This is a genomic window from Streptomyces sp. NPDC104367 (assembly GCF_055583825.1).
Window position 1 is genome coordinate 19,598 of the sequence record NZ_JBVJND010000040.1, and the last position, 57,671, is coordinate 77,268.

Consider the following 57,671-nt stretch of genomic DNA (forward strand, 5'->3'; position numbering starts at 1 on the left):
CGTGTGGGCCTTGTGGGCGTGGTGGGCCTTGTGGGCGTGGTGGGCCTTGTGGGCGTGGTGGGCCTTGTGGGCGTGGTGGGCCTTGTGGGCGTGGTGGGCCTTGTGGGCGTGGTGGGTCGTCGGCCGACGACCCGGTCGGCGAGCAGGCGCAGCACCCCCGTGTACGGGGTGGCGTCGGGCAGCCGCAGCAGGGTCCGGGCGAGCAGCCGCGCGGCCCACCAGGAGCCGGGGTCGCGGTCGAGGGCGTGCGCCAGATCCTGGAGCCGGGGCGCGAGCCGGGCGGGGCCGTGGTGGCGGTCCAGGAGCAGCAGTGCCTCGACGACCGGGCCGGCCCGGTGGTGCGGGACGGACCGCTGTGGGTGTGGGGTGCGGGGGCGGTGGACGAGGGCGCGCAGGGCCTCGTCCAGGTCGAGGTGCGTGCCCTGGAGCCAGTCGGCGAGTTCCTCGTGGGCGAAGCGGTAGCCGTCGCCGGCGGGCACCAGGAGGCCCTCGGTGAGTACGGCGTCGGCCCAGCCGGAGGGGCCGTCGCGGTGGGCCGGGAGGGGGCCAGGGGGGAACACCGCCTCGAACGACTCCCGGTCCAGCCGGCCCTGTCCGGGCCCGAGGCTGCGCCGGGCGGCCTCGTGCACCTGTCCGGAGACCCTGGCCGCGAGACGCCGTACGGCGGTGCCGCGCAGTCCGTTCCCGGCGGCGAGCCGGACCGCGACACGCAGGCACGTCAGGTCGAGATGGGCGGCGAGGACGTCGTGCCGGTCGAGCGGGGCGGCGGCCGTGGTGGCCGGGGCGTCCAGGGCGGCCGGGGGCTCGGGGAGGGTGGCTCGGATGTCGGAGAGCAGGCTGAGGGTGAGTGGGTGGTGGGCGTCGCGGTCGGTGAGGGTGCCGTCGGGGATGCCGTAGCGGGCGCGGGCCCGGTGGGCTTCGTCCGGGGTGAGGTCGGTGAGCCGGACGTACGGCGGCTCGGGGCCGGACGCGGGGCCGTGCAGCAGGCCGGGCGGGAACGCGGCGCCGGCCTGCTCCCAGTACTCCTCGCGGCAGGCCACCAGGAGGCGGGCGCCGGTGTCTCGGAGCCAGTCCGCGGTGCCGGTGGTCCAGGCGCCGAGCCGGTGTGCGAGGGCCCGGGGCATCTCCTCGGGGCCGTCCAGCAGGAGGAGCAGCGGTCGGCCGGCCCTCGCGGCGAGCCGGGCCAGCCGCTCCACGGTGACTTCGCCCAGGTCGCCCGGGAGCTGGTTGCGGGAGGCGGCGACGGCGCGGACCGCGTGCTCCAGGGAGCGGCGGGCGGCGTCGGCGACGGAGCCGTCGGCGTCCTTGAGGTCGGCGCCGCGGAGCATGAGGGTGGGGGCGGGGGCCGCGGCGCGGTCGCGCCGTGCCGCGAGGGCGGTGAGTTCGGTGGTGCGGCCGGTGCCGGGGGCGCCGACGAGGGCGAGGACCGAGCGGGTGCCGGTGGCTTCGGCAAACGCCGTGAGCTCTTCGGAGAGGGCGACTCGTTCGACGGGGAACAGGGGATCGGCTCCGCCGAAAGGGACCGCGAGCGCGGGTGGCATCGAGGCTGCGGGTCCGTCGGGGCTTGGCGCGCCGTTCCCCGCGCCCCTTCGGTACGCCGTGGCCACGGCAGCTTGCTCGGCAAGGTCCGTGGAGCAGCCAGCCGCGGGTGGCACCGAGACTGCGGGAGCGTCGGGGCTTGGCGCGCCGTTCCCCGCGCCCCTTCGGTACGCCGTGGCCACGGCGGGCTGTCCGGCGAGGTCCGTGGAGTATGTGGCTGTGGGGCCGTCGGGGCTTGGGGTGCTGTTCCTTGCGGCCCTTTGGTCTGCCGGGCCCGGGGTGGTCTGTTCGGTGGGGGCTTGGTGGGCACGGGATGCGGTGGTCAGTTGGAGGATGGCTGCGGGGTTGAGGTCGGGGCCGTAGGCCGGGACCGTGGCGGCGTTGCGGGTGAGGAGGTCGGCGAGGGGGCCGGGGCCGGGGTGGTGGAGGGGGACGGCGAAGCCGACGTCCCGTCGGTCGGAGCGCAGGGCGGTGCCGAGGACGGCCAGGACGGCGCCGGTCCCGGCGTCGAGGACGGGCCCTCCCGCCGCCCCGCCGCCCAGGCGCAGCGCGTCCTGCCCTGCCGTGCCGATCGCCAGTTCCAGGGCGTCCTCGATGAGGTGGAAGCCGTCGGTGGCGGTGTACGTCACCTGTGTCGCGGCCAGTACCCGGGCCTCGCGCCAACGGTCGGCGGCGAGGCGTACGTAGGTGCCGGCCGGGACGTGCTCCCGTACGGTGACCGGCAGCGGCTCCACGCCCAGGCCCTCGGTGCGGACCAGCGCCAGGTCGAGGGCGGGCAGCGGGACGACGGCGTCGGAGCCGACCACGCAGACGCGGTCACCGGCCGCCTGGAGCACGATCCGGGCGAGGCCGTCGACGGCCTCGTGGCTGGTGACGAGCGTTCCCTGGTGGTCGGCGAGGAAGCCGGTGCCGCGCGGGCGCCCGGCGAGGTCCCGGACCCGGACCAGCCGCGCGTCGGGCCCTGCCGCCGTGTCCCGTCGCGCCTCCCCCGTACCGCCCGCCGCCCGGCGACCGCTCCCGGACCACGGGCCCCGTCCCACCATGATCGAACCTCCCCGCGCCGTCGCCCGCCCGCGGCCGAGCCGCCGGGCAGGCCCTCGTCACCGACCGTAGGGGCGAAATGATCAGCGGGACAGGGCCGGTGTCGAACGCGCCCCCCTCCGCTCCCCCGGTTCACTCCGAGCGCCTGCTCGGTCGGGTGAATAGGCCGGGGCGGGTGGATACACCCTAGGGGTGGGGGAACCGAGGGGGGACCGTGGAGCGGCGACGGCGCAAGACCCCGTGGTCGCCGCTCCACGGGCAGGTCTCAGGAGAACACGGCGAGGCTCTTGGCCTTGCCCTTCTCCTCCTCGACGAGCGCGAGGAAGCGCCCCTCGGGATCGAACACGGCGACGGGACCGGCGGCGGCGTACGTGTCGGGCATCTCCAGCCGCACGCCGTTGGTGAGCAGCCGGGCCCGCTTGGCGTCGACGTTCCAGCGCCGGAAGGCGGCGTTCGCCGCGTCCGCGATCGGCATGACGGTCAGCTCCTGCTGGAGCTGGTCGAGGGTGCGTGCCGACTCCAGCTTGTACGGCCCCACGCGCGTCCTGCGCAGCGCGGTGAGGTGACCGCCGACGCCCAGGTCGGCGCCCAGGTCGCGGGCGAGGGCGCGGATGTAGGTGCCGGAGGAGCAGACGACGGAGACGACCAGGTCGAGGACGGGGGTGCCGTCCTCGGCGACGGCGTCCCGGACGTCGTACACGGCGAAGGACGAGACGGTGACCGGGCGGGCCGGGATCTCGAACTCCTCGCCCTCGCGCGCACGCTTGTACGACCGCACGCCGTCGATCTTGATGGCGCTGACCTTGGACGGCACCTGCATGATGGCGCCGGTCAGCTTGGCGATGCCGGCGTCGACGCCCTCACGGGTGACCCCGGAGGCGTCGGCGGACGAGGTGATCTCGCCCTCGGCATCGTCGGTGAGCGTGTTCTGCCCGAGGCGGATCGTCCCCAGGTACTCCTTCTCCGTGAGGGCGAGGTGCCCGAGGAGCTTGGTCGCCCTCTCGATGCCGAGGACGAGGACGCCGGTGGCCATCGGGTCGAGGGTGCCGGCGTGCCCGACGCGCCGGGTGCGGGCGATGCCCCGCATCTTGGCGACGACGTCGTGCGAAGTGAAGCCCGACGGCTTGTCGACGATGACAAGGCCGTCGGGCGGGGTGGGCTTGCTGGTCATTCGGCGGCGTCGTCCGTCTCGTCGGCGGCGTCCTCGCCCGGCTTGCGGTACGGGTCGGCCTCTCCGGCGTAGTCGGCGCCCGCGGAGGCCTCACGGACCTTCGCGTCGGACTGGCGCGCCCGGTCGAGGAGGTCCTCGATGTTGCGGGCGGTGTCCGGGAGGGCGTCCGCCACGAAGGCGAGGGTCGGCGTGAACTTCACACCGGCGGCACGGCCGACCTCGGACCGGAGGATGCCCTTGGCGCTCTCCAGACCGGCGGCGGCGGCCTTCCGCTCCTCCTCGTCGCCGTACACCGTGTAGAAGACGGTCGCCTCCCTGAGGTCACCCGTGACCCGGGTGTCCGTGATGGTGACGTGGGTGCCGAGCCGCGGGTCCTTGATCCCGCGCTGCAGCTTCTGGGCCACCACCTCTCGGATGAGGTCCGCCAGCCTTTTCGCCCGCGCGTTGTCGGCCACTGGTCCGTCTCCCGTTCTTTCTTCTTGTCGTTCTCAAGTCTCAGGTCTAGTCGTCGTCGCCGTGGAAACGCCGTCGCACGGACAGCAGTTCCACCTCGGGGCGGCCGGCGACCAGCCGTTCGCACCGGTCGAGTACGTCGGTCAGGTGCGCGGCGTCGCCGGAGACCACGGCGAGGCCGATACCGGCCCTGCGGTGAAGGTCCAGATGGTCCACCTCGGCGGCGCTCACGGCGTACTTCCGCTGGAGTTCGGCGACGATCGGGCGGACGACGGAGCGCTTCTCCTTGAGCGAGTGGATGTCGCCGAGGAGGAGGTCGAAGGACAGGGTCCCCACGTACATGTATGCAACCGGTTAACCCGCCGGCTCGGGATCGATGGCCCTGTCAGGAACGGTACCCCGTCCCTGCCGGGGGCTCGACCGACTTTCCGCCGCCGTGACCGGGGGCTCCGCCCCGGACCACGGGCCGAGCCCTCAGCGGGAAAAGTGCCGGCCGACGGAAGCGGACTCCCGTCGGCCGGCACCAACCGTGGGTGTTACGCCCGCGGCTTCTCGCGCATCTCGTACGTCGCGATGACGTCGTCGATCTTGATGTCGTTGAAGTTTCCGAGGTTGATACCGCCCTCGTAGCCTTCGCGGATCTCGGTGACGTCGTCCTTGAAGCGGCGCAGGCCCTCGATGTTGAGGTTCTCCGCGATGACCTTGCCGTCGCGGACGAGGCGGGCCTTCGTGTTGCGCTTGACCTCGCCCGAGCGGATGAGGACACCGGCGATGTTGCCCAGCTTGGACGACTTGAAGACCTCGCGGATCTCCGCCGTACCGAGCTCGACCTCTTCGTACTCCGGCTTGAGCATGCCCTTGAGGGCCGCCTCGATCTCCTCGATCGCCTGGTAGATGACCGAGTAGTACCGGACGTCCACGCCCTCGCGCTCGGCCATCTGCGCCGCGCGGCCGGCCGCGCGGACGTTGAAGCCGATGACGATGGCGTCGGAGCCCATCGCCAGGTCGATGTCGGACTCCGTGACCGCACCGACGCCGCGGTGCAGGACGCGGATGTCGACCTCTTCGCCGACGTCCAGCTGGAGCAGGGAGGACTCGAGAGCCTCGACGGAACCGGAAGCGTCACCCTTGATGATGAGGTTGAGCTGCTGGATCTCGCCGGCCTTGAGCACCTTGTCCAGGTCCTCGAGGGACACACGGCGCGTGCGCTTCGCGAAGGCCGCGTTGCGCTCGCGCGCCGCACGCTTCTCCGCGATCTGGCGGGCCGTACGGTCCTCCTCGACCACGAGGAAGTTGTCGCCGGCGCCCGGGACGTTGGTCAGACCCAGGACCTGGACCGGCGTGGAGGGGCCGGCCTCGGCGACGTTGTTGCCGTTGTCGTCGAGCATGGCGCGGACGCGACCGTAGGCGTCGCCCACGACCATCGTGTCGCCGACCCGCAGGGTGCCTCGCTGGACGAGGACCGTCGCCACGGCACCGCGGCCGCGGTCGAGACGGGACTCGATGGAGATGCCCTGCGCGTCCTGGTTCGGGTTGGCCCGCAGGTCGAGCGAGGCGTCCGCGGTGAGGACCACGGCCTCCAGCAGCGAGTCGATGTGCAGACCCTGCTTGGCGGAGATGTCGACGAACATGGTGTCGCCGCCGTACTCCTCGGCCACCAGGCCGTACTCGGTCAGCTGACCGCGCACCTTGGTCGGGTCGGCACCCTCGACGTCGATCTTGTTGACCGCGACGACGATCGGGACGTCGGCCGCCTTGGCGTGGTTGAGCGCCTCGACCGTCTGCGGCATGACGCCGTCGTTGGCCGCGACGACCAGGATCGCGATGTCGGTCGACTTCGCACCACGGGCACGCATGGCGGTGAACGCCTCGTGACCCGGGGTGTCGATGAAGGTGATCTTGCGCTCTTCGTCGTTGACCTCGGTGGAGACCTGGTAGGCACCGATGTGCTGGGTGATGCCGCCGGCCTCGCCCGCGATGACGTTCGTCTTGCGGATGGCGTCGAGCAGTCGGGTCTTACCGTGGTCGACGTGACCCATGACGGTGACGACCGGGGGACGGACCACCAGGTCGTCCTCGTCGCCCTCGTCCTCGCCGAACTCGATGTCGAAGGACTCGAGCAGCTCGCGGTCCTCCTCCTCCGGGCTGACGATCTGAACCGTGTAGTTCATCTCGCCCGCGAGGAGCTGGAGCGTCTCGTCGGAGACGGACTGCGTGGCCGTGACCATCTCGCCGAGGTTCATCATGACCGCGACGAGCGACGCCGGGTTGGCGTTGATCTTCTCCGCGAAGTCGGTGAGCGACGCGCCGCGGGAGAGACGGATGCTCTCGCCGTTGCCGCGCGGCAGCATCACGCCGCCGACGCTCGGGGCCTGCATGGCCTCGTACTCCTGGCGACGCTGCCGCTTCGACTTGCGACCGCGACGCGCCGGACCGCCGGGACGGCCGAAGGCGCCCTGCGTGCCACCACGGCCGCCGGGACCGCCCGGACGTCCGCCGAAGCCGGGACGACCGCCGCCGCCACCGCCGGGACCGCCGCCGAAGCCGCCGCCGCCACCGGGGCCACCGCCACCGGGACGGCCGGCGAAGCCGCCGCCGCCACCGGGACGGGCACCGCCGGCACCGCCGCCGGGACGGCCGGCGAAGCCGCCGCCACCGGGACGACCGGCACCGCCGCCGGGACGACCCGCACCGCCGGGACCGCGACCGCCGCCACCGGGGCCGGGACGCGGGCCGGCAGCGGGACGCTGCGGCATCATGCCGGGGTTGGGACGCGGACCCGCGGCACCGCCGCCGGGACGCGGACCGCCCTGCGGACGGGGCATGCCGGACGGGCTCGGACGAGCGCCGCCGGGAGCCTGGGGACGCGGACCGCCGCCCTGGGCGCCGGGCGCCTGCGGACGGGGAGCACCGCCGGGGCCGCCGGGGCCGGGACGCGGACCGCCCTGCGGGCGCGGGGCCTGCGGACGGGCCATGCCGGTGGAGCCACCGGAGGTGAAGGGGTTGTTGCCCGGACGCGGACCGGCCGGACGGGCACCGCCCGGACGCTGGCCCTGGCCGCCGGGGCGCGGGGCGCCCTGGCCGGGACGGGCCTGGCCCTGACCGGGGGCCGGACGGCCACCGGGACGCGGGGCACCCTGACCCTGACCCTGACCCTGGCCCTGACGCGGGCCGTTGCCGGGACGCGGACCCTGCGCGGCGGCCGGGCTCGGCGCCGCGGCGGCCGGAGGCGCCGGCGGGGCCGTGAACTCGGGCGCGGCCGGGGCCGGACGCGGGGCGGGCTTGGGGCCCGGGACGGGACGCGGGCCGGACGCGGCCGGCGCGGGGGTGACCGGGGCCGGAGCCGCGGGCGCCGCCGGAGCCGCGGGCGCGGCCGGGGGCTGCGGGGCCGCCGGACGCGGGGCGCCCGGCTTCGGGGCACCCGGACGGGCCGACTGCGCCGGAGAGGGCGCGCCGGGCTTGGGGGCCGCCTTGCGCGGGGCGGACTTGCCGCTGCCGCCGCCCTGGAGGGCGTCGGTCAGCTTGCGTACAACAGGCGCCTCGATCGTCGAGGACGCCGAACGGACGAATTCACCGAGTTCCTGGAGCTTGGCCATGACGACCTTGCTCTCAACCCCGAACTCCTTGGCGAGTTCGTATACCCGGACCTTAGCCACTTCGCTCCTTTTAGGTCCGGGTGTGTCCGGACCGTCGCTACTTCATGGGCGTACTCATCGCGTGCTCATCGAGTGCTCATCGCAATCTCGACCTACTTCCAACTCGCGGGGTACCAGAGCCGCACGGACGTTCCGAACGACGCTTCTTACGGTGTTACTGCTCGACGTACCGGCGCAACGCCTTTACGTCGAGCGGACCCGGGGCGCGCAGCGCCCGCGGGAGTGCCCGGCGGCGCACCGCCTGGTCCAGACAGACCTGGGCGGGGTGTACATATGCACCCCGGCCGGGCAGCGTACCGCGAGGATCGGGAACGCAATCCTCCCCGACCGCCACGATCCGCAGCAGTTCGGTCTTGGCCGCTCGCTGCCTGCACCCCACACAGGTGCGCTCAGGGCATGCGCGGGCACGCGTCCGGCCAGACACCGCTAAGTCTACCTCCCCGCACCGACCTCACCCCTTCGGGGCAAAGATCGAACGGCTGTTGTCGTAATCCAAGCGACCTGCGGCTTGGAACTATTCCCCCCGTCCGGGTGAATCCGGGCCGGGGGAACGGGTCGTCTACTCGGGCGCCAGCTCGGTGTCCGGGCGGATGTCGATCCGCCAGCCGGTGAGCCGGGCGGCGAGACGGGCGTTCTGTCCCTCTTTGCCGATCGCCAGCGAGAGCTGGTAGTCCGGCACGGTGACCCGGGCGGACCGGGACGCCAGGTCCACGACCTCGACCTTGGAGACACGGGCCGGGGACAGCGCGTTCGCCACCATCTCGGCCGGGTCGTCCGACCAGTCGACGATGTCGATCTTCTCGCCGTTCAGCTCGCCCATGACGTTGCGGACGCGGCCGCCCATGGGGCCGATGCAGGCGCCCTTGGCGTTCAGGCCCGAACGGGTGGAGCGGACCGCGATCTTCGTGCGGTGGCCGGCCTCGCGGGCGATGGCGGCGATCTCGACGGACCCGTCGGCGATCTCCGGCACCTCCAGCGCGAAGAGCTTCTTCACGAGGTTCGGGTGGGTGCGGGACAGGGTCACGGACGGACCGCGGACACCCTTGGCGACCCGGACGACGTACGACCGCAGCCGCATCCCGTGCGGGTAGGTCTCGCCGGGCACCTGCTCCTGCACCGGCAGGATGGCCTCCAGCTTGCCGATGTCGACGAGCACGTTCTTCGGGTCGCGGCCCTGCTGGACCACACCGGTGACGATGTCGCCCTCGCGGCCGGCGTACTCGCCGAGCGTGGCGTCGTCCTCGGCGTCGCGCAGCCGCTGCAGGATCACCTGCTTGGCGGTGGTGGCGGCGATCCGCCCGAAGTCGGTCGGGGTGTCGTCGAAGTCGCGCGCCTCCTGCCCCTCCTCCAGGTCCTCGGGGTCCTCCTTCGCCCACACGGTCACGTGCCCGGTGTTCCGGTCGAGCACCACGCGCGCGTGGCGGCGGCTTCCCTCGGTGCGGTGGTAGGCGATGAGGAGGGCCGACTCGATCGCCCCGACCAGCAGGTCGAAGGAGATCTCCTTCTCCCGGACCAAGCCCCGCAGGGCGCTCATGTCGATGTCCACGGCTACGCCTCCTCTTCCTTCTCGTTCTTGTCCTTGCGGTTGAACTCGACCTGCACGCGCGCCTTGTCGATGTCGGCGAAGGCGAGTCTGCGGGAGGTGGCCTTGCGGCCCTTGACGCCGGGCACCTCCAGGTCGAGGCCCTCGTCGTCGACCTCCAGGATCCTGGCGACCAGTTCCCCGCCGCCCTCGGTCAGCTGGAACCTCACCAGGCGGTCGAGCGCGCGCACGTAGTGCCGGTGTTCCTTGAGCGAGCGCTCGGCGCCCGGGGTGCCGACCTCAAGGGTGTACTCCGCCTCGCCCATCGCGTCGGTCTCGTCGAGCTTCGCCGAGAGCTCACGGCTCACATCGGCGATCTGGTCCAGGTCCGCCCCGGTGTCGGAGTCGACGACCACGCGCAGTACCCGCTTGCGGCCCACGGAGTCCACGGCGATCTCTTCGAGATCCAGGCCCTGGGAGGTGACGAGCGGTTCCAGGAGCTCTCGCAGCCTCTCGCTCTGGGTGGTGCTCATCCGGGTGACTCCTCGGCCGCGTGTGCTGTTGTGGGATGGGGCGCGTGTCTGGTCAAAGGGTATCCGGTCGCGGGGAGTGTTGCCGTCCACATCGGCCTGCGACGGCCGAGCCGGTGACGCCGGTCGAGCGGAAGCGCGGGTACCGTGATCGTTGCGGGCCGCCCTCCCGCGCGTGTGTTCGTACGAGCCCCCGAGGACGTCTGCCGTGCCGTTCCCCTCGCTCTCGCGCATCCCCTCGGGGGTACGCAGAAGGAGCCTGATCGTCTCCGCGGCCTCGGCCGTCGTGCTGACGGGCTGCTCCACCGGTTCCGACTCCGCCGGCGGCGCCGGCACCCCTTCGGCCGCCTCGCGGGCACGCGCGCGTGCGGCCCGGGACAGCGAGGGGCTGCTGCGGCAGTACGACGCCGTCCTCGCCGTCCATCCGGCGCTCACGGAGCGGCTGCGGCCGCTGCGGTCGGAGGTGGCGGCGCACGCGGCGGCGTTCCGGGAGGGCACGGCTTCCCCCACGGCCACCGGCTCGCCGTCGGCCACGGCATCGGCATCGGCATCGGCATCGGCATCGGCATCGGCCACAACATCAACATCGGCCACGGCGTCGGGCTCCGCCGCGGTCCCCACCGACGAGAAGTCCGCGCTGAGCGGACTGGCCGCGGCCGAGCGGAGCCTCGCCGACCGGCGGGCCAAGGCTCTGCTGGAGGCGCCGGGCGAGCTGGCCCGGCTGCTGGCGGCGGTGGCGGCGGCCGGCGCCGGGCACGCGTACCTGCTGACGAAGGGCGACCGGTGAGCGACGAGGCCAGGGCGGGCGTCCTGAAGGCGCTGCAGGCGGCGCTGGCCGCCGAGCACGCGGCGGTGTACGGGTACGGGGTCGTCGGCGGCCGGGTCGGCGAGCGGCGGCTGGCCGAGGCGCGCTCGGCGTACGCCGCGCACCGCGCGGGCCGGGACGCGCTGGCCCGCGAGGTACGTGACCTGGGCGGTGAGCCCGTCGCCGCGAGCGCGGCGTACGCGCTGCCGTTCTCGGTGGCGGACGCGGCGGCCGCCGTACGGCTCGCCGCCGATCTGGAGGAGCGGGTGGCCGACGTGTACTCCGACCTGGTCCGGGCGTCCTCCGGCCAGCGGCGCGGGACGGCGGCCGGGGCGCTGCGGGAGGCCGCGGTGCGGGCGGTGCGCTGGCGCGGGGGGAGCGTAGCCTTCCCTGGGCTCGCCGAGCGGGACGCGCCGCTGGGAGAAGCCGGCGGTTCGGCCTCCCCCTCGGCCTCGGGGACCCCCTAGAGCGGCGCCGGAACGGCACCGGAGCAGAACCGGAGCAGGAAGGGAACGACTCGCGTATGGCTTTCGAACCGCCGCGGCGCCTGGTGAGGGCGCTCGGTGAGACGGCGCCGGACGGTGACGAGTGGCTGGAGAAGCTGCCCAGTGCGGTGGAACGGGCCGTCGCGCTACGCGAGTTGACCGTGGAGCGGGTGCAGGTGCCGGGCGGCCGCGGCAGCGTCGTACTGCTGGTGCGGCGGGCGGACGGCACCCCGGCGGTGCTGAAGCTGGCGCCCCCGCGGGCCCGGCCGGAGAGCGAGGCGGCGGCGCTGGCGCACTGGGCCGGACTGGGCGCGGTGCAGCTGCTGGAGGCCGACGCGGCGGAAGGGGCGCTGCTGCTGGAGCGGCTGCACCCGGAGGTCTCGGTGCGGTCGCTGCCCGAGGCGAAGGCGCTGCTGGAGGCGGCGGGGACGCTGCGGCGGCTGTGGGTGGAGCCGCCGGACGGCCATCGGTTCGAGACCGTGGCCGAGCGGACCGGGCGGCAGGCGGCGGCGATGGCCTCGGCGGCCGGCGACGCCGACGTGGCGCCGCTGGTGCGGGCCGCGGTCGCGGCCCGGGAGGAGCTGCTGGCCGCGCCGCCGGAGCGACGGCTGCTGCACGGCACGTTCCGGCAGAGCAAGGTGCTGGCCGGGGAGCGGCTGCCGTGGCTGGCGGTGGGGCCGGATCCGGTGGTCGGGGAGTGCGCGTTCGATCTGGCGCGGCTGGTGCGGGACCGGGTGGAGGACCTGATCGCGTCCCCCTCGGGGGCGTCCATCACCCGGCGGCGGATCAAGCGGCTCGCGGAGTCGCTGGAGGTGGATCAGGAGCGGCTGCGGGGGTGGACGTTGTTCCGGGCGGTGGAGTCGGGCGTGCGGGCGCTGCGCGTGGGGCGGCCCAGGGACGCGGAGCTGCTGCTCGAATTCGCCGGGTGGGTCTGACGGGTTTGGGTGCGGGTGCGTGGGGCTGGTCGCGCGGTTCCCCGTTCCCCTAACGGGGCGCTCCGTCCTCCCTCGGTCTCAGGGCCAGGACCGGGCAGTCGGCCGCTGCTCTGCGGGCTCGTTTGCGGGTGCGGGGCGGTATGGGGCGGCCGTCGACCAGGGGGTAGCCCCATTCGTCCAGGGTGATGTGCTCCGGCAGGAGTTCCGCGCACAGGCCGTGGCCCTGGCAGGAGGTCCAGTCGATGTCTATGTGCTGGTCCATGTCAGATCTCCTCGGTGGGTACGGGGAGCAGCGGGGTGCGGTCGGTCGCGGTGCAGTGGCCCTGCGCGTGGGCGTCCAGTTCCGTGGTGAAGGTCGTGAGCGCGCTGCGGACCAGGCGGATCGTGCCGTCGGGGTGGTGGCAGGCGCCCCGGCCCGCCACCAGGCCGGCCCAGCGGGAGATGTCGGTGCGGGCGGTGCCCTGGGGGCCCGGCGTGGCCAGGGTCCGGAAGGCCGCGGCCATCCGCGGGAGGCCGTTGAGGCAGGGGCCGCACTGGCCCGCCGACTGGAGCGCCAGGTAGCGCAGGACGCGGGCGGTCTCGGTCAGGCCGCAGCGGTCGGCGGGCAGGGCGGCCAGGACGCCCGCGCCCAGGTACGCCGAGGACAGCGGGACCCGGGCGGCCTCCGCGGCCGGGATCCAGGTGCCGTGGTAGCCGCCGACCAGGGCCGCGGAGGCGCCCTCCAGGGGCAGGAGGCGGCCGACGGGCATGCCGAACGGGGCTTCCACGACCCGGACTTCGCGGCCGGGGACGTGCAGGGTGCAGAGCGTGCTGCCGGGGTCGGCGGGGGTGCCCGCGGCGCGGAACCACTGGGCGCCGTAGCGGGCCGTCAGGGCCAGGTGGGCGAGGGTCTCGACATTCTGGACCAGGGTCGGGGCGCGGCGCACCCCGCGTTCGCGGACCGGCGGGTCCGGGTGGACGGGGCGGGCGGGACCGCCGGAGAGGTACTGGACCAGGGCCGAGGCCTGGCCGGAGAGGAAGCGGCCGGGCAGGCGGACGACGCGGACCCGGACCGGGTCTCGGCGCTGGGCGAGGGCCGACTCCAGGGAGGAGGCGCCGTCCTCGACGGCGAGGTGGGCCTCCCCCGCGCCGATCGCCTCGGCCGCCAGCTGGAGCCCGTCCAGGACCAGATGGGGTGAGAGGCGGAGCAGGGTCTTGTCCTTGTGGCTGGCCGGCTCGCTCTCCGCGCCGTTCGCCACGACGACCGGGACGCGCCCGGTGCGGCGGGCCGCGTCGGCGACGGCGACGAACTTGCGGTACGCCGGGAAGCCCGCCCCGCCGCGTCCGGTGAGGCCGGATTCGGCGAGCGTGCGCAGCAGGGCGGCCGGATCGCCGTAGGAGAGCGGGCCGTAGCGTTGTTCGTGGGTGGTGAGGTCGGCCGGGGTGCCGCCGGGGGCCAGCAGGCGTGGGGGCATGTGGACATCCGTGGTGAGCGTGGTCATCAGTGGGCCCCTTCGGTGTGCAGGAGTGCGGCCGGGGTCCGGCGGGAGGTGCGGACGGCGTGTGCGGTGCGCAGGGCGAAGGCGGTGACCACGGTCGCCACACAGGTCACGGTGAGCCAGGTCATCCAGTCGGTGCCGGTGTCCGTGCCGATGCCGATGCCGTGCACCAGGGCGACGGGCCAGGAGGCGTACGCCAGCCGGTGCACGGCCCGCCAGGCGCGGTGGCCGAGCCGGTCGCGCAGGAGGCTGGTGACCAGGACCGCGAGCATCAGGTCGAGGGCGACCGTGCCGAGGCCGAGCCAGAGCGGCTGGTAGGCGGAGACGAAGGGGACGAAGGCGTCCAGGACCGTGATGTCGACGTAGCCGTCCACGACCGCCACCGCGATGTGCAGGGCCAGGAAGGCGGTCGCGGACAGGGAGAGGGTGCGGTGCAGGGTGACCGTGCCGAAGCGCGGCAGGCCCGGCAGGCGGGTGCGCAGGCGGACGGCGATGCCGAGCAGGACGACAACCGTGAAGAGGACCAGGCAGACGGCGCCGGTGGCCCGGTTCGCGTACCAGAGGGTCTCGGAGGTCATGCCGCCGCCTCCAGCGCGGGGGCGGCGGCGGGCCAGCCCGGGGTGGTGACGACCGTGCCGTCGTGGGTGACCAGCCGGGAGGGCAGGCCGAGGCGGGTCAGCCAGCGCTCCGCGCCGGCGCCCTTGACCAGGGCCGCCGTGGTCGCCGCGTTGGCGTCGGCGCAGGTGCCGGCGGCCACCGAGACGGTCCGCCACGGCGAGCGGACGGGCAGGCCGGTGCGCGGGTCGACGATGTGGTGCAGGTCGTGGCCGCCGCGCTGCCAGCGGCGGGCGGTGGTGCCGGAGGTGGCGAGGCCTCCGGAGCGCATGCCGACGGTGTCGTACGAGCCCCGCGCGGGCGTCTCGCCGACCGGGCCGGTGACGTCCTGGACGCGGATCTGCCAGCCGCCCGCCGGGGGCTCGCCGGCGACGGCCGTGTCGCCGCCGAGGCTCACCAGGACCCCGCAGCCGGCCGCGCCGGCCAGGGTCCGCGCGGCCCGGTCGGCGGCCCAGGCCTTGGCGGTGGCGCCCAGGTCGAGGCGGACGCCCTCGGGGACGGTGACCGTACCGGTGGCGGCGTCGAGGGTGACCCTGCGCCAGCCGGGGGCGCGGCGGACCCGGAGGGAGACCGGGCGGTCGTCCTCGCGGACGAGGGTGAAGTCGCGGTCGTAGCCGAGCGCGGACATCGCCGAGCCGACGGTGGGGTCCACCGCTCCGTCGGTCGCCTCGGCCGCGCGCAGGGCGACGGCGAGGGCCTCGGCGAGCAGCGGGCTGACCCGGACGGGGCGGCCGTGGGCGGTGTCGAGGGCGGCGAGTTCGGAGTCGGCGCGGAACCGGCTGCAGGCCGCGTCCACCTCGGCGAGGTGCCGGGCGAGGAGCAGGTTGCAGGAGTCCAGCAGGGCCGGGTCGGTGACGACCAGGCGGACGGTGGTGCCGAGGGCGCGCCAGTCGGCGGCGGCCGTGGTGCGCGGCGCGGTGGTGGTCACGACGCCCCCGAGGTGGAGTCGCCGGAGCCGCTGCCGGAGGTGAGCCCGTCGGAGGAGGACTGGAGGTCCGAGGACGAGGAGGAGGATGAGGATGAGGACGACGAACCCGACGAGCCGGAGGAGCCGGACGAGTCGGTCGACTCCGAGCTCGACGAACTTCCGCTGTCGGAGCCGGACTTGGAGCTGGAGCCGGAGCTGGAGCTCGATGTCGTGCCCGTGCTGCCGCTAGCCGTCGTGTCGGCGTCCGACTGCATCGTGCCGACCAGGGCGAACACCCCGGCCGCCGCCGCCAGCGTGATCGCCGCGCCGAGGGCCGCCGTACGGCGGGCGCCGCGGCGGACGGCCGCGGCCGCGCCCTTCTCCCCCGGCCGCTCGCCCTGCCGCTCGCCCGGCCGGCTGCGTTGCGCTCTCCCGGTCATGACCGATCCCCTCCCACGTGACTCTCTGTCACGTATTACGTTCGGGTATCGGCCTGAGAGAACTCTGTGAGCCGCCCATACGGAACGGAAGAACTCTCTGAGACGCGTCTGAGAATGCGGGACGGCCGCCGGTGGGTCACCGGCGGCCGTCCGAAGGGAAGTCGGGTCAGCTCGCGGACAGGCGGGCGATCGCCTCGTCCACCGTCAGCTCCTCGCGCTCGCCCGTCCTGCGGTCCTTGAGCTCCAGGACGCCCTCGCCGGAGCGGCGGCCGGCGACCAGGATCTGCGGTACGCCGATGAGTTCGGCGTCCGTGAACTTCACGCCCGGGGAGACCCCGGCCCGGTCGTCGACGAGGACGCGCAGCCCGGCCGCGCGCAGCTTCTCGGAGACGTCCAGGGCGAGTTCGGTCTGGAGCGCCTTGCCGGCGGCGACCACGTGCACGTCGGCCGGGGCGACCTCGCGGGACCAGACCAGGCCGTGCTCGTCGGCGGTCTGCTCGGCGAGGGCGGCTACGGCGCGGGAGACGCCGATGCCGTAGGAGCCCATGGTGACGCGGACCGGCTTGCCGTGCTGGCCGAGGACGTCGAGCTTGAGGGCGTCGGCGTACTTGCGGCCCAGCTGGAAGATGTGGCCGATCTCGATGGCGCGGTCCAGCTTGAGGCCGGTGCCGCAGTTCGGGCAGGGGTCGCCCTCCCGCACGACGACGACGTCGACGTAGGCGTCGACCGTGAAGTCGCGGTCGGCCACGACGTTCCTGGCGTGCGTGCCCTCCTTGTTGGCGCCGGTGATCCAGGAGGTGCCGGGGGCCACCCGCGGGTCGGCGATGTACTTCACCTTCTCGCCGAGACCCTGCGGGCCGACGTAGCCGCGGACCAGGTCGGGGCGGCCGGCGAAGTCCGACTCGGTGACCAGTTCGACGGTGGCCGGGGCGAAGTGCGCCTCGACCTTGTCCAGGTCGACCTCGCGGTCGCCCGGGACGCCGACGGCCACGATCTCGCCGTCGACCTTCACCAGGAGGTTCTTCAGGGTGTCGGAGGCCTGGACACCGAGGTGCGCGGCGAGGGTCTCGATGGTCGGGGTGTCCGGGGTGGGGATCTCCTCCAGCGCGGGCACGCCGGTGGCGTCGGCCGGCTTGAGCTGGTAGGCGATCGCCTCGGTGTTGGCCGCGAAGTCGCAGTTCGGGCAGTCGGCGAAGGTGTCCTCGCCGGCCTCGGCCGGGGCCAGGAACTCCTCCGACTTCGAGCCGCCCATGGCGCCGGCGGTGGCCGCGCAGATGCGGTAGTCGAGGCCGAGGCGCTCGAAGATCCGCTGGTAGGCCTGGCGGTGCAGGGCGTAGGAGTGGGCGAGGCCGTCGTCGTCCAGGTCGAAGGAGTAGGAGTCCTTCATCAGGAACTCGCGGCCGCGCAGGATGCCGGCCCGCGGACGGGCCTCGTCGCGGTACTTGTTCTGGATCTGGTAGAGGATGACCGGCAGGTCCTTGTAGGAGGACGCCTGGTCCTTCACCAGCAGGGTGAAGATCTCCTCGTGGGTGGGGCCGAGCAGGTAGTCGCCGCCCTTGCGGTCCTGGAGGCGGAAGAGCTCGGCGCCGTACTCGTCCCAGCGGCCGGTCGCCTCGTACGGCTCCCGGGGCAGGATGGCCGGGAGCAGCACCTCCTGGGCGCCGATCGCGTCCATCTCCTCGCGGACGATGCGCTCGATGTTGGACAGGACGCGCAGGCCGAGCGGCAGCCACGACCAGATGCCGGCCGCGGTGCGGCGGACGTAGCCGGCGCGGACGAGGAGCTTGTGGCTGAGGACCTCGGCGTCCGCCGGGTCGTCACGCAGCGTCTTCGCCATCAACTGGGACATGCGTTGGACCGGTGCGTTCGCCATGGTTCTCGTACTCCTGCCGGGAAAGGTTGATGGCTAGGAGGTTAGCCGGGGTTGCTGTGCCGGTGGAAATCCGTTAATGGCGGCCGGTTCATCCGCGGCGCAGCGGCAGCGGGGCGCCCATCACGGCGTACGGCTTCGGGGCGCTGGGGAAGTGGACCTGGCGGGCGAGGTCGGTGTAGCCGAGGGAGTGGTAGAGGCCGCGGGCCGGGCTGTCGGTGTCGATCGCGGAGAGGATCGAGCGGGGCTCGGCGGCGGCGTCGGTGATCAGGGTGATCAGACGGCGGCCGACGCCGCGGTTCTGGTGGCGCGGGTGGACGTGCAGCTCGGTGATGACGAAGGAGTCGTCGAGCCAGTCGGCGTTGCCCTGGGCGCGGAGGTAGGGCTCCACGACGGTGGACCACCAGTGGGTGCGGGAGTTGGGCATGCCGTAGACGAAGCCGACCAGCAGGCCGGCCGCGGTGGCGCCGAGGGCCCTGGCGCCGGGGTGCTGCATGTGGCGCAGGACGATCTGGCGGCGGACGGCCACCTCGTCGGGGCCGAGACCGAAGGCGACGGCCTGGACCGCTAGGGCCTCGTCTACGTGCGCGGAGAGGTCCAGGGGGCCGATCACGAGGTCCATGGAGGGAGGGTACAGGTGGGTTCCGCTTGCCGTCCGGCCGGTTGTCGTGCGACCGCGAGCGCGTCGTGGGCGCGTCGTGGGCGCGTCGTGGGCGGCTAGAACAGCACGCTCATGAACGCGCCGACCTCCTGGAAGCCGACCCTCTGGTACGTCCGTCTCGCGGCGGTGTTGAAGTCGTTGACGTAGAGGCTGACCGTCGGGGCCACGTCGGCCAGGGCGTAGCGCAGGACCGCCGCCATGCCGGGGGCCGCCAGGCCCCTGCCCCGGTACTCGGGGGCCACCCAGACGCCCTGGATCTGGCAGGCCTCGGCGGTCGCCGCGCCGATCTCGGCCTTGAAGACGACCTTGCCGTCGTCGTCGAGCCGGGCGAAGGAGCGGCCGGAGCCGACGAGTTCGGCGACCCGTGCCTGGTAGAGGAGGCCGCCGTCGCCGGCCATCGGGGAGACGCCCACCTCCTCGGTGAACATCGCCACGCAGGCCGGCATGATCGCCTCCATCTCGTCCTTGCGGATGCGGCGGACGTACGGATCCGGGGCGATGTCGGCGGGCATGCGGTCGGTGACCATCAGGGGCTGGTGGGCGCGGATCTCGCGGGCGGGGCCCCAGTGCGGTTCCAGGAGGCGCCACAGCTGGGCGGTGGCCTCGGAGGGGCCGACGATGGAGGAGCAGCGGCGGCCGGCCCTGCGGGCGCGGTCGGCGAAGGCCCGGATGGCGCGCGGGGTGGCGCAGATCGGGACGAGGTTGGCGCCGGCGTAGCAGAGGGACGTGAGCATGCCGTCCTCGTACCAGCCCCACATCTCGCCGCCGAGGCGCCAGGGGTCCAGGCCGGCGACCTGGACGCGTGAGGTCACGAAGGCGTTCGCGACCGGCTCGCGGTCGAGTACGGCGAGCGCGGCGTCCAGGTCACTCGGTTCGAGCACCCGTGAGGTGGTCTGCGTCAACACGTGCGGGGCCTCACGCTGAGGGGTTCTGCTTGATCTCCGCACTGTACCTGCGGAAGCTGAGCCGCGCCGCCCGGTGGGGGGTGCTGTGCGCTTCCGGGCGGGGGTGGCTGCCCTGCCGTACCCGGGGGCTGCGCCCCCGGACCCCCCACGACGACGGACCGGCCCGCTCCCGGGTGCGGGTGGTACGTGGTTGCCCGCGCAGTTCCCCGCGCCCCTGACGGGGCACCGACTCCACCCAGGTGCGAGTCGTACGTGGTTGCCCGCGCAGTTCCCCGCGCCCCTGACGGGGCACCGACTCCACCCAGGTGCGAGTCGTACGTGGTTGGCCTCGCGGTTCCCCACTCCCTGACGGGGCACCGACTCCACCCGGGTGCGGGTCGTGCGTGGTTGGCCGTGTGGTTCTCCGTGCCCCTGGTGGGGTGCTTGGTCAGCCTGCTACTGCCACCGAGGGTTCGCCGGAGGGGACGCCGGCGGCTTCCATCTGTTCGGCGAGCTTCATGGCCTCTTCGATGAGGGTCTCGACGATCTTGGATTCGGGGACGGTCTTGATGACCTCGCCCTTCACGAAGATCTGGCCCTTGCCGTTGCCGGAGGCGACGCCGAGGTCGGCCTCACGGGCCTCGCCGGGGCCGTTGACGACACAGCCCATGACGGCGACCCGGAGCGGGACCTCCATGCCGGTGAGGCCGGCGGTGACCTCTTCGGCGAGCTTGTAGACGTCGACCTGGGCGCGGCCGCAGGACGGGCAGGAGACGATCTCCAGGCCGCGCTGCTTGAGGTTCAGGGACTCCAGGATCTGGTTGCCGACCTTGACCTCCTCGACCGGCGGGGCCGAGAGGGAGACGCGGATGGTGTCGCCGATGCCCTGGGAGAGGAGGGCGCCGAAGGCGACGGCCGACTTGATCGTGCCCTGGAAGGCCGGGCCCGCCTCGGTGACGCCGAGGTGGAGCGGGTAGTCGCTCTGGGCGGCGAGCTGCCGGTACGCCTCGATCATCACGACCGGGTCGTTGTGCTTGACGGAGATCTTGATGTCCCGGAAGCCGTGCTCCTCGAAGAGGGACGCCTCCCACAGGGCCGACTCGACCAGGGCCTCGGGCGTCGCCTTGCCGTACTTCTGGAGCAGACGGCGGTCCAGGGAACCGGCGTTGACGCCGATGCGGATCGGGGTGCCGTGGTCCTTGGCGGCCGCGGCGATCTCCTTGACCTTGTCGTCGAACTGCTTGATGTTGCCCGGGTTGACCCGGACGGCGGCGCAGCCGGCCTCGATGGCCGCGAAGACGTACTTGGGCTGGAAGTGGATGTCCGCGATCACCGGGATCTGCGACTTGCGGGCGATCGTCGCGAGGGCGTCCGCGTCGTCCTGCGTGGGGCAGGCCACGCGGACGATCTGGCAGCCGGAGGCGGTGAGCTCGGCGATCTGCTGGAGGGTGGCGCCGATGTCGGACGTGCGGGTCGTGGTCATCGACTGGACCGAGACCGGAGCGTCCCCGCCGACCGCCACGGAGCCGACCTGGATCTGCCGGCTCTTCCGGCGCTCGGCGAGCTTGGTCGGAACGGACGGCATGCCGAGAGAAATCGCAGTCATCTGCTGTGCAACCCCAAGTCGTGGATCTAGGTCCAGGTCCCGTCAGAAGCGGGTTCCAGGCTTCGAGATTACGGCACCGGCACAGCGGTGGGCACATCCCCCATGGGTAAACCCACTCAATGGAAGCGGCCCGGAACAGAGTGTTCCGGGCCGCTTCGAACATCGTATGGCTAAGAGATTTTCACCGGGTTAACCACATCGGCGATCAGGACCAGGATCGTGAAGCAGATGAAGACCCCGGCCACCACGTAGGCCACCGGCATCAGCTTCGCCACGTCGAACGGACCGGGGTCCGGGCGGCGCAGCACCTTCGCCAGGTTCCGGCGCAGGGACTCCCAGAGCGCGCCCGCGATGTGCCCGCCGTCCAGCGGGAGCAGCGGGAGCATGTTGAAGAGGAACAGGGAGAGGTTGAAGCCCGCGACCAGCATCAGCGCCATGGCCAGCTGCTGGGTGGGCGGGATGTCCAGGGTGAAGATCTCGCCGCCGACGCGGGCCGCGCCGACCACGCCCATCGGGGAGTCCGGCTGGCGGGGGGCGCCGTCGAAGGCCGCGTCCCACAGGGCCGGGATCTTGCCGGGCAGGCTCGCGATGGAGTCGACGGCCTCGCCGAGGCGGTCGCCCATCCAGGTCACCGAGGCGCCGAAGCCCTGGCGGACCACGCCGGTCGCGGCGCTGAAGCCGAGGAAGCCGGCGGTGACGTACTGCCCCTCGACGATCTGGCCGCTGGAGTCCTTCTTGGCGACCTGGTTGGTGGCGATCTTCGCGTGCAGGGTGACGTCCTGGCCCTTGCGGTCGACGACGATCGCGACCTCCTTGCCGGGGGTGGCGCGGATCAGGTCGGAGAGCTGGTTCCAGCTGCCGGTGGCCACCCCGTCGAAGGAGACGATCTTGTCGCCGGCCTTGAGGCCCGCGGCGGCGGCCGGGGAGGCCTCGTCGCTCTTCGTGCAGGTGTCGCGGTTCTCGCTCTGCGCGATCACGCACTGGGAGACCGAGCTGACCGTGGTGGTCTGCTGGCTGATGCCGAAGCCCATCAGCACGGTGAGGAACAGCGCCACCGCGAGGACGAGGTTCATGAAGGGGCCCGCGAACATCACGATCACGCGCTTCCAGGGGGCGCGCGTGTAGAAGAGCCGGCTCTCGTCACCGGGCTGGAGCTCCTCGAAGGCGGCCGAGCGGGCGTCCTCGATCATGCTGCGCCAGGGCGAGGTGGAGCGGGCCGTGACCCTGCCGTCCGCGCCGGGCGGGAACATGCCGATCATGCGGATGTAGCCGCCGGCCGGGATGGCCTTGATGCCGTACTCCGTGTCGCCCTTGCGCCGCGACCAGACGGTCGGGCCGAAGCCGACCATGTACTGCGGCACGCGGATCCCGAAGAGCTTGGCGGTGGAGAGATGCCCCAGCTCGTGCCAGGCGATCGAGACCAGCAGGCCGATCACGAAGACGACTATGCCGAGGATCATCATCAGGGCTGTCATGCACGCGCCTCCGCGGTCGCCTTCTGTGCTGTCAGTTCCCGGGCCCGGGCCCGTGCCCAGGTCTCCGCTTCGAGTACGTCCGGCACGGTGAGCGAAGTTCCCGTACGGGGCGTTCCGTGCTCCTCGACCACCCGGGTGACGGTCTCCATGATCCCGTTGAAGGGCAGCAGACCGCTCCGGAACGCCTCGACGCACTCCTCGTTGGCCGCATTGAACACCGCCGGGGCGGTGCCCGCGAGCTCTCCGACGTGCCGGGCGAGGTTCACGGAGGGGAAGGCCTCGGTGTCCAGCGGGAAGAACTCCCAGGTCGAGGCCTTGCTCCAGTCGAAGGCGGGCGCCGCGTCCGGGACCCGTTCGGGCCAGCCGAGACCGACGGCGATCGGCCCACGCATGTCGGGGGGCGTCGCCTGCGCGATCGTGGATCCGTCCGTGAACTCAACCATCGAGTGGACATACGACTGCGGGTGTACGACGACCTCAATGCGATCGAAGGGAATGTCGTAGAGGAGGTGCGCCTCGATCACTTCCAGCCCCTTGTTCACCAGGGTGGCGGAGTTGATCGTGATGACCGGGCCCATCGCCCAGGTGGGGTGGGCGAGCGCGTCCTCGACGGTGACGTTCGCCAGTTCGGCCTTGGTGCGGCCGCGGAAGGGCCCGCCGGAGGCCGTGACGACGAGCTTGCGGACGTCGGCCCGCGTGCCCGCCGCCAGCGACTGGAAGAGCGCCGCGTGCTCGGAGTCGACCGGGATGATCTGGCCGGGCTCGGCCAGCGCCTTGACCAGCGGGCCGCCGACGATCAGCGACTCCTTGTTGGCGAGCGCGAGGGTGCGGCCCGCCGCCAGGGCGGCGAGGGTCGGCGCGAGGCCGATGGAGCCGGTGATGCCGTTGAGGACGGTGTGGCAGTCGGAGGCGGCGACGTGCGTGGCCGCGTCGGGGCCGGCGAGGATCTCGGGCAGCGGCTCACCGGGGCCGTACAGGCCCGCCAGCGCCTCGCGCAGCGCCGGTACGACGTCCTCGCGGGCAACCGCGACGGTCCGCACCCGCAGCCGGTGCGCCTGCTCGGCGAGGAGGGCGATCCGGCCGCCGTTGGCGGACAGGGCGGTGACCCGGAAGCGGTCGGGGTTGCGCAGCACGAGGTCGATGGCCTGGGTGCCGATGGATCCGGTGGAGCCGAGGATCACCACGTCCTTCGGGCCGTCGCCCGCGAGCGGGTCGTACACGAGATGCGGGTCGGCGAGGGGGGCCGGACTGGCAGGACTGTCGGTCATCCCCCCATTGTCGCCGCAACGGGCGGGCCGGTGGACAGCGCATCCCTCGCGCGGGCGCCTTATCAGTTCTTGGTGCCCTATGGAGCGGAATTCCCATTGTGAGCTTCAGGTGAAGATCACGTGATAACACTTCTCTTACTTCGGTTTTGATCCAGGGGGGATCTTTCCATGCGTACTGCGCGCTTTCGCGCCGTCGCGCCCGCGCTCGCGGGCGCCGCGCTGCTCACCGGCACTCTGCTCAGCACCCCGGCCCAGGCGGCCGGGGGCGTGACCGTCTACCACGTCTGGTTCGACAGCCCGGGCAGCGACAACCGCTCCAACGCGAGCCTGAACGCCGAGTGGGTGCAGATCAAGAACACCGGCGGCTCGGCCGTCTCGCTCAAGGGCTGGGCCCTCAAGGACGTCTCCAACCACCGGTACGTGTTCAAGGACGTCAAGATCGGCGCCCACAAGACGATGAAGGTGCGCACCGGCCGGGGCACCGACACCGCGTCGAACAAGTACCAGAACCGCCGCGCCTACGTGTGGAACAACGACGGCGACACGGCGACGCTGACCAGGGCGAGCGGCGCCAAGGTCGACTCCTGCACCTGGACGACGCGGGACGGTAGCGACAAGTACTGCTGAACCGCTACTTCAGGGGGCGGCGGACGTTCTCGCGCCGGGCGGGTCCGGGGGTCGCGTCGGCGATCCACGGGCCCTCGCCCGACGGGTCGACGATCCCCTGCTCCAGCCACTCGTAGGAGCCGCCGAGCACGCCCTTGACGACCTTGCGGTCCAGGTCGTCGGTGTTCGACCAGAGACGGCCGAACAGTTCGTCGACCCGGACCCGGGCCTGCCGGCAGAACGCGTCGGCGAGCTGGTAGGCCTCGCGGCCGTGGTCGCCCTGGCGGCGCAGCAGTTCGGCACGGACGCAGGCCGCGCTCATCGCGAACAGCTCCGCGCCGATGTCCACGATCCGGCCGAGGAAACCCTGCTTGGTCTCCATCCGGCCCTGCCAGCGGGACATGGCGTAGAAGGTGGAGCGGGCCAGCTTGCGGGCGTGCCGCTCGACGTACCGCAGATGCGGGGAGAGGTCCACGCCGTGCCTGAAGTCCGCGTACGACGTGGGCAGCTGCCCCGGGCCCGCGACCAGTTTCGGCAGCCACTTGGCGTAGAAGACACCCGCGTTCGCGCCGGCCCTCGCCTTGTCCTGGAGGGACTTGTCGGGGTCGATCAGGTCGCCGGCGACCGAGAGGTGGGCGTCGACGGCCTCGCGCGCGATCAGCAGGTGCATGATCTCCGTGGAGCCCTCGAAGATCCGGTTGATGCGCAGGTCGCGCAGGAGCTGCTCGGCGGGGACCGCGCGTTCGCCGCGCGCCTTCAGCGACTCGGCCGTCTCGAAGCCGCGGCCGCCGCGGATCTGGACCAGCTCGTCCGCCATCAGGCAGCCCATCTCGGAGCCGTAGAGCTTGGCGAGGGCGGCCTCGATCCGGATGTCGTTGCGGCTCTCGTCGGCCATCTGGGAGGAGAGGTCGACGACCGCCTCCAGGGCGAAGGTGGTCGCCGCGATGAAGCTGATCTTGGCGCCGACCGCCTCGTGCAGCGCGACCGGCTTGCCCCACTGCTCACGGGCCGCCGACCACTCGCGGGCGATCTTCAGGCACCACTTGCCGGCGCCGACGCACATCGCGGGCAGCGAGAGCCGGCCGGTGTTGAGGGTGGTGAGGGCGATCTTGAGGCCCGCGCCCTCGGGGCCGATGCGGTTGGCGGCCGGGACCCGGACCCGGTGGAAGCGGGTCACGCCGTTCTCCAGACCGCGCAGGCCCATGAAGGCGTTGCGGTTCTCGACGGTGATGCCCTCGGAGTCCGCCTCGACCACGAAGGCCGTGATGCCGCCCCTGCCGTCCTCGGACCGCGGGACCCGGGCCATGACCACGAGCAGGTCCGCGACCACGCCGTTGGTGGTCCAGAGCTTCACCCCGTCGAGGACGTAGTCGTCCCCGTCCCGTACGGCCGTGGTGGCGAGGCGGGCCGGGTCGGAGCCGACGTCCGGCTCGGTGAGCAGGAACGCCGAGATGTCGGTGCGGGCGCAGCGCGGCAGGAAGGCGTCCTTCTGCTCCTGGGTGCCGAAGATCTTCAGCGGCTGCGGTACGCCGATGGACTGGTGGGCGGAGAGCAGCGCGCCGACCGCCGGGTTGGCGGAGCCGACCAGGGCGAGGGCCTTGTTGTAGTAGACCTGGGTGAGGCCGAGGCCGCCGTACTTGGTGTCGATCTTCATGCCGAGGGCGCCGATCTCCTTGAGGCCGGCGATCACCTCGTCGGGGATGCGCGCCTCGCGCTCGATGAGCGCGGAGTCGATCTTCGTCTCGCAGAACTCGCGCAGTTCGGCGAGGAACTCCTCGCCGCGCCGGACGTCGTCCCCCGCCGGGAGCGGATGGGGGTGGATGAGGTCGAGCCGGAAGCGTCCGAGGAACAGTTCCTTGGCGAAGCTGGGCTTGCGCCAGTCCTGTTCCCGGGCGGCCTCCGCCACCTGGCGGGCTTCCCGCTCGGTGACGGTGGGTTTCTTGGTGGTGGGGGCGGACATTGAGGCTCACCTCGCCACGAAAAGGGATGTTGAGGACCGTTCGTTACCGACCAGTGCTACTCACTCGTTGGTACCCGAAGCGGGCCGCCGCCACCAGCCCCCGCGGTCCGATCGGTGGACGCTTTGACCGCGGCACGGGCCGCGGTCTGCGGTGTTGCGTCGGGGGCGCCTTCCGGGGGACGGTTCGTGGTACGCCCGGCCCGGCGAATTAGTTGTCGAAGCGCTTCGACAACCTATGGACACCCCGCCTTCACTGGAGCTACTGTCGAGACACCCTCACTCGCCCCTGTCAGCAATGCGCACTGTCGAAGCGCTTCACAAAGCTTGGAGAGCTGGATGGTCACCCTCGCCGAGGTCGCCCAGCACGCCGGAGTCTCGGCGAGCACGGTGAGCTATGTCCTCAGCGGCAAGCGGTCCATCTCCACCACCACCCGGCAGCGGGTCGAGCAGAGCATCCGGGAGCTGGGCTACCACCCGAACGCGGGCGCCCGCGCCCTGGCCAGCAGCCGGTCGAACATCATCGCGCTGATGATCCCGCTGCGTACGGACATGTACGTGCCGGTGATGATGGAGATCGCGATCGCGGTGGCGACCACGGCCCGACTGCACGGCTACGACGTCCTGCTGCTCACGGGCGAGGAGGGTCCGGACGCGGTCCGCCGGGTCACCGGCAGCGGGCTGGCCGACGCCATGATCCTGATGGACGTGGAGCTGGAGGACGAGCGGCTGCCGCTGCTGCGCCAGACCGACCAGCCCTCCGTGCTCATCGGCCTGCCCGCCTCCACCTCCGGCCTGACCTGCGTCGATCTCGACTTCGGGGCGACCGGGGCGCTGTGTGTGGAGCACCTCGCGAAGCTCGGTCACCGTGACATCGCTGTCATCGGCGAGGCCCCCGCGGTCTACGAGCGGCACACCGGCTTCGCCGAGCGCACCCTGGACGGACTGCGCTCCCGCGCGCGGGAGCTGGGCCTCAGGGTGCTGCACCGGCCGTGCGAGGGCGGCTACGACGCGATGACCGTCACGCTGGCCCGGATCTTCGACGAGCGCCCGGGCACCACGGGCTTCGTCGTCCAGAACGAGTCCGCGGTGGAGCCGCTGCTCGCGCTGCTGCGCCAGCAGGGCCGGGCCGTGCCCGAGGACGTGTCGGTGGTCGCGATCTGTCCGGACCAGGTCGCCGTGCAGGCCTCGGTACGGCTGACCTCGGTCGCCATCCCCGCCCAGGAGATGGGCCGGCACGCGGTGGAACACCTGGTCGCCAAGCTGGGCGGCCGGGCCGGTGACGAAGTCGTACTGATCGCACCCGAGTTGACGGTACGCGCGAGCACGGGACCCGCGCCCGCCGGGGCCTGAACCGTCCGCAGTACCGCTTTTGCAGTGCCTTGTCAGCAGTGCCTCGCTCGTAGTGCCCCGGCGCGCCGGGGCACCCCCCTGTCTGCACTCCTCCAGGAGCACCCGACATGAATCAGCCTGCCGAAATCCAGCCCGCGGACGACCAGCCCAAGGTCAGCCTCGCGCAGTCCTCCCCCACCGTCGGCACGTTCCGTGAGCGGGACGGCGGGCTGGAGTGGAGCGGGCGTCAGGAGACGCTGCGGATCGAGCCGTGGGGGCCGGACGCGGTCCGGGTGCGTGCCCGGCTCGGCGGTCCGGTCCTGGACGGCCTGCCGAACGCGCTGCTCGACGAGCGCCCGCCGACCGGTTCCACCGTGGAGATCGGTGCCGGGCAGGGGCGGCTGACGGTCGGGGCGCTGACCGTCGAGGTGTCGGCCGAGGGCCTGGTCCGCTTCCTGCGCACCGACGGCCTCTCGGAGGTCCTGGCCGAGGAGCGCGCCCACTTCTGGTGGCCGGGCTCCCGGCTCTACACCGCCGTCGGCAACGGCTACCACCGCCTGGAGCAGCGGTTCGCCGCCTACGAGGGCGAGAAGCTGTTCGGCCTGGGCCAGCACCAGCACGGGCGCCTGGACCAGAAGGGCCTGGTGCTGGACCTGATCCAGCGCAACGCCGAGGTGTCCGTCCCGGTGCTGGTCTCCAGCCGCGGCTACACGCTGCTCTGGAACAACCCGGCGATCGGCCGGGTGGAGCTGGCCGGCAACGGCACCCGCTGGGTGGCCGACTCGGCCCGCCAGCTCGACTACTGGATCACGCTGGGCGACCCGGCCGACGGACAGCGCAACTACACCGCGGCGACCGGGCGTTCGCCGATGCTGCCGGAGTGGGCGGCCGGATTCTGGCAGTGCAAGCTGCGCTACCGCACCCAGGACGAACTTCTCTCCGTGGCCCGGGAGTACAAGCGCCGGGGGCTGCCGATCTCGGCGATCGTCTGCGACTTCTTCCACTGGACCCACCTGGGCGAGTGGAAGTTCGACCCGAAGGAGTGGCCCGACCCGGCCGCCATGGTCCGTGAACTGGACGAGCTGGGCATCCGGCTGGTGGTGAGCGTCTGGCCGTCGGTCTCCCCGCTGAGCGAGAACCACGCGGTGATGGAGCAGCGGGGCTACTTCATCGGCACCCAGTACGGCCCGATGGCGCACGCCGACTGGCCGGACAAGGAGGTGGCGTCGACCGTGCAGGTGGCCTTCTACGACGCCACCAACCCGGACGCCCGTGACTTCGTGTGGTCGAGGATCAAGGAGAACTACCTCGACCCGTACGGCATCACGGCCTTCTGGCTGGACGCCTGCGAGCCGGAGATCAAGCCGGGCTTCCAGGAGAACCTGCGCTACTGGACGGGCCCGGGCCTGGAGGTCGGCAACAGCTACCCGGCCGAGAACTCCCGCACCTTCCACGAGGGTCTGCGGGCCCACGGCGAGGAGGAGATCGTCACCCTCAACCGCTCGGCGTGGGCGGGCAGCCAGCGCTACGGCGCCGCCGTCTGGTCGGGTGACATCCCCACCGACTTCGCGTCCCTGCGCCGCCAGATAGCGGCCGGTCTCAACACGGCCCTGTCCGGCATCCCCTGGTGGAACACCGACATCGGCGGCTTCCACGGCGGCGACCCGGACGACCCGGCCTACCGCGAGGTGATGGTCCGCTGGTTCCAGTTCGGCGCGCTCTCCCCGCTGATGCGCCTGCACGGCTTCCGCGACCCGGGCATGCCGCTGGGCCCCGACATGACCGGCGGCCCGAACGAGGTCTGGTCGTACGGCGAGGAGGCCGGCGCGATCCTGGAGAAGTACCTGCGGCTGCGCGAGCGGCTGCGGCCCTACGTCCTGAAGGTGATGCGGGAGGCCCACGAGGAGGGCCTGCCGGTGATGCGGCCGCTGTTCCTGGAGTTCCCCGAGGACCAGGCGTCCTGGACCGTGGACGACGCGTACCTGTTCGGCCGCGACCTGCTCGTCGCGCCGGTGCTGACGGCGGGGGCGACGGCCCGGACGACGTACCTGCCGGCGGGCGCCCGCTGGACGGACGCCTGGACGGGCGAGTCGTACCCGGGCGGTGCCGCGGTGACGGTGGACGCGCCGCTGGACCGTATTCCGCTCTTCCTGCGGGACGGGGCGGAACTGCCGGTCGGCGAGTAGCCGGCCCGGCCGGTGACAAGCGGCCGGTGAATGTCTCAACTCAGCAGTGTGGTAGGGCAGTTGGAGGGGGTAGTCAGTATCCCTTCCCTGTCCCCCCACGAAGGGTTCCGTCGCCGTGTCCTCCTTGGGCCCGTTCCCGCTCAGGCTCGCCGACCTGCTCCTGCGACCCGCCGCCCGCTCCCGCCGTGCCCCGGACCGGGCCTTCGACCGGCTGCTCGACGCGACCGGGCGCACGGAGGGCGACGAGCGGTTCACCGACGACCTCCGTCATCTGCTGCGATGTTGGGCGGGCGCCGAACGCCTGACCCCGGTCGGCTGGCTGTCCGCGCGCGGACACGTCGGCCGCCATCTCGCCAACCGCACCCGGATCCGCCGGCTGCTCGCCGAGCACCCCGGGATCGAGCGGGAGCCCATCGAGCGGCCGGTGTTCGTGGTGGGCCTGCCGCGCACCGCCACCACCCTCACCCACGGCATCCTGTCGCTCTCCGGGGACCACCGCTGCCCGCTGCTCTGGGAACTGCTCACCCCCGACCTCGAACGCGGCCCGGAGGAACGGGCGAAGGCCGTCACGGCCGCGCGCCGCCTGGCCGGCGGGATCGACCTCTTCGCACCGCGCTTCCGCCATATCCACGCCCTGCGCCCGGAGGGCCCCGAGGAGTGCACCTTCGCGCTGCCGCACACGGTGATGCCGCTGTCCCAGGCCGTGGTCCCCGAGTACCTGCCCTGGCACGAGCGCCACGACTTCGCGGCCGACTACCGCTACCTCAGGCAGATCTACCAGGTGCTCCAGTACGGGCGCCCGCGCCGCCGCTGGGTGCTGAAGTCGCCGCTGCACCTGGAGAACCTGGACGCGCTGCGCGCGGCCTTCCCGGACGCCACGATCGTGTGGACGCACCGTGATCCGGCCACCGCCGTGGCCTCCTTCTGCAGCCTGGTCGAGCACGGCATGGCGGTCAACACCCGCCCCCTCGACCTGCACGGGATCGGCGCCACCTGGCTGGAGCTGCTGGCCCGCTCGGCCTCGCGCGGCCTCGCCGCGCGGGCGGCGATCCCGCGCGACCGCCTCGTCGACGTGCCGTACGCCTGGCTGGGCGCGGACCCGGCCGCGGGCGCCCCGAAGCTCTACGCGGCCGTCGGCGCCCGCTGGACCGAGGCCGACGCGGCCCGCCTCCCCGCCGTCGCCGCCCGCCCCAGGGGCTCCCGGGTGCACAGCTACGACCTGGCCCGCTACGGCCTGACCCGGGACGACGTCGACGCGGCCTTCGCCGGCTACAACGCGCTGCGCGCCGAGGTCGACCGGGCGTGAGCGGGGAACGGGCCGGCCCCGCGGGGTGCGCGGGACCGGCCCGGCCGCTCAGCTGCTGCTCACGCTCTCGCTGTTGACGACGAAGTCCAGACCGCCGGAGGAGGACGTGATCTCGAAGCCGAACTGGAAGTCACCGATGGTGACGTTCCCGAACCAGCCCTTGGTGTCCTTGATCCACTTCAGGATCGGCAGGACGTTGACGGTGCCGGAGGACGAGTTCGAGGTGCGCACGAACGAGAAGACGTCGTTGGAGCCGTTGTTGCCCTTGTAGACGGTCCAGGTGTGGCCGCCCAGGGTCAGCGTGCCCTGCGAGGTGCCGAGCGGGCCGACCGCGCCGGTGTAGTTCATCCAGAGCATGATCTCGTACTTGTAGCCGGTGTCCCAGATGTCGTACGACGTGTTGTACGCGCCGGACGAGGGGACCGTGACGTTGTAGCTGGAGGAGAGCGAGGAGAGCGAGGTGATCGACTTGCTGACCACCGCCTTGGCGTTGGGGTAGGACTTGATCCCGCCGGTGTTGGGGTGGTCGGCCCACACGCCCCAGTTGGTGCCGGAGTTGGCCCAGATGCACTGGCTGCCGGCGCCGGAGCCCCAGATGTTGTTGTAGAGGGTGTAGCCGTTCAGCGTGGTGTTGCCCCACTGGTCGCAGGAGCTCCAGACGGCGGCCGAGGCGGGGGCCGAGGCGAGGCCGATGGTGGCGCCGAGCGCGAGCGCGGGGGCGATCAGGGCCTTCACGACTCTGCGGTACGTGCGTGTTGCCATGGTGTCCCTTCCATGGGTGGGGGGAGTTGCGGGGTCACCACGTCCCCACGGTGAGGACGTGGTCTTCTCCGGCGACGAGGTCGAGCGGCTGCGCGCCGGAGGAAGTCCACAGTTCGACGCGGAGCGTCCGGGACGGCTTCAGGACGGCCCGCGCACCGCCGGGGGTCCAGGAGAGGTCGAGTCCGGCGCCGAAGCGGGTGCGGATGCCGTGCAGCCGGCCCCGTGCGAGGGCGGCCGGGAGCGCGGGGAGCAGGACCAGCCGGTCCGGGGTCGACTGGACGAGGGCCTCGATCAGGACCGCGGGCAGGGTGTGGGCGGCGTCGGCGTTGTAGACGTCGCGGTGCGGGTAGTGGGCGCTCATCAGGGAGGCGTGGAAGAAGTCGCCGTCCAGGACCTGGCCGAGGGCGGCGGCGACCCGTCCGCCGTCCCGCAGCCGGGCCGCGATCAGCGCGTGGTGGAGGTGGCCGTGCGCGGAGTCGTTCTCGGCGCCGCGCAGTTCGAGGGCGCGGTGGGCGGCGGCGGCCAGTTCCGGGGTGTCGTACGGGGTGATCTCGTCGAGCGGCCAGACGCCGTAGAGGTGGCTGAGGTGGCGGTGGTCGTAGCGGTCGTCGAGGCCGGGCCAGGCCCATTCGGCGAGGGCCCCGTCGGCGTTGATCCGGTGCGGGGGCAGCCGGTCGGCGAGGGCGCGCAGGCGGTCGGCGTCCGGGCCGGGGTGGTAGTCGGCCGCGGTGCGCAGGGCGTGCCGGGCCGCGGAGAGGTCCATCGCCGCGTTGAGCGCGCCCCAGCCGGCGTTGGCGGGGCGGTTCTCGGGCGAGTAGGAGGGCACGACCACCAGGTGTCCGCCGGCGTCGGTCTGGGTGAGGAAGTCCTCGTAGAACGCGGCGACTTCGGCGAGCAGGGCGGCGGTCCGCGGGTCGCGTTCGCCGCGGATCTCGTCGTGGTCGACGAGCGGCTTGAGCAGCCAGTCGGCGCCCGCCGTCCACAGGTGCAGGGGGTACTCGCGGCTGAAGTGGTACGACAGCCCGGACTCGCCGTCGCTGTGCGCGGGCGCGAGGACGCCCCGGGCGCCGAACACCGCGCGGGCGTTCTCCCGCCAGTCGGCCAGCTGGCGCTGGATCAGCGCCGCGCAGGCGTCGGTCACTTCGGGGAGGTCGGCGGCCGGGGCGGCGGCGGTCTGGAGGTTGACGTTGGCGTCGTTGGTGAAGGCGCCGGACCAGGCGGTGTCCCAGTCGCCGGTCCACAGTCCGGTCAGGCGGGGCGGGTTGAGTCCGGCGGCGGACAGCAGGTGGTAGCGCCCGGCGGCGAAGAGCCGCTCCAGCAGGGCCGCCGACCGGGGGCGGGTGAGCAGCTCCGATCCTGGCAGGGCGCGTTCGGCCGGGTCGGCGGCCAGGTCGAGGGTGACGCGGCCGTAGGCGGTGCGGTGCCGGCCGAGATGGCGGGCGAGCAGGGTGTCGTACGGCTGCCCGTCGGTGAGCAGGTCGCGCAGTTCCCGTGCCTCGGCGGTCACGTCGAACTCGCCGGTGTGGCGGTGGACCCGGGTGAGGAGGAGGACCTCGGACGCGCCGGTGACGCGGACGCCGGGCGGGGCGAGTTCGGTGGTGCCGCCGGTGACGGCGACGAGGGTGACACCGGTGTAGGCGCGGTCGCTGCCCGGGTAGCGGGCGCGCAGGCTGAGCAGGGCGCCCTCGGGGGTGCGGAGCGCGCCGTGGCCGACGGAGAGTGCGGCCGGTGCGCCGGGGAGCCGGTGGTCGAGGGCGACGAGGGCGGCGAGGCCGGCGGCGGTGACCCGCTGCACGATGACGTCGTCGGCGCGGGAGACGAAGACGCGGCTGGTGCGGCCGGCGGCGGTGGCGGTGACCTCGCCGGTGGTGAAGTCGACGGTGCGGCGGTAGCCCGGGGCGGTGTCCGCCGTCCGCACCCTCGTCAGGAAGGCGGGATGGAAGGGCTGGACCCACTGGAGCGGGCGGCCGTCGGTGAAGGTCTCGGCCGCGGCGCGCTCCCCGGCGAGCAACCGGTCCTGGAGCGCGGGGAGTTCGGCGGCAAGGTGGGGCGGACGGGCGTGTTCGCCGCCGTTCGGACGGACCAGGGTGTGATGGGTGACGATGACACGGTCGTCGTTCGGATCACCGAACACGAGGGCGCCGTGGCGGCCGTTGCCGCTCAGGAAGGCGTCCTCCCAGCGGGCGGCCGGGGCGGGCTCCCAGGTGCCGTGGACGGGTCCGGTGGCGGTCATGGCCGCAGCACCGCCGCCCCGTACCGTCCGAGGGCGGCCACGCCGGTGACCGTGGCCCCGGTCAGCAGGTCCCGGTGGGCACCGGGCACCGGCACCTCCACCGCCTCACGCCCGTGGTTGAACAGGAACAGCAGCTCGCCCCGGCGGACCGCCTCCACCCCGGCGGGCAGCCCGTCGAGCACGGGCCGGACGCCCGCCCCGGCGGCGATCCCGGCGACCAGCTCGCGCAGCGCCTCCGGTTCCGGGAGCGTGGAGACGTACCAGGCCCGCCCGTTGCGCAGGACTGCCGGGAGTCCGTCGAGTTCGCCGCCCTTGTAGGGCACCGTCTCCGCGGCGCCGGGCACGGCCTCGATCTCCTCCGACCACAGGGTCCCCCGGAACCCCTCGCACTGGACGGTCTCCCCCGCGTCCAGCGGCCACCACTCGTGCAGGGTGCGGATGCCGAACAGTGCGCGCAGCCGGGCGTCCATGCCGCCGGGGCGGATCCGGTCGTCCTCGTCGGCGATGCCGGTCAGGAAGCCGCTGACCAGGGTGCCGCCGCCGCTGACGTAGGCGAGGAGGTTGTCGACGGCGGTGTCGGTGAGCAGGTAGAGCTGCGGGACGACGACCAGGGCGTAGCCGGACAGGTCGTGCTCGGGGTGGGCGAAGTCGGTGGTGAGGTGGGCCTCCCAGAGGGCGCGGTGCCAGGCGTGCAGGACGTCGGGGAGGTCCACCTCGGTGGAGAGCCGGCCCTCGTGGGCGCCGGCCCACCAGGAGTGCCAGTCGTGCAGGACCGCGACCCGTGCCTCGACCTGACGACCGGTCACCTCGTGCCCGATCGTGGCGAGTTCGGCGCCGAGCTGCTTGATCTCCTGGTACGTACGGCCGTCCGGGCCCGCGTGCGAGACCATCCCGGAGTGGAACTTCTCGGCGCCCTGCCGGGACTGGCGCCACTGGAAGTAGCAGACGGCGTCCGCGCCCCGGGCGACGGCCTGGAGGGACCACTGGCGGTTGAGGCCGCGCGGCTTGGGGTGGTTCACACCGCGCCAGTTGACGGAGCCGGCCGCCTGCTCCATCAGCATCCAGGGGCCGCGCGCCTGCGAGCGGGTCATGTCCTGGACCAGCGCGCCGTGCTGGGCGCCCAGCGGGTCACGCGGATCGGGGTAGAGGTCGACGGAGACGACGTCCTCCTCGCCCGCCCAGCGCCAGGCGTCCTGGCCGATCCACAGCGGCATGAAGTTGGTGGTCACCGGGATGTGCGGGGTGTGCCGGGCGACGATGTCCCGTTCGGCCGTGTAGCACTCCAGGAGCATGTCGGAGGTGAAGCGGCGGAAGTCCAGCACCTGGGTGGGGTTCTTCAGGTAGTGGGTGTGGCGGGCCGGCAGGATGCCGTCCCAGGTGTCGTAGCCCTGGCTCCAGAAGGCGGTCCCCCAGGCGGTGTTGAGGGCGTCCAGGGTGCCGTAGCGCTCGCGCAGCCAGCGGCGGAAGGCGGCGGCCGCCTCGTCGCCGTGGTCGAAGGTGCAGTACTCGTTGTTGATGTGCCACATGGTGAGGGCGGGATGGCCGCCGTAGCGGGCGGCGAGGTCCTCGGTGATGGCGGCGGCGTACCGGCGGTAGGTGGCGCTGGAGTGCGAGAAGTGCTGGCGGCCGCCCCACCGCTCGGTGCGGCCGTCGGCGTCCCGGGGCAGGGTGTCCGGGTGCAGCCGCCCCAGCCACGGGGGCGGCGAGGAGGTGGGGGTGGCGAGGACGACGCCGATGCCGTGGTCGTGCATCAGGTCCATCAGCCGGTCCAGCCAGCCGAAGTCCCGCTCCCCCGGCCGGGGTTCGAGTTTCGACCAGGAGAAGACGCCCAGGGTGACGGAGTTGACGCCGGCGTCGGTCATCAGCCGGACGTCCTCGTGCCAGGTCTCCTCGGGCCACTGCTCGGGGTTGTAGTCGCCGCCGAACAGGACGCGGCCGCGGGTGGCGTCGGAGAGCCTCGGCGGCCTCTTCCCCGCGGTCATCGGACCGGCTCCCCGTACTGGATGCCGCGCCCGTTGGTGGCCAGGTAGACCCGGCCGTGGACGCGCGGGTCACCGGTGACGGCCTGCCCGGTCCAGCCCCACTGGTGCAGGTCGTCGTTGATCCGGGTCCAGGTCGCGGCCTCGTCGTCGGAGCGGTACACGGCGGTGACGGCCTCGGTGGAGCCGACCAGGTACACCGCCGGGTAGTCGGCGCCGGGCGCCGCCCTGCCGAAGCCGAGGGTGTAGGAGGCCCAGCAGCTGTCCACCCCGGTGAAGGCGGCCCCGCCGTCGACGGACCGGTACAGCCCGTTCCACTTGGTGCTCAGCCACAGGTCGCCGGACCGGCCGGGCGCCGCGGCGAGCTGGAACTGGCTGTCCCCTGCGGGCAGCCCGGTGGCCCGCGCCGTGAACGTGCGGCCGCTGTCGGTGCTGGCCAGCAGCGTTCCCGCGTCGGTGTCGTACACGTAGAAGAGCGTCGGGTCGGCCGGGTCGGCGACCGGCGTGGCGCCCTTCGGGAAGGAGGCGATCTCGGTCCAGGTGGCGCCGTTGTCGTCCGACCGGTGGGCGGGGTACCTGGTGCCGTCCCAGTGCACGAAGGACCACAGCAGCGCGCTGCCGTCGGCGTTGACGGCGATCGGCCCCGGTGCGTCGTGGGCGAGGGCGGGCTGGGCGGCGAAGGGCGCCCAGGTGCGGCCCCCGTCGTACGAGTACGCGCCGTTGCCGTTGTCGCCCCAGCCGGTGCGTACGACGTACGCCGGGCGGCCCGCGGCCTGGGCGAGGCCCGTCGCCGACCCGGACACGGGGTTCGTGGCCATGCCGCGGGACGGGGACGCGGTGAGCCGCTCGTGGTAGAGGACGCCGATGTCCCCCGAGCCGCTCAGCAGGTGCGCCTCCCCGGCCGGGGGCGACACCAGCTGGACCACGGACGTCTCCTCCAGGCCCCGGACCCGCGGGGCCCAGTGCACGAGGTCGCGGGTGCCGTAGAGGGTGGCACCGGTGCCGTAGACGAGGTGCGACGGGTCGTACGGATCCATGGCCACGGCCTGGATCCACCACCCGAACTTGGGCTGTTCGGCGCCCCACCTGAGGAAGGGGGTCTCGGACACGTCGAGGACCGCGGTGTCCTTGAGGGACGTCCAGGTGCGGCCGCCGTCGGTGGTCCGGTAGAGGGTGTCCACGGCGGCCCAGCGGTTGTTGGTGGAGACGACGACGGTGCCGGGGCGTCCGGCGCCGACGGCGACCCCGCCGTAGCCGAAGGTGTCGGTGCCGCCGGGTACGGCCGGGGTGACGTCCGTCCAGCGGCCGGTGCCGACGGCCAGCTTGTGCACGCTTCCGTCCGACTGGCCGTTGGGGCCCGGAGCGTCGGCGTACGTCACGTACAGCTCGCGGGCGTGGCGGTCGTAGGCCGCGCGGACCGGGACCCTGGCGGCGGTGCCGGTCGGCCGGCCCGGTACGGCCTCCCAGGCCGTGCCGTCGGTGGTGCGGTACAGGTTGACGGCGCTCGCGCCGCCGTCGCCGTCCGCCCAGCCGGCGTAGACGGCGCGGCCGGCGGCGACGAGGAGGCTGACGCCCTGGCCGGTGGCGGACGGGGTGGCCGGAAAGCCGGCGGCCGCCGCCCAGGTGGCCCCCCGGTCGCCGGACCTGAGCAGGCCGTCGTGGCGGGTGCCCAGCCACAGGGTGTCGCTGTCCCGCGGGTCGACGAGGAACCGCTCCCCCATGCCCCGGCCGTCCTCGTTGGCGCCGAGCTTGACGGTGAGGTCGGTACGGGTCCAGGTGGCGCCGCGGTCCTCGGAGCGCAGGATCGCGCCGTTGCCGGCCCAGGACTGGGCGTAGGTACCGAGGGCGAGGTAGAGCCGGTCCGGGTGGGCGGGGTCGACGGCGAGGGCCTCCACGCCGAGGAGGTTCCAGTCGTCCCAGCCGAGCTGGTCGGTGAGGGGCGTCCAGCGGTCGGTGCGGGCGTCCCAGCGGTAGGCGCCGCCGATGTCCGTGCGGGCGTAGGCGAGGCCGGGGACGGTGGGGTGGAAGAGGACGCCGGTGATGAATCCGGTGCCGCCGATGACGGCGTTGCGCCAGCGGTACGCCTGCGGCTCGGGCCCGGCCGCGTGGGCGGTGCCCGTGAGGGCCGGGACAGCGGTGAGGGCGGTTGCTGCTGCCGTACCGGCGAGGACGGTTCTGCGGCTCAGGGTGGGCATGGGGAACCTTCGGTGGACGTGTGGGTGGGTTGGTGGTCGGGGGTGGGAACGCTCACCGGCGCTCGCGGGGTGCCGCTGCGCCCACCCGTGCCGCCCCGGCGGCACGGCTGCCCGCGACCGGGACGTGCCCCGTCAGGGGCTCGGGGAACTGCGCGACCGGCCCCCGCGGACCCGCGGCCGCCGGCGCTCCCCCGCCGCCCCCTTCGGAACGCGCAGTCGGCTACCCCTTCACCGCCCCGGTCAGCATCCCCTTCCTGAAGTGCTTCTGGACGAACGGGGAGAGCACCGCCACCGGCAGCAGGGCCATCACCATCACCGCCATCTGCACCGACAGGTACGACAGTTCACCGGTCTTGATCGCCTGCCCCAGTCCCACCGGGGCCTGCTGCTTCTGGACCAGCTGGATCATGACGTTCTGCAACGGCATCATGTCCTGGTCGTTGAGGTAGAGGGACGCGTTGAACCACGCGCTCCAGTACCCCACCGCGTAGAAGAGCGTGATGACCGCGAGCACCGCCCGCGACAGCGGCACCACGATCTGCCACAGGATCCGGAACTCGCCCGCGCCGTCGATGCGCGCGCTGTCGACCAGTTCCTGCGAGATGCCCATGAAGAACCCGCGCAGGACGAGGATGTTGAAGACGCTCACCGCGCTCGGGAGGATCAGCGCCAGGTAGCTGTCCATCAGGCCGAGCGACTGGACCAGCAGGTACGTGGGGATCAGGCCCGCGCTGAAGAACATCGTCGCGAGCAGCAGCATCAGGAACCAGCGGTGGCCGAGCGAGCCGATGCGCGAGAGGCCGTAGGCGCAGAGCACCGACACGGTCATCGAGAACAGCGTGCCGACCAGGGTGACCAGGACGCTGATGACCGCGGCCCTGGTGACCTGGCCGCCGCTCAGCAGCTCCTTGTAGGCGACGAACGTGATGCCCTTGGGGATCATCACCAGGCCGCCCGCCTCGTCGATCGTCCTGCGGGAGGAGAGGCTGGTGACGATCACGATCCAGAGCGGGAACAGGATGCCGAGGCAGGCCAGGGTCAGGACCAGGCCCTTGCCGGCGGTCTGGGCCCGGCCCGGCTCCTCCTCCCACACCGGGCGGGGCGGGGCGGCCCACCGGGACGGTTCCCGTACGGGCGGCTTGTCGATGACGGCGGTCACTTCTTGTACACCCCCTGCTCGCCCATGAGATGGGCCACCTTGTTCGCGGCGAGGACCAGTCCGAGGCTGACCACGCCCTTGACCAGGCCGGCGGCGGCCGCGTAGCCGAAGTCCTGGTTGCGCACGCCGTTCCACCAGACGAAGGTGTCCAGGACCTCGGCGGCCCCCGGTCCCACGGCGTCGCGTTGCAGCAGGATCTGCTCGAAGCCGACGGTCAGCGCGTCGCCCACCCGCAGCACCAGCAGCAGGGCGATCACCGGGCGCAGCGCGGGCAGGGTGACGTGCCACATGCGGCGCCGGCGTCCGGCGCCGTCCATCGCGGCGGCCTCGTACAGGTCGGGGCTCACGGAGGCCAGCGCGGCGAGGAAGATGATGATCCCCCAGCCCGCGTCCTTCCAGACGCCCTCCGCGGTGACCAGGAACTTGAACGTGGACGGGTCGGTCATGATGTCCAGCCCGTCGTAGCCGTGTTGCCGCAGCAGCTGCGACAGCACGCCCGCGCCGCCGAAGAGCTGCTGGAAGACGGCGATGACCAGCACCCAGGAGAAGAAGTGCGGGAGGTACAGGATCGCCTGGGAGAACGCCCTGACCCGGGGCCTGACCACGCTGTTGATGACCAGCGCGAGCACGATCGGGACCGGGAAGAACAGCACGAGCTGGAGGGAGAACAGCACCAGGGTGTTCTGGACCGCGCCCCAGAAGGCCGAGTCCTCGAACATCCGCTGGAAGTTCTCGATACCGACCCAGGGGCTGTGCAGCATCGACACGATGCCGTTGTCGCTGACGTACGGGTCGTAGTCCTGGAAGGCCACGATGTTGCCGAGGATCGGCAGGTAGTTGAAGGCCAGGATGAGCAGGACCGCGGGCAGCGTCATCAGGATCAGGACGCGGTCGCGTCTGAATCTGAGCCGCAGGCTCAGCTTCCCGCCGCTCCCCTTCCTCCCGGTTCCGGTGGCGCCGCCGGACGCCGCCGGAGTCCTGTCCGCGCTGTCGTCTGCCTCGGCCCTGCTGCGAGGCACCGTGCTGTGGGACACGGCCGTTCTCCTTGCCTCGGTACCTGGTCAGCTCGCCGAAGAACCGTTGTCGTCGAGCAGCTTCTGGTACCAGTCGCGCAGCTTGTCGCCGCCCTTGGACTTCCAGTCGGAGACGGCCTGCTGCATGTCGCTGATCTTCTTGCGACCGCGGGTGATGTCGTCCTCCAGCGTCTCGAAGTCGTTGCCGAGGTTGGTGTAGCGGGACGGCTCGGTGATCATCTGGCCGTAGAAGCTGGACTTCTTGGTGAAGGCGCCCATCCGCTGCTGCCACTCCACCTGGGCCTTGGCGACGTCGGGGAAGTCGGGGTGGGCGATGGTGGCGGCGGGGCTGGCGACCATGACGTAGGCGTTCAGGACCTCGTTGTTGCCCTGGTCGGTCTTGACCGGCACACCGTTCTTGACGGAGTAGTCGGCGCCCTCGATCCCGTAGTTGGTGGCCATGTACTCCTTGGTGCCGTACGGCGCGGCCGTGACGTTGGCGACGGCCAGCGCGTCGCGGATCACGGACTCCGAGGCCTTCTTGTTGATGAAGGCGAAGATGCCGGCGGGCTGTTCGGCCCACAGCTGCGGGTCGCCGCCGGCGTGGCCGAAGATGTCCATGCCCCAGATCTTGTAGTCCGGGTTCTGGGTGGCCTGTTCGGCGGTGCGGCTCCACCACTGGCTGATGTTCTGGGCGTAGATCAGGAACTCGCCGGCCGCGAACTTGGGTCCGGGGTCGGGGGCGTTCTTGCCGAGCTTGGCGTCGGGGTGCACGACACCGGCGGCGAAGAGCTTGCGGGTCCACTCCAGCGCTTCGAGGTACTCCTCGGTCTCGATGCGGTTGACGAGCTTGCCGTCGACGAGGTTCCAGCCGAGCGGCTTCTCGCTGCCGGAGAGCACGCCGAAGGCCTGGAAGGCCGTCCACTTCATGTCCATGCAGGCCCAGCGCTTGGCCTTGGCGTCGGTGATCTCCTTGGCGAGGGCCAGGAACTCGTCCGCGGAGCGCGGGATCTCGTAGCCCTCCTTGTCGAAGATGTCCTTGCGGTAGAGGGGCACGATGCCGGTGACGTACGGCGAGGGCTGCGGCAGGCCGCGCAGCTTGCCGCCGATGATGCAGCGCTGCCAGGCGTCGGTGGGGATGGCGGCGAGGTTCGGGTAGTCCTTGACCGCGTCCCCGGAGAGGTAGGGCCCGAGGTCGGCGAACTTGCTGATGATGGCGGTGGGTATCTTGCCGCCCATGTTCCAGCTGGGAACGACCACCACGTCGGGTACGTCGCTGGAGGCGAGGACCGCGCCCAGCTTCTGGTCGTAGGTGTTGCCGTCCTGGTTCTGCCACTGGACGTCGACGCCGATGAGGTCGTTCATCGCCTGGTAGTAGGCGTTGTCCTGCTTGGGCGGGGAGCCCCAGAACGGGGACATGACGGTGACCTTGCCGCCCTTGCCGAGCTTCTTGGGGACCGAGGTCTTCAGGGTCGCCAGGTCGAGCTTGCCGGTGAAGCCGATCGCCGAGCCGTTCTTCGCCGGGATGTCCGGGCTCACCACGCTGCCCGCGACGTAGGACGGCAGCAGCTTCTTCGCGTCCTTGCCCCCGGAGGAGCCTCCGCTCGACCCGCTGTCCGACGCGCCGCAGGCGGCGAGCAGCGGCATGCCCCCCGCCACCGCTGCGGCGGCGACCGCCGTGGAGGCGAGGAAGCTTCTCCGGCTGGGGGCGGATGAGGCGGCGTTCGGCGTCATTGCGTCAACCCTTCATGGCGCACCAGGACACCCGGCGGTGGCCGTCGGCTGTGGTGTCTCGAGTGGAACTGGCTGAGCTGAAGCGGTGCTCCGGCCGCTGTCCTGCGTCCCTGGGGCGGACCGACCAGTCGAAGCGCTTCGATGTTGCTGCGAGGTTAAGTGAACACCCGGGGGTGCACAAGGGTCGCTTCCAAGATTCCTCGGAGCCACGAGGGGTGACCTGTTCTTATGCGCCGCTTGAAATATCGGTGTGCATCCCTTGACACCCACCCCTGCGTCGAATGAGCATCGAAGCGCTTCGAAAGGGCCTCGCCGCTCCATCGCAAGGGGAACCGCACGTGACCGCTCAAACGCCGCCCACGCCGCCTTTCCGCGATCCGCACCTGCCGTTCGCGAAGCGCATCGACGACCTGCTGACGCGGCTCACCCTGGACGAGAAGGTCTCCTTCCTGCACCAGTTCGCGCCCGCCGTGGACCGGCTGGGCATCGCCGCCTTCCGCACCGGCCAGGAGGCCCTGCACGGGGTGGCCTGGATGGGCCCGGCGACCGTGTTCCCACAGGCCGTGGGGCTCGGCGCGACCTGGAACACCGAACTGGTGCGCCGCGTCGGAGAGGCCGTGTCCAAGGAGGTCCGGGCGATGCGCGCCCGCGACGACCGGGTCGGCCTCAACGTCTGGGCGCCGACGGTGAACCTGCTGCGCCACCCGCTGTGGGGCCGTAACGAGGAGGGCTACTCGGAGGACCCGAAGCTGACCTCGGCCATCGCCACCGCCTACACCCGCGGCCTGCGCGGCGACCACCCCGTCTACTGGCGCACGGCCCCCGTGCTGAAGCACTGGCTGGCCCACAACAACGAGACGGACCGGGCCACTTCGTCCTCCTCCGTGCGCCCGCGGGTGCTGCACGAGTACGACCTGCGCGCCTTCCGGGAGACCGTGGAGGCAGGCGCGGTGGCCGGGGTGATGCCCGCCTACAACCTGGTCAACGGCCGCCCCAACCACGTCTCCCCGTACCTGCGCGAGCAGCTGCGCACCTGGACCGACGAGGACCTGCTGGTCTGCTCGGACGCCGGCGCGCCCTCCAACCTGGTCGACCACGAGCACTACTTCGACACCCACGAGGAGGCCACGGCGGCCGCCCTCCTCGCCGGCGTCGACAGCTTCACCGACCACGGCACCGACGGCTCCCGGATCGTCGCGCGGATCAAGGGGGCGCTGGAGCAGGGCCTGCTGACGGAGGCCGACATCGACACGGCGGTGCGCCGGCAGCTCTCGGTCCGCTTCCGCCTCGGCGAGTTCGACCCGCACCACGACCCGCATCCGGCCACCGCCGCCTTCGACACCCCGGCCCACCGCGACCTCGCCCGGGAGGCGGCGGAGCAGGCGGTCGTGCTCCTCAGGAACGACGGCGACCTGCTGCCGCTCGCGTCCGACGCCCGGATCGCCGTGGTCGGCCTGCTCGCCGACGAGTGCAAGCTCGACTGGTACAGCGGCACCCTGATCCACCGCTCCACCCCGCTGGAGGGCCTGTACGAGCGGTTCGGCGCGGAGCGCGTGGAGTTCGCGGAGGGCGTGGACCGGGTCCGGCTGCGGCTCGCCGACGGCACGTTCCTGCACGTACCGCGGGCGCCCGAGGCCGCCGACGAGGTGCGCGGGGCGGCGGGCGCCCTGGACCCGGCGCTGCTCGCGGGGCGCACCGACCTCCCGCCGCTCACCACCGACGCCGCCGAGGGCACCGAGTTCGCGCTCGTGGACTGGGGCGAGGGCGTGCTCACCCTGCGCGCCCCCGACGGCCGCTACCTCTCGGTCGCCGACGACGGGTTCGTCCGCGCCGCCGCGGACCAGCCCGGCGGCTGGGTCGTCCAGGAGACGTTCCGCCTGGAACCCCACGACAACGGTCACCTCCTCCGGCACCTCGGCACGGGTCGCCACGTCTGTGTCGCCGCCGACGGCGTGCGGGTTGCCGCCGAGAACGCCTCGGTCCTCGAACTGGTCGTCGTCGAGCGCGGTGAGGAGGCCGTGACCCGGGCCGCCGCCGCGGCCGACGTGGTGCTGGTCGTCGCGGGCAACGACCCGCACATCAACGGCCGCGAGACCGAGGACCGTACGACCCTGGCGCTGCCCCCGCAGCAGGAGCGGCTGCTGCGGGCCGCGCGGGCCGCCAACCCGCACACGGTGCTGGTGCTGGTCTCGGCGTACCCGTACGCGGTGGACACGGCCCGGCTGCCCGCGGTGGTGTGGACGGCGCACGGCGGCCAGGCGGCGGGCACCGCGCTGGCCCGGGTCCTGGCCGGGGACGTCTCCCCGGCGGGCCGCCTGCCGCAGACCTGGTACGCCGGCGACGCCGACCTTCCCGACCTGCTCGACTACGACGTGCTCGGCGCCCGCCAGACCTACCTCTACTTCGAGGGCACCCCGCTCTTCCCGTTCGGCCACGGCCTGTCCTACGCGTCCTTCGCCTACGCCGACCTGACGGCGGAGACGGTGGACGGGACGGTCCGCGTCTCCTGCACGATCACCAACACGGGCGATGTGACGGCCGACGAGGTGGCCCAGCTCTACACCCGGGCCGTGGAGCCGTCGTCGGTCCGCCCGCGCCGTGAACTCCTCGCCCACCGCAGGCTCACCCTGCCGCCCGGCGAGCGCACCGCCGTGACCTTCGAAGTCCCGCTCTCGGCCTTCGGGTTCTGGGACGTGGCGCGGGGCGGCCGGCGCCTGGAGCAGGGCGCGTACGACCTGCTGGTCGGCGCGTCGAGCGCGGACGTCCGGCTCCGGACGACGCTGGTCCTGGACGGCGAGCCGGCGGCTCCGCGTCCGGTCGCCGAACACGGCCTGGCCGCGGCCGACTTCGACGAGCAGTCGGGCACCGTGATCGTGGACCGCACGAGGTCGGCCGGTGACGCGGTCACCCCGGCGGACGACGACGGCACCGGCGAACTCGTCTACCGGGACTGCGACTTCGGCGCGGGCGTGACGGCGCTGACCGCGCGGGTGGCCGGGCGGGGCGTGCTGGAGCTGTCCCTGGACGGCGGGCCGCCGCGGGCGGTGCTGACACAGGCCGCCCCGACCGCGGACGCGTACGCCTACACCTCGCTCACCGCGGACTTCGCCGCCGAGGGCGTCCACGACGTCCGCCTGCGACTGCGCGGCCCGCTGCGGCTCGCGCACGTCGGCTTCTCCGGTTGAGGGTCCGGAGCGGCCGGCACGCGGAAGGGGCCCGGCACCGGCGGACACCGGTGCCGGGCCCGGCCGGAGCGGACGGTGGCACGGAAACGGCCGCAGCCCCCGCACAGCGGGCTGCGGCCGTACTGTCCCGGCTGTCCGTGGCAGGCCGGAGTCAGAGCGCGAGGCCGGTGAGGACCAGGACCCGCTCGTAGGTGTAGTCGTCCATCGCGAACCTGACGCCCTCGCGGCCGACGCCGGACTGCTTGACGCCGCCGTACGGCATCTGGTCGGCGCGGTAGGAGGGGACGTCGCCGATCACGACACCGCCGACCTCCAGCGCGCGGTGGGCGCGGAAGGCACCCTGGAGGTCGTGGGTGAACACGCCCGCCTGGAGGCCGTACTTGGAGGAGTTGACGGCGGCGAAGGCCTCGGCCTCGCCGTTCACCTTCTGCACGGTGAGGACCGGGCCGAAGATCTCCTCGCAGGAGACGGTGGTGTCGGCCGGGACGTCGGCGAGGACGGTCGGCGCGTAGCTGGCTCCGTCGCGGTCGCCGCCGGTGAGCAGGGTGGCGCCGGCCTCGACGGCCTCCTTCACCCACGCCTCGACGCGCTCGGCGGCCGCCTCGCTGACCAGCGGGCCGACGTCGGTCCTGTCGTCGGCGGGGTCGCCGGTGACCTGGGCCTCGACGGCGGCGACGATGCGCGGGAGCAGACGGTCGTAGACGGACGCGTCGGCGATGACCCGCTGCACGGAGATGCAGGACTGGCCGGCCTGGTAGTTGGAGAAGGTCGCGATGCGGGTGGCGGCCCAGTCCAGGTCGGCGTCGCTCGCGTAGTCGCCGAGGACGACGGCCGCGCCGTTGCCGCCCAGCTCCAGGGTGCAGTGCTTGCGCGGCACCGAGTCCATGATCGCGTAGCCGACCTTCTCGGAGCCGGTGAACGAGATGACCGGCAGCCGCTCGTCCTGGACGAGCGCGGGCATCCTGTCGTTGGCGACCGGGAGGATGCTCCAGGAGCCGGCCGGCAGACCGGTGGTCTCGGCGAGCAGGTCACCGATGATCAGGCCGGAGAGCGGGGTGGCCGGGGCCGGCTTGAGGATGATCGGCGCGCCGGCCGCGATCGCCGGGGCGATCTTGTGGGCGCAGAGGTTGAGCGGGAAGTTGAACGGCGCGATGCCGAGGACGACGCCCTTCGGGAAGCGGCGGGTCAGCGCGAGGCGGCCCTGGCCGCCGAGGTCGGTGTCGAGGCGCTGGGCCTCGCCGCCGTTGAAGCGGCGGGCCTCCTCGGCGGCGAACCGGAAGACGGAGACGGCACGGCCGACCTCGCCGCGCGCCCACTTGATCGGCTTGCCGTTCTCGGCGGAGATCAGCTGGGCGATCTCCTCGGTGCGCTCGACGAGGCGGCGGCTGACGTGGTCCAGGGCGGCGGCGCGCACGTGGGCCGGGGTGGCGGCGAACTCGTCGCGCACGGCGTACGCGGCGGCGACGGCCTCCTCGGTCTGGGCGTCGGTGGGCACGCTGACCGTGGCGACGAGGCGGCCGTCCCACGGGTTGGTGACGTCGAAGGATTCCTCGCCGGTGACCTGGCGGCCGGCGAGCCAGAAGGCGTGGGTGGAGGTCATGGAAGTACCGGCCTTTCCGCGTATCGGGTGTTCGTGCTCGGGTGTCGGGTGTCGGGTGTCGGGTGTCCGTCGCCCTTGTGATCCACCGTAGGACGGGGAGGCGGAATGAGCGCTTGTCCGGCGTGTAGTGGTGAGGGGCGGACGTGCGCCGGTTTGGCAGGAGCCCGCGCCGGGTGCGGGCCGCGGGTCAGTCCGAGGACGTGGCCTTCAGGGCGAGCCACAGCTCCATGCGGACGTCCGGGTCGTCCAGGGAGCGGCCGAGGATCTCCTCGACCCGGCGCATGCGGTAGCGCAGGGTGTGGCGGTGGACGCCGAGGTCGGCCGCCGCCGCGTCCCACTGGCCGTGCCGGGAGAGCCAGGCGCGCAGCGAGGCGACGAGGTCGCCGCGACCGGTCGCGTCATGCTCGTACAGCGCCCTGAGCAGGCCGTCCGCGAAGGCCCTGACCGCGTCGTCGGCGAGCAGCGGCAGCACCGAGCCGGACGCCAGCTGCTCGTGCTCGACCAGGACCCGGCCCCTGCGCCGCGCCACCGACAGCGCCTGTTCGGCCTGCTTGTAGGCGGCCGCCGCCCCGATCGGGCCGGACGGCGCGGAGAGCCCGACGACGAGTTCGTCGCCCTCCGGGGCCCCCTGCTCCGGCACCGCCCGCGCCGCCTCCAGGGCCGCCGCGTACTCGACGCACGCCGTCACCGCGGAGCCGCCGTCCCGGGCCAGCACCACCAGCCGCTCGCCCTCCGGCACCACCAGCACGGCCTCCCCGGAACGCGCCGCCGCCGACTCCACCGCCTCCGCGAGGCCGGTCAGCAGCTCGCCGCCGGAGTCCGCGACGACCATCCGGAACGGCGCGTCGAGCAGCCCGCCGTACAGGTCCCCGGCGACGGCCCGGGCGTGGTCCGGCTGCCCGGCGAGCAGCATGCGCAGCACCGCCGCGCCGACCCGCTGCTCGGCCGCGTGCAGGGAGCGGGAGCGTTCCGTCGTGAGGGTGAGCAGGGCGATGGCCGAGTGGACGGCGTAACGCTCCGCCGTGCCGAGGGCCGCTGCCGTACCGACGGCCAGGGCCGCCCTCGGGCGGCGGCCGGTGCCCAGTGAGTGCAGCTCCACCCGGTCCTCGTTGCCGGGGCCGCCGACCACCGACGACGCCGGTGCCGGGCGCTCCCGCAGCCGCTCCACCTCCGCGGTCAGCCGGGCCGCCCTGCGGCCCGCCCAGTCCGGTGCGGTGGCCACCACGGCGCCCGACGCGTCGTACAGCGCCGCCCAGCCGTCCACCTGCGCCGCGAGCGCGGACAGCACACCCTCCGGGCCGGCGTTCAGCGCCTGCCTGGTCAGCTCGCGCTGGGCGGCGAAGCCCGCGGTCACCGCGCGGTACTGCTCGGCCGCGATCGCCGCCGAGACGGCCTTGCTGATGGCGAGGAAGGGGGTCCGGCGCGGCACCTCCAGCAGCGGCAGGCCCTCCTGCTCGGCGGCGTCGACCAGGGCCTCGGGGATGTCGTCGTAGTTGACGCCGACCGCGAAGCCGAGGCCCACCACACCCGCTCCCACCAGGCGTTTCACATAACGCCGCATCGCCTGGTGATCCTCCGCGTCCAGCTTCAGCGCGGTGATCAGGAGCAGCTCCCCGCCCTCCATGTACGGCACCGGGTCGGCGAGTTCGCTGACATGGGCCCAGCGCACGGGCACGTCGAGGCGGTCCTCGCCCGCGCGCACGGTCAGCTTCAGCGCGGAGTGGTGGACGAGCGAGGCGAGCGTCGGTGGCATCGGGCCGTCAGTTCTTCTCTTCGAGTCGATCGTGAACATGCGGTCGTGAACGGGGCAGTGCTCTTTGGCCGTCCCGTATGAACGGCCTGTATCGATTCTGCCTCACTGTACGGTCGTGCGTGTCACCGTGTTCAGGGCCGGCCGACGCCCCTGAGGTCCACCAGGAGCGGCGGCGCGTGGTCGCCCTTGACCGTCGTCAGGGAGAGGACCGCGTGGCCCGACGGGACCCCGTGCGCCAGCTCCGAGGCCGACCAGCGCTCACGCTCCACCTGCCGGACGGTGACCGCCCTGGCCGTGGGCGCCTTGCCGGTGATGACCCGGCGTACGGCGTGCAGCGCCTTGCCCGCCGGGGTCTCCGCGATGATCTGGCGGTCGGTGACGTCCCGGGCCTCGGTCCACTCCTTGCCCCAGACCTCGGCGAAGTCCTGGCCGTCCCAGGGGGTGAGGCCGGCGAACGCCATCCGGCAGCCGGCGGCGCCGAGCAGGGGGCCGCGCAGCGGGCGGGGCACGTCGTCCAGGGTGCGCAGGGTCAGGGCCACGCCCGCGTTGGCGGAGCGCAGGCGCTGGATGCCGCGGACCGCCTCGGGCGTGACGACGCCGGTCGCGTCGTCGAGGAGCAGACAGGCGAAGAGCGAGCGGTCGTCCCGGACCGTCACGCTGGCCGTGAACTGGGCGAGCACCAGGCGGGCCAGGATGCGGGAGGCGTCGGCGTGGCCGCGTTCGGGCAGGTCGATACGGACCCGGACCGGGTGGTCGAGGGCCTTGAGGGAGAAGGGGCGGGATCGGCCCGAGGTGTCGAAGAAGGCCGCGAAGGCCGGACGGTCCAGCAGGGCGATGCGGTCGGCCAGGACCGCGCCCACGTCCCCGGGCTGGCCCATCTGGCGTTCCCGCGCGTCGAGTTCGCGCAGCAGCGACTCGTGTCCGGTGACCGTCAGCGCCTTGCGGAGCGCGCCGAGCGGGCCGGTGGAGCCGTCGAGGAGCTGGCGGAGTTCGGGGACGGAGGGGAACCGGCCGTGGACCGCCCGGAACGGGCCGAGCAGCTGGGCGAGGACGGTGGTGGAGCGGCGGCTGTCGCTGCCGGGGTGCGGGTCGGCGAGGTCGCCGACGAGGGCCTCGGCGAGTACGGCGGCGGCCTCGTCGGGGTCGGTGGTGCCGCCGTACAGGTCGAGGTCGTAGACGGAGTCGGGGTGGGCGACGCGGACGACGACGTCGTAGGCGTCGGCGGGGCCGAGCCCGGCGCCGGCCGCGCCGACGACGACCACGGAGGCGCGGCCGGCGAGGGCGTGCAGGCACAGCGACTCGGCGAGCGGGCGCACGAGCGTGCCGGTCTTGCCGGAGCCGGCCGGGCCGACGGCGAGCAGCGAGGTGCCGAGCAGGTCGGGGCCGAGGGCGAGGCCGCTGCCGCGGTAGTGGTACGGGTTGCGCGGGTCGTCGGCGGTGGTGCCGAGCCGGACCTGGCCGGTGACCAGGTCGTGCCGGGCGTGCCGGGCGGGCAGGTCGCGCTCGCCGGAGGGGTGCGGGCAGGCGGCGGCGCCGTCCTTGGCCACGGCGGCGGTGAACGTCGCCATGGTGTGCCGCCCGCTCCGCACGCCCTGCCAGGCACGGGCGATCCGGGCATGGTCCACGTCCCGCATCAACCCCCGCCGAGCCTCCCCGGCCAGGCGCTCGGCGGCGTCGTGGGCCCCGGCGGCCCGGAGCTGGGGCCACTCGGCCGGGTCTTCCTCCGGCGCCGGAGGCTCCGGACGGGACACGGAAGACTTGAACACCGGCATGACGAACCGCTTCCACACCTCGCTCCAGCGGCCCAGTTTGCCCACCACGAGCATGATCCCGAGAGCGACCAGATATGTGTATCCCGAGTAGATGAAGTGCGTCATGGACGGCGGGATCGTGGCGTTGTCACCCTGCCAGGAGCTGGGGAGAAGGAGCTGCAGCGGCAGTCCCCACCACGCCCCGAGATAGCCGTGCGTCAGCAGGGACCAGAGCAGCCATCCCACCAGGAACGCGATCAGCGCACCGCTGAGCAGCTGGCGGGCGGGGACCTGGTCCGGCTCCTGCTCGGGGCGGGGCCGGTACCCGAGCCGCCACACCCCCGGGGCCGCCTCCGGCCTCGGGATGCGGAGCCAGTCGAGGAAGGCGGAGCCGTCCGGGAGGGGGGGCATCGGCGGTGGTGCCGTCGGCCGCGGCGGTACCGCGGGCGCGCCCTCGACCGGCGTCCCGCCCGCATCCTGCGGCCCCGCCGGACGCGGCACAGGATTCGCGTGCGTGCCCCGTGCGTCCCGCGTCCCGTCGCTGTCCATCGCTCTCGCTCCCTGACCAGCCGTTCCGTCCACCTTCAGCCGCCAATCTAACGCCCTCACAAGGGGAGTTCACCGATTACGCGGCCGAGGGCCCCGCCGGCCGGCGCGGCGCGCCGCCCGGCGCACTATGTCCACCGAGGACAACGTCACTCTCCGACAACGCCCACATGGAGCATGCCCACCTCCCACACCCGGCTCTAGCCTGCGAAGAAAGAAGGAAAGCGTCCGAAAACGCACCACCGGCGCGACCGGGCGGCACCGTCCGGCACGTATCGGTACGCACCACTCATCAGGGAGCCCCCATGACCGCACTTCCGCAGGAGCGCCGCGTCGTCACCGCCATCCCCGGCCCCAAGTCGCAGGAGCTGCAGACCCGCCGTCTCGCCGCGGTCGCGCAGGGCGTCGGCTCCGTGCTGCCGGTGTTCACCGTCCGCGCGGGCGGCGGCATCATCGAGGACGTCGACGGCAACCGTCTGATCGACTTCGGTTCCGGTATCGCCGTGACCTCCGTGGGCGCCTCCGCCGAGGCCGTCGTCCGCCGGGCGAGCGCCCAGCTGGCCGACTTCACCCACACCTGTTTCATGGTCACCCCGTACGAGGGGTACGTCGAGGTCGCCGAGGCGCTCGCCGAGCTGACCCCCGGCGACCACGCCAAGAAGAGCGCCCTGTTCAACTCGGGCGCCGAGGCCGTGGAGAACGCCGTCAAGATCGCGCGTGCGTACACCAAGCGGCAGGCCGTGGTCGTCTTCGACCACGGCTACCACGGGCGCACCAACCTGACGATGGCGCTCACCGCCAAGAACATGCCGTACAAGCACGGCTTCGGTCCGTTCGCGCCCGAGGTCTACCGGGTGCCGGTCGCCTACGCCTACCGCTGGCCGACCGGCCCGGAGAACGCCGGCCCGGAGGCCGCCGCGCAGGCCATCGACCAGATCAGCAAGCAGGTCGGCGCCGACAACGTGGCCGCGATCATCATCGAGCCGGTGCTCGGCGAGGGCGGCTTCATCGAGCCGGCCAAGGGCTTCCTGCCCGCGATCCGCCAGTTCGCCGCGGACAACGGGATCGTGTTCGTCGCCGACGAGATCCAGAGCGGCTTCTGCCGTACCGGCCAGTGGTTCGCGTGCGAGGACGAGGGGATCGTCCCGGACCTGATCACCACCGCCAAGGGCATCGCCGGCGGTCTGCCGCTCGCCGCCGTGACCGGCCGCGCCGAGATCATGGACGCCGCGCACGCCGGCGGCCTGGGCGGCACCTACGGCGGCAACCCGGTCGCCTGCGCCGGTGCGCTGGGCGCCATCGAGACCATGAAGGAGCTCGACCTCAACGCCAGGGCGAAGAACATCGAGGCCGTCATGAAGGCCCGCCTCACCGCCATGGCCGAGAAGTTCGACGTCATCGGCGACATCCGCGGCCGTGGCGCGATGATCGCCATCGAGCTGGTCAAGGACCGTGCCACCAAGGAGCCGAACCCGGAGGCGGCCGGCGCCCTCGCCAAGGCCTGCCACCAGGAGGGCCTGCTGGTCCTGACCTGTGGCACCTACGGCAACGTGCTGCGCTTCCTGCCCCCGCTCGTCATCGGCGAGGACCTCCTCGGCGAGGGCCTCGACATCATCGAGCAGGCGTTCGCCTCGATCTGAGCCGCGGCTCGGTCCACAGGGCTCGCGCAGCCGGTACAAAGGCTGCCGAACCCGGGCGTCCCCACCGCCCCGGCCCTCCCGTCAGGCGTGATGCGCGGGGCTGGGGCGGCCGCCGTCAGGCCGTGTGAAGAAGGTGTGCGGGGTGCATGACGGGACGCGATTCCGCCTGTCGCCGCACCGGCCCCTGCCGTAGGTTCTATCCAGATGAGAGATACACCCCGCCCACAGGGGACTGTGGGCGATCTCAGGCCGGGGCCTCCCCAGCTTCGACCTGGTCGTGCCCTCGCGCACACAACCGGGGCCTCTGGCTCCGGATCTCCTCACCGATCGGACAGTCGCCCGCCCCAAACCCCCCGGGGCGCGCGGCGTTCCGATCCGGACGGCCGCCTCGGAACCACCCCCCCTGTTCCGGGGCGGCCGACCTCCTTCCCGCTCCTTCTCCTCACGGGGCTCGTGGGCCTGCCGGCCCTCCTCTTCGCGCTGATCACCTGGCAGGTCGTGACCCACGGTCCGCTGCTGCGCCTGGACAGCCGTCTGAGCGGCGCCCTCGTCCATCCGGACCGGTTCTCCGCGGGCCTGTCCGACCTCGGGAACGTGCAGGTCGCCGTCCCCGTCCTGGTCGCCGTCATCGCGTACGTCGCCCGGCGCGGCCGTGCCACAGGTACAGACCGCTGGTGGCTGCCGCCCGCGGCCGCCGCCGTTCTCATGGCCCTGGTCCCCGCGGTCATCGTGCCCCTGAAGGACTGGACGGCCCGTCCGGGCACCCCGGTGGTCCCCCCGGCGGTCGGCTACTTCCCCTCCGGGCACACGGCGACGGCCGCGATCGCGTACGGCTCCGCGGTCCTGATCCTGCTGCCCTGGCTCACGTCCCCGGCCGCCCGCCGGACCGCCGTCGGCGTCGGCGCGGCCCTGGTCCTCGGCGTCTCCTTCGGCCTGGTCCGCCGCGGCTGGCACTGGCCGCTGGACGTCCTGGCCAGCTGGTGCCTGAGCACGGTCCTGCTGACGGCGCTGGCCCTGCTGCTCGGCCGGACCGGCCGCAGGCGACCCCGGGGGGACCGGAGTCGCGGGCCTCGTTCCTGACGGGATCCGCGTCGGCCGCACGGGCGGCCGACGAGAGGGCGGTGGCGCCGGGCAGGACCTAGGCGTACGGCCCCGCGGCGTGGTTCACGCGGCCGATCGGCCGGCCGGCCCCGTATCCGCCGGACCCGCGGCGGTCACTCGCCCGCCAGGCCTGCGGCGGCCTCGTGCATGGCCAGTTCCAGCAGCGCCGGATCGGTCAGCGTCCCCGACCCGTCCGGCGCCACCAGCCACCGCACCCCCTGGGTCGACCGCCCCGGATACGGCACGACGATCCAGGTACCGGCACCTGCGGTCCTGATCCCCGTGCCGAGCCACCGCGCGGCCGTGCCGGGCGGCACGAAGAAGCCCACCCGGTTGTCCCCGAAGTCGACCAGGACGGGCCCCGGCCGGTCGAGGACGCGGGTGAGCACGTCGAGGGTGGGATAGCCGAGTTCCCCCGGCAGGATCAGTACGTCCCAGGCCCTGCCCGCCGGCAGCAGCGCGACCCCCAGCGGGCTGCGCTCCCACTCCCAGCGGCAGGACTCGGGATCCGGTGCGACGGATGTCAGCCATTCGACCGCCGTCTTCGCCCCAGTCATCAAAAGGACCTCCCCATCTCGCGCGTGGACGCGGGCGTCGCGTCCACGGGGAGAGAGGGAGGTCCTCCGGTGGCATTACGCGGGTTTCACCACCGCGATGGAGTGATCTGGATCACATGCGGGGATGGTCCGTCGCGCGGGTCAGCTGTCGAAGCCCAGTCCCAGCCGGTCCATGGTCCGCAGCCACAGGTTGCGGCGGCCCCCGTGGGAGTCCGCGCGGGCCAGCGACCACTTGGTGAGGGCGATCCCGGTCCAGGCGAACGGCTCCGGCGGGAACGGCAGCGGCTTCTTGCGGACCATCTCCAGCCGGGTGCGCTCGGTCTCCTCCCCCGCCAGCAGGTCCAGCATCACGTCGGCGCCGAAGCGGGTCGCGCCGACACCGAGGCCGGTGTAGCCCGCCGCGTACGCGACCTTGCCCTGGTACGCGGTGCCGAAGAACGCCGAGAAGCGGGAGCAGGTGTCGATCGCCCCGCCCCACGCGTGCGTGAAGCGGACGCCCTCCAGCTGCGGGAAGCAGGTGAAGAAGTGCTCGGCGAGCTTGGCGTAGGTCTCCGGCCGGTCGTCGTACTCGCGGCGGACCCGCCCGCCGTAGTGGTGGATCGCGTCGTACCCGCCCCACAGGACGCGGTTGTCGGCGGAGAGCCGGAAGTAGTGGAACTGGTTGGCGGAGTCGCCGAGGCCCTGGCGGTTCTTCCAGCCGATCGCGCCGAGCTGCTCGGCGGTGAGCGGCTCGGTCATCAGGGCGTAGTCGTAGACCGGGACGGTGTAGGACCGGACCCGCTTGACCAGGTTGGGGAAGATGTTGGTGCCGAGCGCGACCTGCCGGGCGCGGACCGACCCGTACGGGGTGCGTACGGCCATTCCGGCGCCGTACGCCTTCAGGTCGAGGGCGGGGGTGTGCTCGTGGACCCGGACGCCGAGGGCGAGGCAGGCCCGCTTGAGGCCCCAGGCGAGCTTGGCCGGGTGGAGCATGGCCACGCCCCGGCGGTCCCACAGGCCGGCCTCGAAGGTGGGAGAGGCGACCTGTTCGCGCACCGCGTCGGCGTCGAGGAACTCGACCCCGTCCGCGAGGCCCTTCTCCTCCAGTTCCCGGTGCCAGTCGCGCAGTTCCCAGGCCTGGTAGGTCTCGGTGGCGACGTCGATCTCGCCGGTGCGCTCGAACTCGCAGTCGATGCCGTGGCGGGCGACGGCGGCTTCGAGCTCGTCGAGGTTGCGCAGGCCCAGCTTCTGGAGTTCGTGGATCTCGTCGGGCCAGCGGGTGAGGCCGTTGGGCAGCCCGTGGGTGAGGGAGGCGGCGCAGAAGCCGCCGTTGCGGCCCGAGGCGGCCCAGCCCACCTCGCGGCCTTCCAGCAGGACCACATCGCGCCCGGGGTCGCGCTCCTTGGCGTTGAGCGCGGTCCACAGTCCGCTGTAGCCGCCGCCGACGACCAGCAGGTCGCAGGTGTCGGCGCCGGTCAGCGCGGGCTCGGGGTGGGGCTTGCCGGGGTCTTCCAGCCAGTACGGCACCGGCTGTGCTTCGGAGAGAGACCTGGTCCAGTCTGCCTGACGGCTCATGGCGCTTGGGGCCATGACTTTCAACTCCCTACAGGGCTGATGAAGACTACGCCTTCTGCTTGTTTCGGCGGTTGGTGACGAGCATCGACGCCAGCACGAACAGTACGGCGATCAGGAACATGGCCGTACCGATGACGTTGATCTGAACGGGCGTGCCGCGCTGTGCCGAACCCCAGACGAACATGGGGAAGGTGACGGTGGAGCCCGCGTTGAAATTGGTGATGATGAAATCGTCGAAGGAGAGCGCGAAGGAGAGCAGCGCGCCCGCCGCGATTCCGGGGGCCGCGATGGGGAGGGTGACGCGCAGGAACGTCTGCGCCGGTCCGGCGTAGAGGTCCCGGGCGGCCTCCTCGAGGCGCGGGTCCATCGACATCACACGCGCCTTGACCGCGGTGACGACGAAGCTGAGGCAGAACATGATGTGGGCGATCAGGATCGTGTAGAAGCCGAGCTGGGCGCCCATGTTGAGGAACAGGGTGAGCAGCGAGGCCGCCATGACCACCTCGGGCATGGCCATCGGCAGGAAGATCAGCGAGTTCACGGCGCCGCGCGCGCGGAAGCGGTAGCGGACCAGCGCGAAGGCGATCATCGTGCCGAGGGCGGTGGCCCCGATCGTCGCCCAGACGGCGATCTGGAGGCTGATGGAGAGCGAGCCGCACATGCCGGCCACCCCGCAGGGCTGCTTCCAGGCGTCCAGCGAGAACTGCTGCCATTCGTAATTGAAGCGCCCCTTCGGTTTGTTGAAGGAGAACACCGTGACGATGACGTTCGGAAGCAGGAGATATCCGAGCGTCACGAGTCCCGCGATGACGACGAGATTCTTCTTGAGCCAGTTGACGAAGGGCATTTAGACCAGATCCTCCGTCCCGGACCGGCGGATGTAGACCGTGACCATGAAAAGGATCGCGGCCATGAGGATGAAGGAGAGGGCGGCCGCCGTCGGATAGTCGAGAATCCGCAGGAACTGCGTCTGGATCACGTTTCCGATCATGCGGGTGTCGGTCGAGCCGAGGAGTTCGGCGTTGACGTAGTCACCGGCCGCCGGGATGAAGGTCAGCAGCGTGCCGGAGACCACGCCCGGCATCGACAGCGGGAAGGTGACCTTGCGGAACGTCGTCCACGGCTTGGCGTACAGGTCGCCGGCCGCCTCGTGCAGCCGTCCGTCGATGCGCTCCAGCGAGGTGTAGAGCGGCAGGATCATGAACGGCAGGAAGTTGTACGTCAGACCGCAGACGACGGCCAGCGGTGTGGCCAGTACGCGGTCGCCGGCCGTCCAGCCGAGGAAGTCGGTGACGCCGAGGACGTGCAGCGAGTTCAGGACGTGCACGACCGGGCCGTTGTCGGCGAGGATCGTCTTCCAGGCCAGGGTGCGGATCAGGAAGCTGGTGAAGAACGGCGCGATCACCAGGATCATGATCAGGTTCCGCCAGCGTCCCGCGCGGAAGGCGATCAGGTACGCCAGCGGGTAGCCGAGCAGCAGGCACAGGACCGTGGCGGCCGCGGCGTAGAAGACGGACCGCAGGAACTGCGGCCAGTACTCGCTCAGCGCGTCCCAGTAGGTCGCGAAGTGCCAGGTGACCTTGTAGCCCTCTTCCAGGGAGCCCGTCTGGACCGACGTGGACGCCTGGTAGATCATCGGCAGCGCGAAGAAGACGACCAGCCAGAGCAGGCCGGGCAGCAGCAGCCAGTACGGCGTCCAGCGCCCCCGCCTGCGCGTCGGCTTCTGCTGCTCCGGGGCCGGTACCGGAGGCGCTTCCGTCAGGGTGGCCATCAGGCGGCCTCTTCCTCGGTGCCGGCGGAGCCCACTGTCCCGGCAAGCAGGGACTGCGCCGCGTCGAGACCGAAGGTGTGGGCCGGGCTCCAGTGCAGGACGACGTCGGCGCCGGGGACCAGGCGTCCGTCGCGCTCGACGTTCTGCACGTACACCGCGAACTCGGGGCAGACCGCGCTGTCGATGACGTACTGCGTGGAGACGCCGATGAAGCTGGCGTCGGCGACCTTGCCGGTGATGCGGTTGCGTCCCTCGGGGATGGAGCCCGCGTCGTCCGCGTGGGTGAGGGAGATCTTCTCGGGGCGGATGCCGACGAGCACCTTGCCGCCGGTGGTGGCCGGCGCCGAACATCGCGCCTCGGGCAGCACCAGCTTGCCGCCGCCGGCCTTCAGCACGATGTCGTCGCCGCT

45 protein-coding genes (1 of these 45 cut by a window edge) are annotated in these 57,671 nt (G+C 72.6%); 10 read left to right on the top strand and 35 right to left on the bottom strand.

Annotated features, from left to right (window positions below; all coding sequences use genetic code 11):
- The 8 genes from ACZ619_RS39445 to rimP form a co-directional block, all read right to left on the bottom strand.
- On the bottom strand, positions 1 to 2,582 hold a 2,582-nt coding region (locus ACZ619_RS39445; protein WP_469609873.1), incomplete at its 3' end, for a trypsin-like peptidase domain-containing protein.
- A 263-nt stretch (positions 2,583 to 2,845) separates the two neighbouring features.
- Positions 2,846 to 3,751 carry a tRNA pseudouridine(55) synthase TruB gene (gene truB, locus ACZ619_RS39450; protein WP_469609876.1) on the bottom strand — a complete coding sequence of 302 codons (906 nt, stop codon included), beginning with the start codon at positions 3,749 to 3,751 and terminating at the stop codon, positions 2,846 to 2,848.
- Complete coding sequence (rbfA, locus tag ACZ619_RS39455) at positions 3,748 to 4,206, bottom strand: 30S ribosome-binding factor RbfA (RefSeq protein ID WP_469609879.1); 459 nt, start codon at positions 4,204 to 4,206, stop codon at positions 3,748 to 3,750. Before rbfA ends, truB begins: the two co-directional genes overlap by 4 nt.
- A 46-nt stretch (positions 4,207 to 4,252) precedes the next feature.
- A complete protein-coding gene (locus ACZ619_RS39460) occupies positions 4,253 to 4,546 on the bottom strand; it encodes a DUF503 domain-containing protein (protein ID WP_189263952.1) in 294 nt (97 codons plus the stop codon).
- Between the two features lie 194 nt (positions 4,547 to 4,740).
- Positions 4,741 to 7,860, bottom strand: coding sequence for a translation initiation factor IF-2 (gene infB / locus ACZ619_RS39465; RefSeq protein ID WP_469609882.1), 3,120 nt, complete (start codon positions 7,858 to 7,860; stop codon positions 4,741 to 4,743).
- A gap of 154 nt (positions 7,861 to 8,014) precedes the next feature.
- On the bottom strand, positions 8,015 to 8,284 hold the full coding sequence (locus ACZ619_RS39470; protein WP_469609884.1) for a YlxR family protein: 270 nt from the start codon (positions 8,282 to 8,284) through the stop codon (positions 8,015 to 8,017).
- 135 nt (positions 8,285 to 8,419) lie between these two features.
- Complete coding sequence (nusA, locus tag ACZ619_RS39475; RefSeq protein ID WP_469609886.1) at positions 8,420 to 9,406, bottom strand: transcription termination factor NusA; 987 nt, start codon at positions 9,404 to 9,406, stop codon at positions 8,420 to 8,422.
- Positions 9,407 to 9,408: 2 nt separating this feature from the next.
- On the bottom strand, positions 9,409 to 9,915 hold the full coding sequence (rimP, locus tag ACZ619_RS39480) for a ribosome maturation factor RimP (protein ID WP_469609889.1): 507 nt from the start codon (positions 9,913 to 9,915) through the stop codon (positions 9,409 to 9,411).
- A gap of 205 nt (positions 9,916 to 10,120) precedes the next feature.
- On the opposite strand from rimP, the gene ACZ619_RS39485 reads away from it, so the two are divergent.
- From ACZ619_RS39485 to ACZ619_RS39495, 3 genes are read left to right on the top strand one after another with little or no spacing between them, the layout of a single operon-like run.
- Complete coding sequence (locus tag ACZ619_RS39485; RefSeq protein ID WP_469609891.1) at positions 10,121 to 10,699, top strand: hypothetical protein; 579 nt, start codon at positions 10,121 to 10,123, stop codon at positions 10,697 to 10,699.
- Entirely contained in the window at positions 10,696 to 11,184 is a 489-nt protein-coding gene (locus ACZ619_RS39490; protein ID WP_469609893.1) for a DUF4439 domain-containing protein, read from the top strand. Before ACZ619_RS39485 ends, ACZ619_RS39490 begins: the two co-directional genes overlap by 4 nt.
- Positions 11,185 to 11,240: 56 nt before the next feature.
- Entirely contained in the window at positions 11,241 to 12,137 is an 897-nt protein-coding gene (locus ACZ619_RS39495; protein WP_469609895.1) for an aminoglycoside phosphotransferase family protein, read from the top strand.
- 49 nt (positions 12,138 to 12,186) lie between these two features.
- Here the strand turns inward: ACZ619_RS39495 and ACZ619_RS39500 are convergent, their stop codons facing one another.
- The 11 genes from ACZ619_RS39500 to dxr form a co-directional block, all read right to left on the bottom strand.
- On the bottom strand, positions 12,187 to 12,399 hold the full coding sequence (locus ACZ619_RS39500; protein ID WP_469609898.1) for a ferredoxin: 213 nt from the start codon (positions 12,397 to 12,399) through the stop codon (positions 12,187 to 12,189).
- Between the two features lies 1 nt (position 12,400).
- Positions 12,401 to 13,618 carry an NADH-ubiquinone oxidoreductase-F iron-sulfur binding region domain-containing protein gene (locus ACZ619_RS39505; protein ID WP_469609901.1) on the bottom strand — a complete coding sequence of 406 codons (1,218 nt, stop codon included), beginning with the start codon at positions 13,616 to 13,618 and terminating at the stop codon, positions 12,401 to 12,403.
- Positions 13,618 to 14,193, bottom strand: coding sequence for a ferric reductase-like transmembrane domain-containing protein (locus ACZ619_RS39510; protein WP_469609903.1), 576 nt, complete (start codon positions 14,191 to 14,193; stop codon positions 13,618 to 13,620). Before ACZ619_RS39510 ends, ACZ619_RS39505 begins: the two co-directional genes overlap by 1 nt.
- A complete protein-coding gene (locus ACZ619_RS39515; protein WP_469609905.1) occupies positions 14,190 to 15,158 on the bottom strand; it encodes an FAD:protein FMN transferase in 969 nt (322 codons plus the stop codon). Before ACZ619_RS39515 ends, ACZ619_RS39510 begins: the two co-directional genes overlap by 4 nt.
- Complete coding sequence (locus ACZ619_RS39520) at positions 15,155 to 15,577, bottom strand: hypothetical protein (RefSeq protein ID WP_469609906.1); 423 nt, start codon at positions 15,575 to 15,577, stop codon at positions 15,155 to 15,157. The genes ACZ619_RS39515 and ACZ619_RS39520 overlap by 4 nt, the downstream gene beginning before the upstream one ends.
- A 166-nt stretch (positions 15,578 to 15,743) precedes the next feature.
- Positions 15,744 to 17,450, bottom strand: a complete 1,707-nt coding sequence (locus tag ACZ619_RS39525; protein WP_469609909.1) for a proline--tRNA ligase — start codon at positions 17,448 to 17,450, stop codon at positions 15,744 to 15,746.
- An 88-nt stretch (positions 17,451 to 17,538) separates the two neighbouring features.
- On the bottom strand, positions 17,539 to 18,069 hold the full coding sequence (locus ACZ619_RS39530; protein WP_469609912.1) for a GNAT family N-acetyltransferase: 531 nt from the start codon (positions 18,067 to 18,069) through the stop codon (positions 17,539 to 17,541).
- Between the two features lie 95 nt (positions 18,070 to 18,164).
- Positions 18,165 to 19,013 carry a GNAT family N-acetyltransferase gene (locus tag ACZ619_RS39535; protein ID WP_469609914.1) on the bottom strand — a complete coding sequence of 283 codons (849 nt, stop codon included), beginning with the start codon at positions 19,011 to 19,013 and terminating at the stop codon, positions 18,165 to 18,167.
- Between the two features lie 427 nt (positions 19,014 to 19,440).
- Entirely contained in the window at positions 19,441 to 20,598 is a 1,158-nt protein-coding gene (gene ispG / locus ACZ619_RS39540) for a flavodoxin-dependent (E)-4-hydroxy-3-methylbut-2-enyl-diphosphate synthase (RefSeq protein ID WP_469609917.1), read from the bottom strand.
- A gap of 170 nt (positions 20,599 to 20,768) precedes the next feature.
- Positions 20,769 to 22,061 carry a M50 family metallopeptidase gene (locus tag ACZ619_RS39545; protein WP_469610004.1) on the bottom strand — a complete coding sequence of 431 codons (1,293 nt, stop codon included), beginning with the start codon at positions 22,059 to 22,061 and terminating at the stop codon, positions 20,769 to 20,771.
- Between the two features lie 8 nt (positions 22,062 to 22,069).
- Complete coding sequence (dxr, locus tag ACZ619_RS39550; protein WP_469609920.1) at positions 22,070 to 23,341, bottom strand: 1-deoxy-D-xylulose-5-phosphate reductoisomerase; 1,272 nt, start codon at positions 23,339 to 23,341, stop codon at positions 22,070 to 22,072.
- Between the two features lie 168 nt (positions 23,342 to 23,509).
- Between dxr and ACZ619_RS39555 the strand changes: the two genes are divergently transcribed.
- Positions 23,510 to 23,968 carry a lamin tail domain-containing protein gene (locus ACZ619_RS39555; protein WP_469609923.1) on the top strand — a complete coding sequence of 153 codons (459 nt, stop codon included), beginning with the start codon at positions 23,510 to 23,512 and terminating at the stop codon, positions 23,966 to 23,968.
- Between the two features lie 4 nt (positions 23,969 to 23,972).
- Here ACZ619_RS39555 and ACZ619_RS39560 read toward each other — a convergent pair whose 3' ends face one another.
- Positions 23,973 to 25,907 (bottom strand): acyl-CoA dehydrogenase family protein, encoded by a 1,935-nt coding sequence (locus ACZ619_RS39560; RefSeq protein ID WP_469609925.1) that lies wholly within the window; start codon positions 25,905 to 25,907, stop codon positions 23,973 to 23,975.
- Positions 25,908 to 26,243: 336 nt separating this feature from the next.
- Here ACZ619_RS39560 and ACZ619_RS39565 point away from each other — a divergent pair, with 336 nt between their 5' ends.
- From ACZ619_RS39565 to ACZ619_RS39575, 3 genes are all read left to right on the top strand, one after another.
- Positions 26,244 to 27,257 (top strand): LacI family DNA-binding transcriptional regulator, encoded by a 1,014-nt coding sequence (locus ACZ619_RS39565; protein WP_469609927.1) that lies wholly within the window; start codon positions 26,244 to 26,246, stop codon positions 27,255 to 27,257.
- A gap of 107 nt (positions 27,258 to 27,364) precedes the next feature.
- Entirely contained in the window at positions 27,365 to 29,422 is a 2,058-nt protein-coding gene (locus tag ACZ619_RS39570) for a glycoside hydrolase family 31 protein (protein WP_469609930.1), read from the top strand.
- Between the two features lie 115 nt (positions 29,423 to 29,537).
- Complete coding sequence (locus tag ACZ619_RS39575; RefSeq protein ID WP_469609933.1) at positions 29,538 to 30,728, top strand: sulfotransferase family protein; 1,191 nt, start codon at positions 29,538 to 29,540, stop codon at positions 30,726 to 30,728.
- A 48-nt stretch (positions 30,729 to 30,776) separates the two neighbouring features.
- On the opposite strand, the gene ACZ619_RS39580 is transcribed toward ACZ619_RS39575, so the two are convergent.
- From ACZ619_RS39580 to ACZ619_RS39610, 7 genes are all read right to left on the bottom strand, one after another.
- Positions 30,777 to 31,490 carry a glycoside hydrolase family 12 protein gene (locus tag ACZ619_RS39580; RefSeq protein ID WP_469609936.1) on the bottom strand — a complete coding sequence of 238 codons (714 nt, stop codon included), beginning with the start codon at positions 31,488 to 31,490 and terminating at the stop codon, positions 30,777 to 30,779.
- A gap of 34 nt (positions 31,491 to 31,524) precedes the next feature.
- Entirely contained in the window at positions 31,525 to 33,723 is a 2,199-nt protein-coding gene (locus ACZ619_RS39585) for a glycosyl hydrolase family 95 catalytic domain-containing protein (protein ID WP_469609941.1), read from the bottom strand.
- Entirely contained in the window at positions 33,720 to 35,705 is a 1,986-nt protein-coding gene (locus tag ACZ619_RS39590) for a beta-galactosidase (protein WP_469609945.1), read from the bottom strand. Before ACZ619_RS39590 ends, ACZ619_RS39585 begins: the two co-directional genes overlap by 4 nt.
- Positions 35,702 to 37,897 (bottom strand): 1,4-beta-glucanase, encoded by a 2,196-nt coding sequence (locus tag ACZ619_RS39595; RefSeq protein WP_469609948.1) that lies wholly within the window; start codon positions 37,895 to 37,897, stop codon positions 35,702 to 35,704. The genes ACZ619_RS39590 and ACZ619_RS39595 overlap by 4 nt, the downstream gene beginning before the upstream one ends.
- Before the next feature lie 220 nt (positions 37,898 to 38,117).
- Positions 38,118 to 39,056 carry a carbohydrate ABC transporter permease gene (locus ACZ619_RS39600; RefSeq protein ID WP_469609950.1) on the bottom strand — a complete coding sequence of 313 codons (939 nt, stop codon included), beginning with the start codon at positions 39,054 to 39,056 and terminating at the stop codon, positions 38,118 to 38,120.
- Entirely contained in the window at positions 39,053 to 40,090 is a 1,038-nt protein-coding gene (locus tag ACZ619_RS39605) for an ABC transporter permease (RefSeq protein ID WP_469609953.1), read from the bottom strand. Before ACZ619_RS39605 ends, ACZ619_RS39600 begins: the two co-directional genes overlap by 4 nt.
- A 27-nt stretch (positions 40,091 to 40,117) precedes the next feature.
- Positions 40,118 to 41,803 (bottom strand): extracellular solute-binding protein, encoded by a 1,686-nt coding sequence (locus ACZ619_RS39610; protein ID WP_469609957.1) that lies wholly within the window; start codon positions 41,801 to 41,803, stop codon positions 40,118 to 40,120.
- Between the two features lie 338 nt (positions 41,804 to 42,141).
- Between ACZ619_RS39610 and ACZ619_RS39615 the strand changes: the two genes are divergently transcribed.
- Positions 42,142 to 44,988, top strand: a complete 2,847-nt coding sequence (locus ACZ619_RS39615; RefSeq protein WP_469609959.1) for a glycoside hydrolase family 3 C-terminal domain-containing protein — start codon at positions 42,142 to 42,144, stop codon at positions 44,986 to 44,988.
- A 151-nt stretch (positions 44,989 to 45,139) separates the two neighbouring features.
- Here ACZ619_RS39615 and ACZ619_RS39620 read toward each other — a convergent pair whose 3' ends face one another.
- From ACZ619_RS39620 to ACZ619_RS39630, 3 genes are all read right to left on the bottom strand, one after another.
- A complete protein-coding gene (locus tag ACZ619_RS39620) occupies positions 45,140 to 46,588 on the bottom strand; it encodes an aldehyde dehydrogenase family protein (protein WP_469609962.1) in 1,449 nt (482 codons plus the stop codon).
- Positions 46,589 to 46,775: 187 nt separating this feature from the next.
- Positions 46,776 to 48,341, bottom strand: coding sequence for a PucR family transcriptional regulator (locus tag ACZ619_RS39625; protein ID WP_469609964.1), 1,566 nt, complete (start codon positions 48,339 to 48,341; stop codon positions 46,776 to 46,778).
- A 131-nt stretch (positions 48,342 to 48,472) separates the two neighbouring features.
- The gene (locus tag ACZ619_RS39630; protein WP_469609967.1) at positions 48,473 to 50,641 is read right to left on the bottom strand and encodes an ATP-binding protein; all 2,169 of its coding nucleotides are present in this window, start codon (positions 50,639 to 50,641) and stop codon (positions 48,473 to 48,475) included.
- A gap of 302 nt (positions 50,642 to 50,943) precedes the next feature.
- Here ACZ619_RS39630 and gabT point away from each other — a divergent pair, with 302 nt between their 5' ends.
- A complete protein-coding gene (gene gabT, locus ACZ619_RS39635) occupies positions 50,944 to 52,278 on the top strand; it encodes a 4-aminobutyrate--2-oxoglutarate transaminase (RefSeq protein ID WP_469609970.1) in 1,335 nt (444 codons plus the stop codon).
- A 234-nt stretch (positions 52,279 to 52,512) separates the two neighbouring features.
- On the top strand, positions 52,513 to 53,358 hold the full coding sequence (locus ACZ619_RS39640; RefSeq protein ID WP_469609973.1) for a phosphatase PAP2 family protein: 846 nt from the start codon (positions 52,513 to 52,515) through the stop codon (positions 53,356 to 53,358).
- Positions 53,359 to 53,492: 134 nt separating this feature from the next.
- On the opposite strand, the gene ACZ619_RS39645 is transcribed toward ACZ619_RS39640, so the two are convergent.
- From ACZ619_RS39645 to ACZ619_RS39665, 5 genes are all read right to left on the bottom strand, one after another.
- Positions 53,493 to 53,936 carry a hypothetical protein gene (locus ACZ619_RS39645; protein ID WP_469609975.1) on the bottom strand — a complete coding sequence of 148 codons (444 nt, stop codon included), beginning with the start codon at positions 53,934 to 53,936 and terminating at the stop codon, positions 53,493 to 53,495.
- Positions 53,937 to 54,077: 141 nt separating this feature from the next.
- Positions 54,078 to 55,505, bottom strand: coding sequence for an NAD(P)/FAD-dependent oxidoreductase (locus ACZ619_RS39650; RefSeq protein ID WP_469609977.1), 1,428 nt, complete (start codon positions 55,503 to 55,505; stop codon positions 54,078 to 54,080).
- A gap of 31 nt (positions 55,506 to 55,536) precedes the next feature.
- Complete coding sequence (locus ACZ619_RS39655) at positions 55,537 to 56,337, bottom strand: ABC transporter permease (RefSeq protein ID WP_469609980.1); 801 nt, start codon at positions 56,335 to 56,337, stop codon at positions 55,537 to 55,539.
- Positions 56,338 to 57,261, bottom strand: a complete 924-nt coding sequence (locus ACZ619_RS39660; RefSeq protein ID WP_469609983.1) for an ABC transporter permease — start codon at positions 57,259 to 57,261, stop codon at positions 56,338 to 56,340.
- On the bottom strand, positions 57,261 to 57,671 hold the 3' portion of the coding sequence (locus ACZ619_RS39665) for an ABC transporter ATP-binding protein (RefSeq protein WP_469609986.1). It continues 753 nt past the right edge of the window; the window shows 411 of its 1,164 coding nt (coding positions 754–1,164); its start codon lies off the right edge, out of view; it ends in the stop codon at positions 57,261 to 57,263. The genes ACZ619_RS39660 and ACZ619_RS39665 overlap by 1 nt, the downstream gene beginning before the upstream one ends.

Bases quoted from the DNA above. Each gene is read 5' to 3' on its own strand.
- ACZ619_RS39500 (WP_469609898.1), bottom strand. From the start codon at position 12,399: ATGGACCAGCACATAGACATCGACTGGACCTCCTGCCAGGGCCACGGC.
- ACZ619_RS39610 (WP_469609957.1), bottom strand. From the start codon at position 41,803: ATGACGCCGAACGCCGCCTCATCCGCCCCCAGCCGGAGAAGCTTCCTC.
- ACZ619_RS39545 (WP_469610004.1), bottom strand. From the start codon at position 22,061: ATGATGATCCTCGGCATAGTCGTCTTCGTGATCGGCCTGCTGGTCTCG.
- ACZ619_RS39645 (WP_469609975.1), bottom strand. From the start codon at position 53,936: ATGACTGGGGCGAAGACGGCGGTCGAATGGCTGACATCCGTCGCACCG.
- ACZ619_RS39630 (WP_469609967.1), bottom strand. From the start codon at position 50,641: ATGGACAGCGACGGGACGCGGGACGCACGGGGCACGCACGCGAATCCT.
- rimP (WP_469609889.1), bottom strand. From the start codon at position 9,915: ATGAGCACCACCCAGAGCGAGAGGCTGCGAGAGCTCCTGGAACCGCTC.
- truB (WP_469609876.1), bottom strand. From the start codon at position 3,751: ATGACCAGCAAGCCCACCCCGCCCGACGGCCTTGTCATCGTCGACAAG.
- ACZ619_RS39555 (WP_469609923.1), top strand. From the start codon at position 23,510: ATGCGTACTGCGCGCTTTCGCGCCGTCGCGCCCGCGCTCGCGGGCGCC.
- gabT (WP_469609970.1), top strand. From the start codon at position 50,944: ATGACCGCACTTCCGCAGGAGCGCCGCGTCGTCACCGCCATCCCCGGC.
- ACZ619_RS39505 (WP_469609901.1), bottom strand. From the start codon at position 13,618: ATGACCACGCTCACCACGGATGTCCACATGCCCCCACGCCTGCTGGCC.
- ACZ619_RS39510 (WP_469609903.1), bottom strand. From the start codon at position 14,193: ATGACCTCCGAGACCCTCTGGTACGCGAACCGGGCCACCGGCGCCGTC.
- ACZ619_RS39580 (WP_469609936.1), bottom strand. From the start codon at position 31,490: ATGGCAACACGCACGTACCGCAGAGTCGTGAAGGCCCTGATCGCCCCC.
- ACZ619_RS39520 (WP_469609906.1), bottom strand. From the start codon at position 15,577: ATGACCGGGAGAGCGCAACGCAGCCGGCCGGGCGAGCGGCAGGGCGAG.
- ACZ619_RS39590 (WP_469609945.1), bottom strand. From the start codon at position 35,705: ATGACCGCGGGGAAGAGGCCGCCGAGGCTCTCCGACGCCACCCGCGGC.
- ACZ619_RS39650 (WP_469609977.1), bottom strand. From the start codon at position 55,505: ATGGCCCCAAGCGCCATGAGCCGTCAGGCAGACTGGACCAGGTCTCTC.
- ACZ619_RS39570 (WP_469609930.1), top strand. From the start codon at position 27,365: ATGAATCAGCCTGCCGAAATCCAGCCCGCGGACGACCAGCCCAAGGTC.
- ACZ619_RS39565 (WP_469609927.1), top strand. From the start codon at position 26,244: ATGGTCACCCTCGCCGAGGTCGCCCAGCACGCCGGAGTCTCGGCGAGC.
- ACZ619_RS39620 (WP_469609962.1), bottom strand. From the start codon at position 46,588: ATGACCTCCACCCACGCCTTCTGGCTCGCCGGCCGCCAGGTCACCGGC.
- ACZ619_RS39595 (WP_469609948.1), bottom strand. From the start codon at position 37,897: ATGCCCACCCTGAGCCGCAGAACCGTCCTCGCCGGTACGGCAGCAGCA.
- ACZ619_RS39585 (WP_469609941.1), bottom strand. From the start codon at position 33,723: ATGACCGCCACCGGACCCGTCCACGGCACCTGGGAGCCCGCCCCGGCC.
- ACZ619_RS39655 (WP_469609980.1), bottom strand. From the start codon at position 56,337: ATGCCCTTCGTCAACTGGCTCAAGAAGAATCTCGTCGTCATCGCGGGA.
- ACZ619_RS39625 (WP_469609964.1), bottom strand. From the start codon at position 48,341: ATGCCACCGACGCTCGCCTCGCTCGTCCACCACTCCGCGCTGAAGCTG.
- ispG (WP_469609917.1), bottom strand. From the start codon at position 20,598: ATGACTGCGATTTCTCTCGGCATGCCGTCCGTTCCGACCAAGCTCGCC.
- ACZ619_RS39460 (WP_189263952.1), bottom strand. From the start codon at position 4,546: ATGTACGTGGGGACCCTGTCCTTCGACCTCCTCCTCGGCGACATCCAC.
- ACZ619_RS39560 (WP_469609925.1), bottom strand. From the start codon at position 25,907: ATGTCCGCCCCCACCACCAAGAAACCCACCGTCACCGAGCGGGAAGCC.
- dxr (WP_469609920.1), bottom strand. From the start codon at position 23,341: ATGACCGACAGTCCTGCCAGTCCGGCCCCCCTCGCCGACCCGCATCTC.
- ACZ619_RS39525 (WP_469609909.1), bottom strand. From the start codon at position 17,450: ATGGCGAACGCACCGGTCCAACGCATGTCCCAGTTGATGGCGAAGACG.
- ACZ619_RS39660 (WP_469609983.1), bottom strand. From the start codon at position 57,261: ATGGCCACCCTGACGGAAGCGCCTCCGGTACCGGCCCCGGAGCAGCAG.
- ACZ619_RS39495 (WP_469609895.1), top strand. From the start codon at position 11,241: ATGGCTTTCGAACCGCCGCGGCGCCTGGTGAGGGCGCTCGGTGAGACG.
- ACZ619_RS39530 (WP_469609912.1), bottom strand. From the start codon at position 18,069: ATGGACCTCGTGATCGGCCCCCTGGACCTCTCCGCGCACGTAGACGAG.